Consider the following 57,671-nt stretch of genomic DNA (forward strand, 5'->3'; position numbering starts at 1 on the left):
ATTAAACAGGTAAGCCTTAATAAAATCGTAAGCCAGAAAACCAACAACCGCCGTTGGCAGAAAGGCAACGAGCAGCTTGATATAAATATCGATATTTTGAAAGAAGCGTTGGATATACATTAACGCAATGGCCATAATGGCCCCCAGCTGAATGGATATTTCAAACGTCTTGACGAAAGTATCGTCCTGAATCTTCATAATACTTGACGCCAAAATCATATGACCTGTCGACGATACCGGAAGAAATTCTGTAATCCCTTCGATCACAGAGAGAATTATAGCTTGGATAATATTCATTTACCTGATTTCATTTATTCAAAAATAGAAAGATTATCATGCTGCAAAACACTTTTATGCCCAATCTAACAGAAACTTAATAGAACAAGCTGCCTAAACCCCTTGCTGGCAGCCTCCCCTCACACGCTTAACAATAAGCTAACATTTAAAAGGGATCCGATCTTTTGAAAAGATCGGATCCCTCACCGTCTAAATAATCCCGAAGGGATTGAACCGTTCATCGCCCTCAATGCAATTGGGTGAATTTGGCTTTAGGTAAAACACAACCCTGATAGGGGTTGAACTCCTTCTGAGTTGCAAGCCGAATGGCTTTGCATCAAAAAGATATTTTCTTCACGAGGCATCCCCTTCGGCCTCCAGCAAAAAAGCCCAGCGGGCTGACAGCAACAGCATGGGGCATCGCCAGATGTTGACCGAAACAAAATCCTGCTCTCTTTTCAATATATCGTCCTCAGGCCGGACAGGCCTATACTTTTCCATTCGATGAAAAGTATACCAAAATCTTGTCAAAACGAACCCTCCCCCGGGCGTTTTGACGGCCAACGCACACGCTCCGATAAGCAACTGCGATAACCTGCATTATTTGAGTTGTCTCATCTGCATACTGACTCTTCCCTCTCCCATGGCAGCAGACAGGGACTATAATGTCGAGGCCATTATTAGGGTGAGTTGACAAAGTAGATTGGACACACCTGTTTCTCCGGTGGTGATGAATAGTCAACTCCTTCGGAGTTGCAAGCCGAATCGCTTTGCATCAAAAAGATATTTTCTCCACGAGGCATCCCCTTCGGCCTCCAGCAAAAAAGCCCAACGGGCTGACAGCAACAGCATGGGGCATCGCCAGATGTTGACCGAAACAAAATCCTGCTCTCTTTTCAATATATCGTCCTCAGGCCGGACAGGCCAATACTTTTCCATTCGATGAAAAGTATACCAAAATCTTGTCAAAACGCCCCCTCCCCCGGGCGTTTTGACGGCCAACGCACACGCTCCGATAAGCAACTGCGATAACCTGCATTATTTGAGTTGTCTCATCTGCATACTGACTCTTCCCTCTCCCCTGGCAGCAGACAGGGACAATAATGTCGTGGCCATTATTAGGGTGAGTTGACAAAGTAGATTGGACACACCTGTTTCTCCGGTGGTGATGAATAGTCAACTCCTTCGGAGTTGCAAGCCGTATCGCTTTGCATCAAAAAGATATTTTCTTCACGAGGCATCCCCTTCGGCCTCCAGCAAAAAAGCCCAGCGGGCTGACAGCAACAGCATGGGGCAACACCCCATGTCAGAGATCAATTTCAAGCTGTTCGACACGAACGACCTGTTGCAAAGGATAAACAAGTGGTCCAAACTGATTGAAGACAGCCACATCGGTCGCATCGCTACCATAGCCCAAGGCGACATAGCCGCCCTTTGAGCCGCTTTGAGTGGCATCGAACGTATACCAGCGCCCACCAACATAGGCTTCAAACCAGGCATGCAAATCCATCGGCTGCAATTGATTCAGATAGCCAACAACCATCCGTGCCGGAATGCTGAGACTTCGACACAAGGCAATACCCAGATGTGCCAAATCCCGACAGACTCCCGCTTGTCTCTGGTTCACTTCCACAGCCGAAATGGGAAAGCCACAATTCCCGGGAATATAACTGATCGTCTCATGTATCCATGCTTCGATTGCTGCGACCTGATCATAGCCCGGCAGCCGGTTAGCAGTAACCGACATCGCTAACTCGTTAAAATGATCCGATTCGCAATATCGACTGGGCAACAGGTAACTTAAAACAGCATCCGGCAGATACTGAATTTCAACAAACGGTGCTCCCGGGTTAACGTCCACCAAATCGGCGGTATAAACATCAGCCGTGGTGCGTATGCTAAAGTTTCCGGGAGGGCCAATCAGCCGCTGACAAAGATTTCCGTATACATCCGTGTGCTCTGTTACTGTAACCATGGGTGAAATTTTATATTCTTCCCGTGCAATCCACTGTTGCGCACCACTGCGAGGACGTAACATTAAAATGAAAGGCGTGGGCACTTCCAATTCAAACATCAGGTAACAACTTACTCGTAACCACATAACTAAATCCTATTTTGTCGGTAAAATGAAAATATTACAACAGCTAAAATCCAAGGGATAAAGGATTACAGCACCATCGTAACTAAAGGTATGCTATTTGACTGAGATTGGCACTCTTGATTAACCGCCTGGATTTGGAGAAAAGTAATCTGTCTCTTGGTTGAGCGCCACGGAAACGAGCGAATAAATGAGTTCTAAGCCAACCAGAAGTATAAATTACTTGTTTATTGACTATTGACCCATGGTCGAACGAATAAAAAGGAACATGAAAACGCGAAACTTATCTAAAATCAGGATCTACAGAATCAAATGCCAGGGATTTTCCGGTTACACCGATGAGGCTGTTTCTCAATTGGCCTTTGCCAACAAATTCCCGGTAGTCATTTGCGCTACGTTGCTGGCCATTGGTGTTTCCCTTGCCAGCATTCCCATTTTATCGTTCTTGCTGCTCATATCGTTTCTGTCGCTTGTTCTACCCTATAACCCGTTTGATTACCTCTACAATTACGGGGTCCGAAAAGTGATCGGTAAACCCTTTTTACCTCCCCGGTCCAGGCAATTTAAGTTTGCCTGTACGCTGGCAACCCTGTGGATCGGCTTGCATATCTTCCTGTTTGCGATGGGACATACCACTGCCGGATACATTTCCGGCGCGTTGATGTTTTGCGTTCCTTTCCTGGTAGCCACCATTGATCTGTGTATTCCATCAATGATCTACAACTACCTGTTCAAGGTGAAGATCCAATAGTCAGGTACATTCATTTCTAAAGAAGCAGGAAATACGGCACCGCATAGCGGTGCGGCTGTTAAATGATCTTTTGTACTAAATCCAAACTGGCAGCTACTTGCTTCCTGCAGCCGATAAAATGCCTGCCTGACTCTGACTGGTAATCAAAGAAGGCAGCCGCTGTATGTAGCTTAATTGGACTTGCAACGTATAAGCACCCAAATAAATAATACCCCGTTAATCCATACAGCCGATGAAACATCTTTTCACCTTGATGCTTGCAGTGCTATTGGGAATGAATACCGCACTCGCGCAAACCGACCCCATTGATGAAATACCACGCCAGCGTTATGGAATTGATATTTCATTTTGCTTTGTGTCAGCTTTTCCGCAAAGTGAGTTCGACGCAAACTTCGGACAAAACATCTTGCCCGGTCTTAATTTCGATTTCAGTTTTACACCAGCCCAAACACTGCCATTCTGGAAGATGGGACTCCAGGTCGAAATGCTTTTCAGCCGTTCTCAAAAAGATAATTGGGACGACATCAAACTGAAAACAAGAACCGATTTCATCAGCGTCAACCTGCTACACCGGCTAATGCCAATCCGACAAATGAACGTGAAGCCATTCTTCGAATTCGCCTTCGGAATAAACACGAGCTACACCTTGTCGCACTATAGAAGTAAATCCGGCGGATTCATCGACTGGATCCTGGATGACTATTACGGCGATAATATGGTCACCGTCAAGGATCACGACGATATCAGCAAAAACATCAGTGTTGGCGCCGGTCTGATCATTCGTAAAAACGTGCTCGTTTCGCTGAAGTACAACTATGCTGCAGACATGAAGTATGTGAGTCCGCATAGCATCACGGTGCAGGGCAACGATGTGATCTACAACTATTACAACTCGCCAATAACATTGCTTTCGATATCACTGGGCCTTACTTTGAACACCCGTCAGGTACAAAGACAATAAAACACGAAAAAACTCCGATTCGGTTAGGAACCGGATCACTCGAATACCCATTTGCACTTTCCGACTATTGTAAGCGAACGAACTGACCGTTTTAAGATCTTTTATTTTTAAAGTAACAGGGAACATAGCCCTATATCAATCGTAGGCAGCTGTTTAATCGATCGTGATTACAATTTTCCCTTTGCAATGCCCTTCAGCTAAATAGTGCATGGCCTCCGGTGCCTGTTCAAGCGGATAACACGTTTCAACAACCGGCTTAATCTTTTTATCATTAGCCAGTTGAGCGATGAATTCCAAGTCCGTCACCGTTGTCTTTTCGGCAAGCGATCGTATTTTCTTCGTTCCGAATGACAATAACCGACCAAAAAGGATTGCTTTGAACACTTGAGTCAACGCCCCGCCCACCATCACATACCGACCGCCAGGTCTTAAAATTCGCTTGCACGCCAATAAGGAATAATTGCCGTTGATCGCTACAATCAAATCATAGCTACGCTTATCCGTTAAAAAATTGTCCGTTGTATAATCAACCACATCATCGGCACCAAGCCATCTGGCTTGCTCCACATTCTTCGGACTGCACACAGCTGTTACTCTGGCACCAAAAAACTTAGCTAACTGTACCGCATACGATCCAACACCTCCACCGCTGCCAATAATTAATACGTCATCGCCCGGTTTAATTTCCCCTTTGTTTCGCAAGGCTTGCAAGGCGGTTTGCCCGGCCATCGGTAAAGTTGCAGCCTCTGCCACCGAACAGTTGACAGGTTTGGCCGTCACAAGTCTTTCCGGTGCTAGAGCATATTCTGCCAGGCCTCCAAACCCGTATTCCGCCAGATTACCGATAAGCTGATCTCCCGGTTTGTAAGCATGAATATTCTTTCCGACCGATTCGACGATACCGACAATGTCGGCCCCAAATATTTTCTTTTGAGGTATGATGCCCAGTTTTAGTGAACGGTAATCTGCAGCATTTAACGATACGGCTTGTACTTGAATCAAAAGCTCGTCGTCATTCGGAATTGGTTGGTCAACATCCGAATAAACCAATCGATAAGGAAGTGCTTTTTTGTTGTATACAATTGCTTTCATCATTACCATCTCCTCCCATCGGATTTATAGTCATTACTGGAATACAATTTACGAAACTACTTCCATTCCGGCATGCTGATTGCAACGGCTGTCATCTTCGCGCTGCTGCTGAACGGATGGATCATGTGTCAATGGAAACACCACGCGGAGGGATTCGCGCGGTAGCAGGGAGCGAAAGCAGGGGCTACTTTTCTTTTTAATATCCGGGCACTGGTGGTGCGTTCCAAAACCACACCAGGGCCATGCCGGCAATTCCTCCGGCTAAGACTATTGTCCAGACTATTTTTATCGCCTTGGCCGATGTCATCACGTTGTTCAGTCCCGGTCCTTGCAACCTTATCAATCCCGGATGCCTGGCCAGAAACGCTGCCCCATCTCTTCGGTAAATCCAGTTACTTCCCAAAATCCAGATACCGATTATTGAGCCATGTAAAACCAATACCGCCGGGTTCATCGATCTGGGGTGTAAATATTCCCAAATTCCGTTTGTCATTCCGGATAAATCACCGACAGCCATAATCACCCAAGGAATGTTCCCATAGAATAGCCACCCCGTTATTAGTTTGTTGTAGCCATCCCTGAGATCAGGATTGGCCGTAATATATTTCTGTGAGCGTACTTTGAAAACGATTCCGTTAAACACGTTCATCGCAATAAACACGACCCATGGATATTTAAAAATGAAGTCCATTCTTCTCTTTTTTTAATTGGTTCTTAAGGTTACGACTTATTATCAAGCGAATTTATCTGATACAAAGTCCGGATCATCGTCTAAACCACGCGATGCAATCGCGCGGTAGCTGCGCGGCTGCGCAGCGCGGAAACAATTGACTACCTCCTCCTCGTCCCCAGATCATTAAAAGGAGTAATGGTTTAGATACTACGGGCGTGCCACGGGTGTAAAAACAGGATTGCCTGAGTCGTCAACAGTCATTCTCCAACAATTGCCGTTCGGTGATTTCATAATAATCCCAGCGTTTACATCCTCAAGATAAATATCACCCGATTTGATCTGCAGCTTTTCGTGAGGATCATCAGTTCCAATACCAACATTGCCGGCACCATTGATCTTCATGTTGACAATCTTCAAGCTCTGACTCCCTCCCGTTGCACCATTTACAAATACAATATCACCTCCTGAATTATCGTTTTTGGTCGCTTCTATGATCAGACCATCTCCATAAGTTCTTAATTGGCCATGCTTTTTCCACCAACTATACGAATAGTTGTCTCCATGCATTCTCAGCACCGTATAGTTTTCACCGGAACCAGATCTTACTTCTAACGCAGCCGACGAATAAGACGAAATATCCTTGTTTTCAATATTCAAGAACGTTCTATTCCCGGTCGATACATTACCGACCACATCTAACTGAAAGGCTGGACTTGAAGTACCAATACCGACATTACCTGCGACATAATCAATCCCATTACTATTTCCGTTCCAATATGAATCTCCGGATTTATCGGCATACAGCGCATAAGGTACGCTTAACAGCTCGCTTGTACTGGTAATACTGTAATTTGTTCCTCCTTCAGGGGCCGTTTCAACTTGAATGAAATAAGGCCCGTTTGCCCATTCAATCGTCGAAAAATCGCCACTGCTTGTCCCCGTTCCGATCTCAACACTTACTAATCCATTCGCATTCGAGGTCGACCGTTGTGTTTCTACATATACCGGCTGCCCTGTTACATACCATTGCAGGATGCTGATCTTCATTCCAATAGACTGATTGGTTACCAATTCGTCGCTGTTGTTACGAATGACTGCCTGGTAACTCATTTTCGCAGGGCTTTGTGCCCAAAGCATTGCAGTTAATAATACTGCTAATACGGTTGTATATAACTTTTTCATCGTTGGTATATTTCAATAGTTCACGGCTGTATATTTCTGCCGGGTTGTTTTTCTAATAATCTTAAATGTTTTTATTGCTCTATTGCCATCTGTCACTTTTAAAAAGTAAGTTGCCACTGGTAACTTGTTCATTGCAATACTTGTTAGGTTCTCAGTTATCTTTTCTCTTTGCAATAACTTTCCATGCATATCATACAGTTCAAAATTCAAATTTGAAAGTTCAAGCTCTTTTAGCTCCAAGGTAAGATAAGCAGTGGTTGGATTGGGATAAGCCATAATCGAAAAGCTTATTTCATTTGGCTCTTCAGGCGGATCAATCACCACAACAGCATATGGCTGCTGAACGCCTTCGGCTACTGAGTTGTTGGTATCTGCATTGGTATGATAAACAACCTGCCCGATCGTATAACTAACCGTGCCACCGTTTCCTGCGGTGTCGCCTCCTGCAGCGTTAACGCTTTCCTGTGCTTTCAGGTCTGTTGCAGCAAAAACCAGCAAGATTACAACACTCAATAATAATTGTGGGATGTTCATTCGCATTCTTTTAATTTCGTCTGATCGGGTATCAATGCAACACGCACCTATTTCCCGATCTTGTTATTTAAATAAGTCGTCGCTGTTGTCGCAAATAAAGCTCGAATCGCCCAGACACCAGCGAGTAAAACAGGGCTAATTCATTTCTTCTAAAATTTGCCCGATCTCGGTACCGATTCGTTCGATCTCCTGGTCGTACGCATTCGTATTTTCGCTTAGGGCCCTGATGATGTATTCGTTGTGCGCAATCCGCAAATCGCAGTAGTGCACCAGTTTTTCATTTTGCTGTAACAGCTCTTCCGGTAAGTTCTCGATCGAAGCCACCCGGTGAAGGGCTTCTTTATTTTCCTTCCAGAGAATGGTTCCCTTCGCCAATTCGCGGGTAATCTTTTCCAGCGGTGTGGTCTCCATCACATCGAAGATCGCCAGCGCATTCTTTTCGTTTTCAACAAAGGTCGCCACTTCGCGATCATAGCGTTCCGTATCGAAGTTAAGACTGTATAAATTGCCCGACAGGTAGAGCGAACCGAACAGCAGGATCGCCAGCAGGCCCATAAACACAGCCCCGATGCCTGCAGCTTTCCAACCCGAATGAAACTCGCCTCCGCCAGCTTCATACGCTGCAATCCGGCTGCCTTGAATCTTCTCAACAAGCAGATAAATGATGCCACTGTAAATGGCCGGAATGAGTGCATTCGGAATTTTATCGCTAACCGCTTCGGGGATCGATAAAAGTGTCAGCAGGAGCAGTAAGGTTGAAACGAGGCCAATAACAAAGGCGGTTTTGCCTTGCTCTTCCTGCCCGAGCGCCTCGTAGTTCTTTTTGATCAGGTAGCCCGCAGCAGCCGGACCACCGAAAAACGTGGCAATGGCAATTGCCTTTTGTGAAAACAGTTTCTTTGACTCTTCCATTTTAATCTGCTCTAAATAGACAATATTTTAAAATCCTTTTTGCCTGTTAGTCAACACAGATCATAGATCCGTGCCGGTGGGGTTTTATAAATAATGATTAAGCCTTGATTATTACTTATCTAAATTGTTTCAAGCTCAAACTCAAAGATGTTTAAGCCTATTTTACCACAAGCGTTTTTATCCTTAGAATATGAAATTTGGCTATCATGTGTCGTCAAGATCTGTTGCGCAATCCATAATCCCATTCCAATTCCTTCTTTAGAGAATTCTTCAGCACTTTTATCACGAACATATTTCTCAAATATTTTATGCTTATTTTCATCGCATACGAAAGGCCCAATACTCTTGACTTTTACCTTTGCTCTATTATAATGTTGTGAAATCTCAATTTTAACCACTGAGCCGGGGGCTGAATATTTTAAAGCATTGTCCAATAAAATTAGAGGTATAAATTCAATAGATTCAAAGCATAAACTATTTCGGATATAAGCACCATCTACATTTGCTAACTCAATTGTAACATCCCTCTTCTTTATTGCTAAATGGTCAAATAATAACCTAATTTTATGGAACAGCTTAAAAATATTTATTTCTCGTTTAGTTCCGAATGATATACTCTTAGGATTAATAATAACGTCAATCATTCCGAGTTGAGTAGTTATCAACTCAAGTGCATTAAATAGGTCTTTATAGGATTTACCGCTATTCTCAAGTTTTTCCTCAAAGCTACTCCCAGGCAGGCTATTTATGATATCTTGTGTACAAGTAAAAAAGATATTCATTGACGTTTTGAAGTCATGAAACATTGCAAAATTTTTCTCAATTGATTCGTTTTCACGTATCTTTATATACTTGCTAATCTCATTTAGCTTTTTTTCAAATAACAAGATACTTTCTAGGTCAACAATCCAATCAAGTCTAACGTCTTTTCTGCTTCTATGAATTATATTATTACTTTTTGTTATTAAACCATTGAGAATGTAATCATACCCATCAAAAGAAAAAAGGAAGCAATCAAAACCTTTACTACATATAAAATGGGTATCCTGACACCCATTTGTAAAATAACGCACACAATCTTTATTCTTACATTTTTGAATACAGGTTTTATTTTGCTGTAATTCAATTGAATCAAAAAGCACACCTTGATATATAAATGGATATCTTGATATTGACTTGAATAATTGTAACTCCATCATTGAAAGAATTTGAAAATTGTATTACTAATAGAAATCACCTGCTTTATAAGTTCCAGACTTGCATTCGTTCCTGATAGAATCTTTTCTAAATCAGGTTTCATCCCACTATTTATTGTATTAGTAATTAGCTTATCAATGGATTTCCGTTCAGCAGGTTTAAATTCCTTATTTTCTAAAACTCCTCTCAATGTATTGATGTATCTATCCGGCTTATATTTTGTAACGATTAGATTATCGATGATCTTTTTCATTTTTAAAAAGTCACTTGGTTTAGCAATCTTCTCATCTGCTAATTCCCAGAATCTTGACTTACTTAGATCGTAACTATGCTGGGAAAAGGCAATAATTATTTGTGCTGGATTATTGGATTTAAGACTTTCCAATACACCAAGTCCATCATCTTCTGAAATATGCATTGCTACCCCTTGAATATCAAGAACAATAATATCATAAAAGCCAGATTCCAACTTACCATAATCCAATACTTTTTCCCATTTATCTATCGCATAACCTTCAGTCTGAAATAGTTTAACGGGAAAACTATCTTCCTCATCATCAACTACAACTATTCTAATTCGTTTTTTCAACTCATTAAAATCATATGTTTTATGCTTTCCATTAAAACTGAGTATTTCCTGTTTCTGCCATAAAAAATTTCGAGTAGACCCCATAGAATAATTAAATAGCTTTACTGCAATAAAATTGACTAATCCGGCTGCGCTTGTCGAAATAATACCACTTAAAATGGGGTCCATATTTTCAATAGTTAAGATTATTCTCTCATTTTAAAATTTGCATTTCTAGATGCTTAAACTATCATACAACGAATTCACGACCAATTCCTACGACTGTACAAATCAAAAACGACAAATACTATTATGTCAGTTCTATTATTCAGCTCTAGCTTTATAAATCCCCGAAAAGTACGAAATACCAACCAAACAAAATACAACATTCTGTTATTTAATTAGATTCTAAATACATCATAAACAGGCATTTTTATACCTCATAAAGCAAATCATATGCTCAACAACAGTTTAAAATAATGAGCATTCGGCAGTTTTACTATTGACTTTCATGTTTTGCAGGCGTAATTTTATGCTCACTTAGTAATAGCATTCTGTAAGTCAACTCCTTTCAATCGATGAAATACAATTCATCTATCCGGAATATATTCGGCACCGGGCTCAGACTGTCCATGCCGCAGCCAAACAGCCCGCTCAAGCGCGGCTCACTGGGGCTTATCATCGCTTCGGGGAGTATATTCAAAGCAGTCAATTGGGTTCGCCAGGCATTCAAATGCATCACGCAACAGACTGAAGACGTCACACCTTCAGCCAAGGACATGACGCAACAAGCTGACGACGTCACATCTTCAGCCAAGGACGTCACGCAGCAGGCTGACGACGTCTTACCTTCAGCCAAGGACATGACGCAGCAGGCTGACGACGTCATGTCTTCAGCCAAGGACGTGACGCAACAGGCTGACGACGTCACGTCTTCAGCCAAGGATATGCTGCTAAAGAACACATCAACAAACATTAAAGCACTCATTAATAGATTTTTGATAAAATCGAAGAATCTCTTCACCTGCTGTCAGGCCGGGAATAGAGCGATCCATTGGCGTATAAACCAACCGCCGGTGGCTAGCTACAACATAGCAATCAACTTCTTAAAGCATCCGTTCGGAGAGGGTACTGGCTTTCAATGCAGCCCCAAAGGAATTCCACACCTTTGGCCTCTCCATTTAGAGACGGAAAACCAATGATTAGCCGTCGGATGAGTGGCCCAACCGCTTAACGACAACCGCCCTGCCCTGCCGGAAAAGCCGGCAGATCAATCAAGGATTCAGTTCGTACCGATGTACGAACCGGCCGAAATACGTGCCGGGCGGAAATTAATTGTTTAGTATACGAACAAGTGATATACAATGAAAAAATCATACAGTATCCCGACTATTTTAGCGGAACAGTATAGTTTTCAGCGTACCGTAACTGAGCTCCTTGCTCAAAAAGCGACCGAATGGGGCGTTGCCCCGGAACAGGCGACGCTTATTCAGGGACTCAGTACAACCTATGAAAGCAAATACGAGGCCGCTTCGAATAGTCAAACCCAGAGTCCTGCGCTGACCTCGTCGCGCAGAGCTGCCTGGAAACCGCTTATTGCTGCAATAAGCGATTTATACAACAATAACCTCTTATATAATGGAGCTATCACGGCTGAAGACCAGGATGCGCTTCATATTCATGAAATTATTCTGGGTGCCCGCACGCCTTATGATGCACCGGTTAGCTCTCCGTCAATCAGTATGAGTACCGAGGATGTTTCGACCTTACATGTGAACTATACCACAACAGCATCGAGCAAATCGCATCGCAAACCTGCGGGTGTGGCGTTTTGCGAACTGGCTTGTAAAATTGGTGGTGACGCTCCAGCTGGCATTGAGGAATGTACGGCTCATTATAATATTTCGCATTCGAACCAGGAAATCGTGTTCACACCGGAACAACGAGGGAAAACCGTATTTACCTACGCACGCTGGGTAAACAAAAACGGTAAAAACGGGCCCTGGAGCAACCCGATCACGTCGATTATTCCCTAACCTACGGGCCGGGAAACTCTCAAACCGCCCTGACAGCGAAAAAGGATCCGATCTTTGGAAAGATTGGATCTTTTTGTTGGTGATTGGTGAGTTCTACCATCCCGGGGCTTCACTCCGGGCTAGTGTTATTTCACTTCGCAGGAGTACCAAAGCTGAGATTTAGAGGCATTTGATCCTTTTTATATAAAGCTGCAGTCAATCCTTTTATTCCGATAAAGTCAAAGCCAGCAGGCATTGTTTATGAGTTGCCGAGAGATGGCTTCGTCGTTCCTTCTCGCCATGACGACAGACTATGAAGAAGGTAAAGAGGCAAGGCTTTGCGGCACAGTCGCAAAGCCTTGCCTCTTATTTATAATACAACATTGTCATTGCGAGCCGGCTTTGCGCGCGAAGCAATCTAATTGCAACACAACATCGTCATTGCCGTTCCGGCTGGAATTCCGGATAGACGGACTATAAGGAGGAGTTTTTTGACGGCCAACGCACCCGCTCCGATCGGCAATTACGATAGCCGGCCTCATTTGAGTTGTCTCACATCTATGCGGGCCCTATTGCCAGAGAGACCTGTCTGCGCGATACTGTCGAAGACGTTATCAGGCTGAGTTGATGAAAAGACACTGAGCACAGCTAAGGTTCAATTGTCTCACAGGCATGCCGGCTCTTCCCCTCTCTACTGGTAGAGAGGGACGATAATGTCGAAGACGTTATCAGGGTGAGTTGATGAAAAGATGATTAGACATACTGATCCTGTCGGGTTCACCGGTGGTGATGCATCGTATTCCCGGGGTTTCGCCCCGGGCTGTTGCTCACGGCCCTTTGGGCCTTGATAGAAGAAAAAAGGATCCGATCTTTTGGAAAGATCGGATCCTTTTCACGTTTCCGGTAGGTTTTAACGGTGGGATGTAGCCGTTTTATTTCGACAGCATTTTAACGATCCACAGGATTAGGTACAGCCCTAAACCAACTCCGAAAATTAAGACACCGACCACGAAAGCAATGCGGATTGCTGTTACATTCCAGCCCAGTTTACCACTTAACCATTCTGACACGCCTAAAATCATAATTATTTATTTTTGGGGTTAACATTAAACCCAAATGTAGCAAATAAATATCGTCGATCGTACTTTAAGAATATCAAAAAGCAACAGCGGCCCAACAAACAAACTTCGTTATTCCTGTACACGAAAACGGGTGACACAGTGATAAGCTGAGTGTACACGGTTGCGCAGATTGCTTCGCTATGCCCGCAATGACGCGTCCGGACTATAAGGAGGCTGTCCCCTCTTGGAAATTCGTCATGACGAGGCAATCTGTCGCATCCTTTTCGACGTACACGACGAACGGGCAATTTGTGCCCCTGCGATGGGTTTGCCTAACAACGAAATGCTACATTCCAAGCACCAGCAACTTTACCCAGGCCAGTTGCAGCTCTCGCTCTGCATCCACGAACTGATCAACCGCTTCGTAGTTAAACTGCATTTCGAGCAGGTACTCAATCAGCGAGATTTGCCCGACACGGAGTGCTTCCTGCAGTAAATCCTGCTGTTGGATGCTTGCCAGCTCATCGCGAAAGCCATCCACACGTGCCGAGGCGAGTTGCACCGAACGGTAAAGCTTTTGCAAGGAGGATTGAAATTGCAGTTGAAAGTCCTGCTGTTCCAGCTGGTTCGATTCCTGCCGCAAACGGGCTGCCTTCACGGTATTCTTATTCTCCCACAGCGGAATGGAAAGCCCCAAAGTCACGCCCTGAAACTTCTCACCAACGGTATTCTCCATCATGTAACCACCGTTGATCTTCGGCAGGCTTTGACTGCGGTTCAGCCTGACTGCCCGATCGGCAGCATCAGCTTCGAGCGTGTACCAACGGGCCTGCGGATTGTTCTGCATAACGGCCTGTGCCCACTGCTCAAAGTCAGCAGGCAGGCTTACCGGTTCGTAAACGGTCTGTTCCACCGGCAGCGGCTGGTTGCCGTTAATGGCATTCAGGCTCAGTTGCAACAATTCCCGTTCCTGCTGCAAACGAGCCAGTGCCTTTTCCATTTGCATGAAGTTGAGCGCTGCCTTGTTGCGATCGATCCGGTTGGCATCGCCGGCCGTTAAGCGTTCCTCATAGGCATTGGCCAGCTTTCCGGCCAGATCAGTGCGCTCCTGCTGAATGGCAATCCGCTGATTCAGGTTGACCAGTTCAGCCCACAGCTGAGCGGCTTCCTGCATCAGGGCCAGGCGGTATTGGTCGGCACTCAGGTCGGCTTGCAGATCCCGCAGGTCGGCCAGTTTATTTTGATGGTGATAAACAGTTGGAAAGGCAATCTCCTGGCTCACCGATAAATCCTTCCGGTTGCCAATGGCTGAAGGACTTCCCCACAGATAGCCACCGCCAATCTCCGGGTTATCGGGCGTATTGCCAATCCGGTTCTCCGCTTTCTGCGCTTCGGTCAACGACTGTTGTGCGCGGTATGCGGTACTGTTTCGTTCAACTTCCTGTAAAACGCTATCGAGGCTTTGCTGCGCCATGGCCGGGATTACCCAAAGCACAGCCAGCAAAGCAAAACTAATTTTTCGCATCGTCATTCTGTTTTAATAGTCCAAAGCGGTGCAGCAATTGGTAAATAACCGGCACCAGGTAAATATTCAGCAAGGTTGAAGACAACAGTCCACCCAAAATCACTTTGGCCATCGGGCTTTGAATCTCGTTGCCCGGTGCATGACCGCGAAAAGCCAACGGAATCAAGGCCAGTGCAGCCGTCAGTGCTGTCATCAGGATCGGGTTCAACCGATCGACTGAGCCACGAATGAGAATGTCGCCCAGTTTCATGCCCTGCTCTTCCATTTGCTGAAAGCGCGAAACCAGCAGAATCCCGTTTCGGGTGGCAATACCAAACAAAGTGATGAAACCGATAATAGCCGGGATGCTGATAATGCCTGACGTGACATAAATGGCGAAAACACCACCGATCAAAGCCATCGGCAGGTTGAGCAAAATGATGCCTGCCAGCTTCAGGTTTTTGAACTCCTGGTACAATAGGAGGAAGATGATGAGGATGGCCAGGGCCGTTGTCATCGCCAGGGTCCGCGAGGCTCGTGCTTCACTTTCGAACTGCCCGCCGTATTCAATGCGATAGCCTTCGGGAAGGCTGATATTTTTGCTAATCTCCTGCTGAATATCTGTTACGGCACTGCGCAGATCACGCTCGCTCACGTTGGCCGAGATCACCAGCTTACGTTGTACATCTTCGCGGCTCACGCGGTTGGGTCCGGCAACCGATACAATTTCGGCAACCTGCTCCAACGGGACTTTCCCTCCCGCGCCGGTATCAATCAAGGCCGACTTCAGTCCTTCCATCGTATCGGTGTAATCGGAGTTGAAACGCAGCACAAGGTCGAAACTTTGCTGACCTTCGTATATGTCGCCCAGCTTTTCACCGCCCAGCGCCAAATCGACAAAATGGGTAAACTCGTCGATGCTGATGCCATACTGCGCCAGCATGGCCCGACGTGCCTTGATCTGGATTTGAGGAACCTCAACCTGTTGTTCCACATTCACATCAACCAGACCATCAATATCCGAGACGGACTGCTGTATCTGTGTTCCGATGCGGTAAAGCTCGGTCAGTTCTGTTCCGAACAGCTTAATGGCGATATTGGCCCGCGTTCCCGAAAGCATGTGATCGATGCGGTGCCCGATGGGTTGGCCAACGGTTGCGGCAATACCCGGAATACCGTGCAGCTTTTCGCGCACATCGGCCATAAAGGCCTCGCCGGAACGATCGGCCAGTTTAAACTTGACCTCGATTTCGGCACTGTTGGTTGCCTGCGAGTGTTCGTCCAGCTCTCCCCGCCCCGTTCGACGGGCTGTGCTTCGCACTTCGGGTATCGACAATAGTTCTTCTTCAATCAACTTGCCCAATTGGTTGCTCTCATCGAGCGAAATCCCCGCCTGACTGACGGCAGCAATCGTCAATGCGCCTTCGTTGAATTCGGGCAGGAAACTACGCCCCATGCCGCTTAATAAGATGACGGAAATGAGCAACAAGGCAAAAGCCGCTCCCAGGACCAGCTTCTTCCAACGAAAAACGGCTAACAAGGAACGCTCGTAGTAGTGATTCATGTTGCGTATGAGCCAGCTCTCTTTGCTTTTCCGCCCCAGGTATTTTTCGCCGGTGAGCAACAAGCGACACAACAGCGGCGTCAGGGTCATGGCTACAATCAGCGACACAAACAGCGACACGATGTAGGCAATCCCGAGCGGCTTCAACATGCGTCCTTCCATGCCCGACAGGAAGAAGAGCGGGATGAAAGCCACCATGATAATCAGTGTGGCATTGAAGATGGAGGAACGAATTTCTTTGGAGGCCTCATACACGACTTTCCAGGCCGCCACCTGATCGGCCTTCGGCTGTTGATGGTTTTGCCGCAAGCGCTTGAAGACATTCTCCACATCGATAATCGCATCGTCAACCAGCGAACCGATGGCAATGGCCATTCCTCCCAAACTCATCGTGTTGATGCTTAATCCGAGTGCCTTCAGAACCAGCACTGCACCCAGCAGCGACAAGGGAATGGCCAGCAGCGAGATGATGGTGGTCCGGAAACTTCCCAAAAACACGAAGAGGATGATGACCACAAACAAGCCCCCTTCGAGCAGGGAATCCTTCACGTTGTTCACGGCCGTTTCAATGAAATCAGCCTGCCGGAAGATGTGGGTATCCAAGACCACATCGGGTGGTAAGGTCTGACTTAAAGCATCCAGATTATCCGATATGCGTTCAGTCAGTTTCAGCGTGTTGGTATTGGGTTGTTTGGATACCGAAAGAATCACGGCGGGTTTACCATTCTGCGAGGCGTAGCCCATCTTCACGGCCGCGTCGATCTTCACCTCGGCAACATCTTCAACGTACACCGGCTGACCGTCCTTTAACTTGATCAGTGAGCGTCCCAAATCAGACAAATTTGATGTACGGGCCATGCCACGCACCACATATTCGTTGCCGTATTCACGCACAACACCGCCGGTCGCATTTTCGCTGATGCCACTGCAAACCGATGCCAGCTCATCGAGACCCACATCGTAAAGATCCATCAGTCGCGGGTTGGCTAATATCTTATATTGTTTGTAATCGCCGCCAATAATGGTCACCTGCGAAACACCACCTGTAGCCAGCAATACCGGCTTGACGTTCCACTCGGCCATTGTGCGCAGATCCATCATGCTGGTCGAGTCGGCCTGCAAGCCCACGAACATCACCTCGCCCATCACACTCGACTGCGGCGCCATGATTGGTTGCCCAACGCCGACCGGCATCTGTCCGGCCAGCATAACCAGCTTCTCACTCACTATTTGCCGGGCTTTGAAGATGTCGGTTCCCCAATCAAATTCAACCCAAACAAACGAAAACCCCTGCGATGAGCTGGAGCGAACACGACGCACATCGGTCGCACCGTTCACTGCCGTTTCAATGGGGAAAGTCACCAGTCGTTCCACCTCTTCGGCGGCCATGCCATGCGCATCGGTCATCACCACAACAGTTGGCGCGGTGAGATCGGGAAACACATCCACGTCCATATCGCGGGCGGTGTAAATACCGGCAAAGAGCAACAGTGCCGCTCCCAACAAGACGATTAGTTTATTCTGAAGGGAAAATTGAATTATTCGATCTAACATAGCTCCTCCCTTCGATTAATGCACATGCCCGGCGTGCGGGTCCAGTGTTGATGAAGCCGAAGCTAATTTCAGCATAACAGCCCCTTTAGTCACAATCCGCTCATCGGCGTTCAGGCCCTTGGCAATAGCGGTTTCGTAGCCATTGGAGGATCCCGGGACCACCTGCCGTTTCTCGAAGAGCTCCGGGTTAAGCTGCACAAAGACAAAGAAGTTGCCTTGCTGTTCAACCAAGGCCGAAACGGGCACCACGACTTCCTCTTTTTCAGAAGCGGTAGTCATATTCAGCTCCACATAGCTCCCCGGAATGAACTCACCCGAATTGTCCGCTTCGAAATAAACCGGCAACAGGAAGTTATTGTCCTGCGCACGCTTGCCAACCGACAAGAGCTTACCGTTCAATTCGTCCAGATTGCGCCAACCGGGATTGCTGCAATAAAAAGCCACGGAACTGATTTTCGACAACAGGGCACTGTACTTCTGTTGCACGCCGGCAACGAGCTGCACCTTTCCATAGCTGGCGAGGGTTGCCAAAGGCTCACCGGCAGCAACATGCTGCCCGTTCTTCACCCAAACCTTTTCCAGCACACCGGTCTTCGATGCCCGAACGGACTGTCCTTCGGTATTGAAGTTCTGCTTCAGGTTTTCATACTTTGCCTTGGCTTTCTCAAAGCTATTTTGGGATTGAAGGAATTCCTTCTGAGATACAATCTGTTTGTCTGCCAGCTGCTTCATCCGGTCGTACCCGGCTTTGGCCAGCTCGTAATCACCCTCGGCAGTTTGATACACCAAAGCGGCATTATCGTCACCCATGCCGGTACCCGAGATGGTAAACAGCTGCTGGCCTGCCGACACCGTACTGCCGGCAACAATGCCTGCCGACACAAACTGAACGACACCACTTGTTTGGGCAGTCAGCGTATGGGTTTGTGCAGGAAGTGCCTCAACACGGGCAGTTGCTTTGATCAGTTGTCCGAAAGGCTTGTGCTGCGGCAAAGCGGTGGCAAAGTCAATCTTCCACGACTGCTCCTTGGTAAATCCAACGGCTGTTGACGGCGCTTCTTCTTCCTCCAGGGAATGATGGGCATCGTGCTCGTCCGCAAACACCTTCACCGGAACAAGGAGTTCGTTAGCATCGTTGCCCGTTGTTATATGGAATGTCAAAACCCCTTCGCCGGCCTTGATGGCTTTTACCGGCAGCCTGTAAATTCCGGGGGACACCGCTTCAGCTTTCGCCTCAACCGTTTGCCCGCCCACATTAAGTGACGCGCTTACCGCCGCATCTTGCAAGGGCTTAAAATCTGCCAGGCAAGTAAAATGAGCCAATACCGCTGTTGTCTGGCCGACAACAAAAGGAGCTGCCTCGGCATAGAGTTCGTACGTATCGGTATATTGGATCAGCTTTTGACCAAGCTCTCCGTGATGATCATGTGCATCGGCACTGTGATCTTGTTCTGAATTCTGATGGCTTGAGCATGCTGCCAGCAAACAAGCTGCAGCAATAGCCACGACATATAATCGCTTCATTCTGTTGTATTGAAAATGATTAATATAGAAAGACCATTCAATTTGTTATTTCAAACTGAACAGCCAGGTAATTGACATCGGACACAAGTGTGCTCCAATAAAAAGGATTAAGCGATTACAGGAGGTGCCCGAAGTCCGGAGGTATGTTGTTCGGGCGTTTTAGGAACAAAAACGCGTTGTTCGTACCAGGTGATTGCTTCCTCTTCGGGGAAGCAGATCTCGAAGAGGACAAAAGCCGTCAGTGTTGCGACTCTCAGATCCAGTGTTTTCCCGGGAACAGGCCTGACATCGAAATGACAAGGAGTCTGTGATTGATTTTCGTGATGACAGGAACTGTCGGCACAAAGCTCCATGTGCGATTCAGACTGAAGCGGGGAAATTTCCTGGCAACAGTTATCCGTAAAGGATTTTTCATGGTGATGATGCGCCACAAAGCTATGGCCTAACACGATCAAATAGACCGTGAGAAGCACCAGAGATAGCATATAGCGGATCTTTTCCATGTAACAAAGATAGCTTTTTCGAGCAAGGTCCCAAATCCCTAAAAGTAGGGACTTGCGTTACGACCGACTGACCTGAAAGCCACTTTGCGATAAACTGATATCGACAAAACGAGCGCTGTTATTCGGTGGATTTGAGTTTAGGATTTGCTTGATACGACCGGCAGCTTCAGGGCTTTTGGCCAGCATAAACATGTAACCACCACCTCCGGCACCCGGCAATTTATAAGCCAGGCATAAATCGCGGATCTGTGTGATAATGGCTTGTATTGCGGGCGGGTTGGTTCCCGGATCCAGGTTTTGCTTTTGCTGCCAGGTCAGGACGACCTGCTCGGCAAACTGTTCGTAGCTTCCGGTTTGCAAGGTCTCGAAGGTTGTTTGCGCATGTGCCTTAATCTCATCCAAAATAGCCAGATGACGCGTTGAGTTCAGGAACATTCCGCGGACAATCTCTGCTAAGATATTTTTAGCGGTTCGTGTTATTCCGGTATAGTAAAGCAACATGCATTCCCGGTATTCTGGACGGGTAAACAGGTAATCGGGTGTCCAGCGAACCGTTGGTGACTGATGTAGCCCTGATCGGGTCTCCAACAACTTCACACCGGGGAATACCCCACCGTACTGGTCCTGCCATCCACCACCAGTTGTCAGCAATTGTTCCAACACCAGCGTACGGTTACAGATTTCGTTTTTGTCCCAGTTTAAGCCACAGAAATCAGACAACGCGCCCAAGACTGTTGCAGCCAAAATAGAGCTGGTTCCCAGCCCCGATCCTTTAGGAATAGCGGCTAACAACGAAATCTCAATTCCGCAGCCAAAGGCTTTCAGCTGATCTTCCAGACTTCCTTTTACCAGTTTCGAGAATGCGGGACCAAAACCCGCCAGGCTCAGGGCCGCTTTGGGAATGGAGAAGGGCGAACCTACTTTTTGGTAATCAGCCAGCTCTTCAAATGTTGTCACATCTTCACGGGCTCCCAAATCAATGGAACGCAGGATGATTTTATACTCGTCACACGGTTTGATGTACACCTGCAAGGGAGGTTGTCCATTCAATTCGATGGCCATATTCAGAACAGAACCACCAGACATCAGGCAATATGGCGGCGTATCACTCCAACCGCCGGCTAAATCAATTCGCACCGGGCTGCGGCCCCACACGATCTGATCGGGGAAAACATTCAGTTGCGGAACAACCAAATCGCCTTTCAACGATTGGATCAAACTTTCGCGTAAAAGCGTGAACGCATTTTGTTCTTCCGGCAGAGGATCTTTCCCCGCGTATTGGGCCAAACGACTTCGGAACATCTGGTCGTGCAAACGTGTAATTGCTGATTCCTGCTCACTCAAAGGAGCAGGCGGCACGATGTTGTTTTCGGCAAAATCACGTGCAGCATCATCTAAATTAATCTGATAAAACACACTGCGCTGGTAGTTCTTCGCCAGCACCGGCCAGTTCTTCAGCCGAAAGGCTTTGCGTTGCTCGTATAAACGAAACAGGTTGGCTTTTGCTGAAATGGCTGTGGCAGACAATCGCTCGCTGTTCAACCAAAGCGATCTCATCTCATCATCCTTTACCGGATGAATCATCCAATTCAGCAACCGGCCCATCAGCTCAACATCCTGAACTAAGGGAAACAAAGCTGCTTGTTGAATATCTGTATCCGGTAAAATACCGGCCTCCTGCAAAGAAATGTCGTGCAGAAAAAACCACTCCGGCAAAGAAATCCCCATCCACTTGGTCGACTTATCTGCAACTTCACCGGAGAACTTATCTGAAAAGCCGTAAGGCCGTATCGCAAGATCCTTCTCGCCAACAGGAACAATATCAATCGAAGTCTTGACCGGAAGTTCAATCTGCCAGTCGTTTTCTGGAATACCCGTTAAAATGTGTTGTTTGGCCAAGGTCCAGTTTTTCCCGAGGTAGCTGTTTTCAACCCACAACTCCGAATGATCAGCAGAAAGCGGGATATCAATAACCGCATTTTGCACAAACATCGCCGGATGAGGTTTCACATTCTTGGTCCAAATGCTGCGTTGGTCTTTCACCCGGTTTTGAACCGCCAAAGTTGATGAGATCAGCTCGCGACTGGTGCCATAGTGGTAAAATTCGCCACCGGGTAAAGGCAAGATTGCAACGGATAAGTCATTAAGCTCGGGATCTGCATTCTCGGCCTGCGAACCAAGGTTAATGCCAAATTCACCATATAAATCATAGAATGAAGGCGTCCAGTCGGCAGCGGGATTCTCAGCATCGAAGCCTGACTTTTTCATCAACAGCTTAACGGCCCGGTCACTGAGCAGCCAAACACCAATATCCATCAAAAACAGCTTATTAACCGCCAGACTCCGGATTGTTTCGCTACTTGGCTTTTGCAACATGTAAAGCAGTTCGTGCGGATATTCCCGTTCACAAACATACACCCCGTGATTGGTTGCCAACTCGGGCTCAACCCACAAGCCATAGCAGATCACATCAGCCTGGGGCAGCTTTTCAATTTTATCATTGGCACGAATAAAAGTGTCACCACTGGCAATTAACGTATTGACACCTGCCGGAGCATGTGCCATGATCTTTTCGTACAGTGGCAATTGCAAATCCATCAGGTTTTGATCCAGCCGCTGTCCACGCTCGTACCGAAAAACCGGTATGGGAGTTAAGATCTTACCACAAGTGGCATACGAGGGTAAGCGACGACTCTGTCCACCCGCATGAATAATAATCCGTTGGTCCTTTTTCAGCCAGTTACTGAACGACTGCTCCGGGTTCTCTTTCTGCCAGTTTTGATAAAACAACCAGGACGTCCCGCCACCGGAACCGACTTTGGTTCCAACAGGATCACTGGCACAGAAATATTCGGATTCGGAAACTTGTTCCAACTGATGAAATTGGCTAACGAGATTTTCGGGTAACGAGAGTAGTTTTTTCATGTCTTAAATTGTGGAAAATCAAAAATAGGGAATTTATTTAGACCCGCCTCTCAAAACATTATGTTCCCACCTAAAATATTGTGTCACATCACACCCTCTTCGAAAATCATTTTTATGTTTCCCTGAACACTAAAATGTCGATTTCATCGTTCAATCTAACAGCAAAAGAAGATGGATTTTCCCCAAACAGGATGAAAGAATAAATCCAGAACAATCTAACGCGTGGAATATGAGATTAAAACAGCTAACAAGAACAGCATTCAGCTTCGCCCTGATATTGACCTCCTTTACCTTGTTCGGACAGAACAGAATCATCCGTAACCAGGGGTTTTATTACACCATTGAGGGAAGTGCGGGCTATGGGTTGAAAATGACAACTGACTACCCACCAAACTGGCATGACGATTTTTCGCCCATGAATTTCGGAATCAAGGGATCGGCCAACATCTTTTTAAATTATCACATTTCTACCGGCGCAGGCCTGGGGCTAAACCAATATACAAGTCCCAACATAAGCACCCTGCCAGTCACCGCCAATGTCAAATACTTTTTTGGCAAACCAGCCAGAACACCTTTTATATATGCTGAAGGCGGCTATGCCTTTCGCACGAAAGCCGACAAACAACATAAGGGACCGGTTTATGAAGTTGGCCTCGGCTACCGTCACCAGCTGCAAAACCGGTATAATTTCCTGATGTTCAAAATTGGCTACAGCTACTTTAAGACCAAACACTGGATTTGGGATCACAAACCAAACACCGTCCCCTCAGATTGGGATATGCAGTGGTACTTTTTGGAACGTCCGGCCATTAACTTCACGATTTGTTTCTACCACTCGACGAGATATTAGATATTAGACTTCAGATATTAGAACATTAGATGATAGAAAAAAGAAGGCCGGGACTGTGTTGACATTCCCGGCCTTCCTGCTATAATCGTTTTTAGTTGTAGCGTCTGAAAAAGTTATGCATCTGATCGGTCAAACGCGAATAAATCGGTTTGGTAAACTCCAGAAACATATCTTGTGGTCCCGGCGGCGGAACAGCCTGGTTGTTCAAAATCCGCACTTCTTCTTTTGTCAACACACGCTCATCACCAATAAAAATACCATATTGGTTACGCCATAGGAACTCGCCCGGGATATTGTTATCCAGAAGCAGTTTATTGGCCTGAAATTCATTGACACGCACTTTTATCAGTCCACCTGATGCAACTTCATCAGTGATCACTCTGATTTTCCCTTTTACTTTCACCAGTCGCTTTTCGGTACGCACCGAGTCACGGGAAACTTTCACCTTTACTTCTTCTTCAATCTCACGATTCAGGTTTTGCTCTTCTTCATAATGTTTCGGACGCTCAATGTAAAAGTCCATAAAGGCCAAATTCACCACCATATCGGGGTATTTCAAATTAATCTTCTCAGCTTCCTGCGGGGTGAAAAAGTTCACAAAGCTTTCTGATGGATAAAGTTGATTCATCCGCTCCATCAGCTGGCTGTAAAAGAAATCAGCCGTCAGTTCATAATTCATCGATGGGGCCGGAAGCGGTTCGACAATCACCCGCAAGGTGGCCAGCTCCTTCGCCTCGTTCATCTGTTGCAGCACATCTTTATAACCGGGCACCAAACGATCGCACTCGCGGAAGTTCCGGCAAGCCTGCTTGGCATCATCCCTCGTTTGGCGATCAAGGGAAGCCATTCCTGCAGCATAATGCTCCTCAGCAGCACGCTGGAAAACATCATCCAATTCCGATGTGTAAATTTTGGGAGAAGGGATTATCTTTCGGGCAGCCGGAATACGACGGATAGTCTCCGAAATTCCATTTACCTGCTGCATGACAGCCAATGTTCTGTTCCACTTGAACGGATCGTTTCCGGCCAGCGTTTGGTCGATCTCTTCCTGGTAATATTGCATCGCCATAGGATAACCATCGGCCACAACCTGCTGCGCTTTGCGGTTATTCGGGTCTTGACTTAAACGGTTCACCGCTTTCGAGATGGCTTCTTTAAAGTTGCCTTGATCCAATGCTTTTTGTCCGGAAGAACAAGCTCCCAGAATCAACACAACCGACAGTAACCAGTAAATCTTTTTCATAAGAATTCAATTTAAATCAATCAGGTTAAATAAAAGGAATGATGAAAGACTGGTATCGAAAATAATGCCACAAATTAAATCGCAACGTTTGCGCACGCAATTTCCGCTCTTGTTCGAAAGCAAAAACCGATTCAATCAAATACGAAAGGCACAACTCATTTAACTTCCGCTAAGTACTCTTTTCATTCCGAAAGTAAAAATAGATTTTTTTAGCATATCTAAAAAGGCGATTTCATTGAATCACTTTTATTTATAGCCTTTCCACTTAACAAGATCCTCAGGCTGAAGACCTCCGGACACCCATCCGGCATTTATAAATAGTTGATAAAAAGCGCGGGGCGTCTCCTTCGATTCCGCGGAATTTTGAATAACTTTCCGCTTCAATTCAACCCCATGGATCATTACGACGAAAACTTTTCAAATACCTTATTTCAAACGGAGCAGCTTCAGAACGGAGCCTACGATGGTTGCACTTTTCAATCGTGCTCATTCGCCGACAAACAGTTCAACCACCTGGAATTTCTGGGTTGTAAATTCATCGACTGTGATTTTTCACAAACAAAATCGGTTCAAACTGCTTTCAAAGATGCCTTATTCATCAACTGTAAACTGATTGGATTTGATTTCAGCGTATGTGTGGATTTCTTGTTCCAGGTTAAATTTGAAAGCAGTCTCCTCGACTATGCCTTGTTCGGACAAAAAAATATGAAGCAAACCCGTTTCAAAGCCTGTTCGGTGAAGGAAGCCGATTTCTCAGGCACCAATCTCAGCGGCGCTGTTTTCGAACAATGCGATTTAACCAATACGCTGTTTGACAATTGTAACCTGGAGAAAGCTGATTTCCGATCGGCCAGGCATTTCACCATCGATCCGAACCGGAACCGAATGAAAGGAGCGCGTTTCTCAAACTTCGCTTTAGCTGGTCTGTTAAGGAATTACAGATTGAAAATTGATTGATCACCATTCAAAATTGATTATTAATAGACAAACATATGCAAGACAAATTGAACGCTTTTGGCCAACTGTTGGAAATCATGGACGAATTACGTCAAAAGTGCCCCTGGGACCGGGAACAAACTTTTGAATCGCTGCGCAAACTAACCATCGAAGAAACCTACGAACTGGGTGACGCGATATTGCAGGCCGACATGGACGAAATAAAAAAGGAATTGGGCGACCTGTTGCTACACATTGTGTTCTATGCCAAGATCGGCGAAGAAAAGAATGCCTTCAACATTGAAGATGTGATTCTATCGCTGAATGAAAAGCTGATCTACCGCCATCCGCATATCTACGGCGAAGTCAATGTCAACAATTCGCGCGAGGTGGAGCAAAACTGGGAAACCCTTAAGCTGAAAGAAAAAGGACGCAAAAAGAAAACCGTCCTGGAAGGTGTTCCGGCATCGCTTCCGGCGTTGGTTAAAGCCAATCGTATTCAGGAAAAAGCCAGCGGTGTAGGCTTCGACTGGGAACATCCCGGGCAGGTGTGGGATAAAGTCAAAGAGGAAGTGGACGAGCTGCAACACGAAATCAATGTCATCGATGAAGATAAAATTGAAGCGGAATTCGGTGATCTGTTTTTTGCCCTGGTTAATGCCGCGCGCCTGTATAAAATTGATCCGGAAGCAGCCCTGGAACGGACCAACCTGAAATTCATGAAACGATTCAATTACCTGGAAAGCCAAACGCTCAAAAAAGGAATTGATTTGAAAAAGATGCCTTTAGCTGAAATGGACAAATACTGGGAAGAAGCTAAAAAAATGGAATAAATCGTCCACCTAAACACAAACATTATGAAAAAGCTAACCATCCTCGCCGTTCTCTTTTTAAGTGTTGTTTCTGGCTTTGCCCAGGAAAGTCCCTTCGAAAAATTGTCGTTCCTGTATGGTAACTGGGAAGGTACCGGTAGCGGCTTTGGGAATAACCAGTCAACCATAACGGCCTCCTATCAACCAATCATGGACAGCACGTACATTGAATTTGTGAATGATTCGAAATTCGATCCAACGGCTCAAAATCCGGCAGGCGAACATCACACCGACAAGGGAATGATCAGCTACGACAAAGCGCGGAAACAAATTGTCATCCGGCAATTCAACAGCGAAGGGTACATCAACCAATATGTGCTGGTTAACTCGTTGTCCACAGCAAACCTGCTTGTTTTTCAAACTGAAATAATTGAGAACTTCATGCCCGGAGGAAGCGCCAAATGGACCATCGAAAAGAAAAGCGATGAGGAAATTGAAACCAACTTCTATGTGACTTTTCCCGGCCGCGACGCTGCCTGCTTTGGAACCAATACCCTGCACAAAGTACAGCACTAAAACAGCCGGATTCGAAAACATCGCTGATCCAACCTCTTCAAACAGCTTGATCAGCCAAAAAAACAGGCCTCCTATTTCCCCAAAGAAGAAGGGATAGACAGCCCATCCGAAACCCGGCCAATTGCAACTCACAAAACCGGGCTGCGTATATCCTGCAAAAACCGACTAAGCCAAACTTATGACCCAAAACCAGGATCTTAGCAATCAGTTGACTGAAAAGCTTAATTTATTGATTCAGAAGCAACAGACGATTTCGAAGGAAATTGAAGCATTGCGACAGGAAATTAACGACTTCAAACGGTCAACGGCTCCCCGGACCACAGCAACCATTTCACAAAGCGCCGAAGAACCGATCAGCAACCAACCGATAGCAACCGAAGCTTCCTCAACCGGAAAGCCAAAACCCAAAGTTGAACGGACAAGCTTGCGGGTTCCGCAATTCAAGACCAATCTGGAGAAGTTTATCGGGGAAAACCTGATCAACAAAATTGGTATTGTCATTACTGTTATCGGGGTTTTCATTGGAGCCAAATATGCCATTGACCATGAACTCATCAGTCCGGTTACCCGAATTGCTTTAGGTTACCTGATGGGAACGGGACTCCTGTTTTTTGCCTTTAAACTCAAAAGCAAGTACCTAAACTACAGCGCAGTGTTGTTAAGTGGTGCCATGACCATACTCTATTTCATCACCTTCATTGCCTATAGTTTTTACAACTTGTTTCCGCAGGCCATTGCCTTCCCGATTATGGTTATCGTTACGGTGTTCACCGTGCTGTCGGCCATGAAATATGACAAGCAGATTATTGCTCACCTGGGATTGGTGGGCGCTTATGCCGTTCCCTTTTTGCTGAGTGATTCACCGGACCAGACGAACATTCTTTTCGGCTATATGCTGATCATCAACTTGGGCATCCTGGCAATTTCATTGAAGCGTTACTGGAAACGCCTTTATTTTTCAGCCTTCCTTGTGAGTTGGGGCATCTATTTCCTCAACTTTCAAGTCAGTCCAAATCCCAGTGAAGAGATTGCTTTGTTCTTCCCGTTTCTTTCGGGCTTCTTCGCGATTTTCTACCTGGCATTCTTAGGCTATAAAGTCCATCATAAGGAGAAATTTGAACTTGCCGATATTATTTTGCTGCTCCTGAATTCGTTCATTTTCTTTGGCAACGGCTATATTTTGTTGGATCAGAATACCGACTACCAACATCTTCGGGGATCGTTCGCCATCGGGAATGCCCTTATTCACGCAGCGGTCTGTTTCCTTATTTTCAAACAAAAGCTGGTCGACAAAAACCTGTTCTATTTTATATTGGCGCTGGCGCTTACCTTCTTAACGATTGCCATTCCCGCTCAGTTCGAAGGCAACTGGATAACGGTATTCTGGACGCTGGAAGCTATTGCTTTGTTCTGGATCGGCAGAAGCAGGCAAGCCGGTTTTTATGAACTACTCTCGTACCTGCTCATGTTTATCGCTTTTCTAAGTCTCGCTTCTGACTGGGGGAAGTTTTACACTAACTTTTTCAACCGCCTTAGCCCAATCAGTCCGTTGGTTCCTTTCCTGAATATCTATTTTGTCTCGTCTCTGCTTGTCATTATCGCGTTTGGAAACATCAATCTGATCTATTCGAGCAAACGTTTTCCGCCGCCCGTTCTGCCTAAGAACGACCTGTTGGTTTTAATGCCCTACCTTATTCCATTCTTGTTTTTGGTAGTGACTTATTTCACCTTCCGCCTCGAAATTGCCGCTGCCTGGAACAGTTACTATGTGCATGCCAAGGCGCTAACCACCGCCGACGAAGCAAACAGCCTCCGATATGTATTCCGATCCGATGTGATTGATTTCAATACCATTTCGGGCATCAATTACTCCCTGTTGTTTTTTGTTGCGCTGGCCTATACGAATCTGAAGAAGTTACAAAAGTCCTTCCTGGCTTATGTCTGTTTTTTGCTGCTATGCGTAACTTTGATCTCTTTTCTGACGCAAGGACTTTCAACCATCGCCCAACTGAGAGACAGTTACCTGCAACCCGGGCTTGATGACTATTTCGACCGGAGTATCTTCAAACTTCTGGTTCGGTATATTTCCTATGGCTTTGTGGCCATCGCTTTAATTGTCCTGCACAAAATTATTCAGCCGGAATATATGCGCCTGAAGATCAACCTGGTCTTTACCTTCATGTTGCATCTCACCATCCTTTGGATGGCAACCAGCGAATTGGTCAACTGGCTGGAAATTGCGTCGGTTTCACAATCCGACAAGCTTGGCGTGAGTATCCTGTGGGGACTCTATTCCCTGTTGCTGATCGTCCTGGGCATTCGGCGGAAAAACAAATACCTCCGGGTGGGCGCCATGTTCCTGTTTGGTGTCACCCTGCTCAAGTTGTTCTTTTACGATCTGACGCATCTGAATACCATCTCCAAAACAATTGTATTTGTTTCGTTGGGTGTTCTCCTGCTCATCATTTCCTTCCTGTACAATAAATTTACCTATCTGATATCCGAGGAGGAATCGTGAAAAAATACCCGGTTTCGGGTGAAGGAAAGCTCAGACAACATCGAAATGCTTCACCTGGATGTAATCCGGCAGATCCGGAGGCGTGTTTAAGACCACACCACCCAACAGGAAGATCTTCTCGGCTTTGAAAAGCGCCTTGATGCGATTGGCCTGGCGCAGAACAAAGCAATGACTCTCGGCCATGACAATATCAATGAGATTTAACTCCGGTGTTACCGGCGATATATGATCCATGTGCGGCAGGATCATTTGTTTTACCCGCCACTGCTGGTAATCATCCGGATGGAGTTCCGGACTTTCGCCCTTTGCGGCAAGCAATTGCTGATAAGCACCAATGGCTGCACCGCAGGAAAGGGTATTGCGCTGCTGTCCGGGGCGATGTAAATAACCGTTCTTTTCGTTATCAATCCCCATATGCGGACCATAAAAGATGAAAGCCGTTCCCGCGTCGGGAATGTGATCACCAAAGGCATTGAACCCGGTTTCACCCGTAAAGGGATAACCCGTTATTCCTCCCAAAGCAAAAGCATGCCCGTAAATGGCGCGGATCTTTTCCATGACCGGGTTATTCAACTCATCGGGGCAAAGGGAAAAAGCAGCGATATTTTTTGCCGGATCAAGCCCATAGGCTTGTACTAATTCTTGATAATAACTCTCCAACACCTCTTCATAAGGCGCTGCGCCGGAGAACAGCGTTTCAATCCGCTCAATTGTTCGGTTCATTCCAAAATGTTTATTCAAAAAAAGGGAAGCCATGCTTCCCTAACGATCATCAACCCGTTGATCCAAGTGCGTTCGCGATTGCGTTCACACACTGCAACAACGCAAATAAGTAATCATCTTCATCAGGCGTTTTATTCTTTTTGCTTTCGCGCCATTTCTGCAAGAGCTCAATTTGTGAATCGTGCAAAAAGTTCAGCGCCTCGGCACGCAAGATTGTCGAGTAATAGTGACTCTTACGCCGTTCATTCATGGGTTTCTTCAACAAGGCCGTCAACATGTCACGCGTCAGTTGCAGCTCATCTTTCATCATCGTCAGGATTCGCTCCCGGATAAATTTCTCCTCAACCAAACCGGCATACTTTTCCATGATCACCTCATCGGTCGACGCTAAGCTCGAATCCAGGTTGGTCATCACATAACGCACAAAGGGATCGTACTTCACCAAATGAAGCAGTTTCTCCCACTCTGCCGGCTGTTTGGTTTTCATCTCATTCAAGGTTGACCCCACACCGTACCAACTGGTAATGTTGAAGCGCGATTGTGACCAACTGAATACCCATGGAATCGCCCGCAGATCTTCCATGCTGCGTTTCCCTGAACGTCGGGCAGGCCGCGAGCCAATCTTGCTCGATTCAATGACATCGATTGGTGTTGCCTGTTCGAAGAAACGAATGAAATCAGGATCGGACAGCAGCTTCCGGTAATAGAAGCGACCGCGATCGCCCAACCTGCGGAAAAGCGTTTCAACTTCTTCCCGCTGGCCGGTTGTATTTTTGTGCAGAATGGTTTGAGCCGTCACGCTCGAGATCATCAGTTCGAGGTTATAGGCGGCGTTCACCAGGTTGGCATATTTCCGTTCGATGGTTTCACCTTGTTCTGTAATCCGGATCTTTCCGTTGATCGATCCGAAAGGCAAGGTTTTAACAAACCAGTGCGTTGGACCGGCACCGCGGCTGATACTTCCTCCCGTACCATGGAAAAAGCGAATGCTCACACCGTGTTTGAGCCCGATTTCCGTTAATTCCTTTTGTGCTTCGTGCAAAAACCACGAGCTGGCCAGAATACCGCCATCCTTATTACTGTCGCTGTAACCAATCATCACATCCTGGATGAGTTCCCCATTCGGATTTTCCAGGGCCTGCAACTTCAAACTGTTTTTCACCACCGGATGATTCAGGTAGTCATCCAGAATACCGGGACTTTCCTTCAGGTCTTCGATTGTTTCGAACAACGGCACCACCGGCAATTGCGCCGCCAGCCCTGTTTGTTGTTTAATCATCAGGCCGGCTTCCCGCATAAACAGGTAAACGGTCAGTAAATCCTCGGCATTGCGGGTCATACTCACAATGAGTTTACCCAAGGCCTGCGATCCGTATTTTTGAATGTGCTCATTCACCACCTGCAGCGAACGAACAACATTGGTTCCTTCTTTATCCAAACTTTGATAGCGCACCAAAAACGGGCGGTTGATCTTCAACTCCTGATCCAGGAACTCGCGTTTGGCTTGTTGCGACGATTCAACTTTCTCTGCTGTCTGATCGCCCAACGAAGTTCTCACAAGCTGACTAAGCGCTTTCTCATGATATTCACTGTTTTGCCGGATATCCAGTTTGGCCAGGTGAAAGCCGAATACCTTCAGCAGGCGTTTGCAACGCCCAACATCAATCCGGGCAACTTCCCCGATTCCGGATGCTTCCAGTTCGGCATACAACAAATCCAGGTCGGCAATCAGTTCACCGGCATTTTTATAGCTGGCATCCCGGTCCTCCAATTCCGGACTGGACTCGCGGCTCAGGTCAATTGGAATTTTATGCAGCAACAAAAGAACGAAAGCTCTGAAAACCTCGTCATTATGTTCCTTCAATTCAATCTTGGCCTCTTGTCCCAGCTCTGCAGCCAAAACAGTAATCCGCGTAGCAAATTCCTTGCTGGCTTCCCGGATATTGCGGTAGATGCTCAGTTTCTGAGCCAATTCTTTCAATTCGTTTTTAACGATTGAAAAAGCATGAACCCGCAGCTTTTTCAAAGTCATCTTCGTGATCTCGGGAGTGACCAGCGGGTGACCGTCACGATCTCCCCCAACCCAGTTCCCAAACGATAAGCCGGGAAACAGATCCGTGTTATTCAATAAGTCCGGATCGAAGCCTGATTCTTTCCAGGCCTGGCGCAGGCGTTTATCCAGGATGATAATCACACCCGGGAAAACATTTGTGAGGTAGTGGAGAATATTATCCAGCTCCGATTCGAGCCGGGGCTTTTCAATGTAGATTTCACCCACATGCCAAAGGCGATGGAGAATCTGCTTAATCTCTGTTCTGATTTCCTCCTGCTCAATACGGGTGTACATCTGGTTTTCCCGCTTAACCAGCAAGAGGTATAGCTTGCGGTATTCGTGCAAAACAACCGAACGTTTGGCTTCCGTTGGGTGAGCCGTCAAAACCGGTTCAACAAGCACCGACGGCATGACCTCCAAAATCTGTTGTTCGCTGACACCTTGCGATTTCAACAATTTAAACTGGTGGGCCCATAAGCCATTCACACTGGCCATCTCGTCATCTTCTTTATGACGACGGCTTTGTACGGCACCATTCACCTCCACTAAATTGAGCAACTGAAAACACATCGACATCAGGTGGATGTATTCGTTGTTGATCAAATCTTTCGGCGTTGGCTTGACCGTTGTATCTAACCACGGGATTAACCCGACCAGGTATTCCTTCTTACTTTCTTCCAGCACTTCCTGGAAACACTGTAATAAAAACTGAAGATCGCCATAAGGCTTCCCAAGCGCTTCCTTCACTTGGTTGAAAATTGTACTCATAGTTTAAGTCTTTTCGGTTTTACAGAACAGCCAACTGTTTTAGGTGTTCACAGAAAATGAGCAGATCAGCTAATTTTACAAAATTTCGTTTGATTTAGCCGTTTAAACCGTGCAAATTTCCAAAACGAAAACAACAAGGCATCCCTCGGCTAAACCTTTCGCTAAACGCTTAACCGATCATCGAAACATTGCTTTTATTCCCCTTAAGCGAATAAGAAGGTCGACGTTCAAGAACTTTCCTGCCCGATGCCTGTTGAACCAAACTGATTTGTATTTTACAGACCAAGGAATAACCAATCAGATAACACATGAAGCCGAACCAAACAAACTTAAAGGAAATCGCCTCCGATTTTCTAACCCACGTGGCAACCGGAAAAGTGGAGGAAGCATTCGTCAATTGGGTGGCCAATGACTTCAAACACCATAACCCCTGGTTTAAAGGCGATGCGCAGTCGCTCAAACAGGCCATGATTGAAAATGCAGCAGCGTCGCCCGAAAAATCGCTTCAGATTAAGCAGACCATCGCCGAAGAAAAAAGCGTGATGACCTTTTCACACATCTGCCAGCACCCGACCGACAAAGGCTATGCAAGCGTTCACATATTTCTGTTCGACGATAACCAAAAAATAACAGAGTTGTGGGACGTCGGTATGCAAATTCCGGACGTTATCGCCAATGAACACGGCCTGTTTTAAGCGGCTGTCGGAAAAGTCGGGTGAATTTTGCCGGCACAATCAGGTTGGAAGTCCGGCCCTGGTTCCTAACCCCTATATCCCCTAAAGGGGACTTAAGCCTCACCTTCAGGAACGGCTTGGGAAGATCAATCGAAAGTGGAAAACAATTTGCAAGCAGACAAAACCTGCCAGCCATTTTTTTTTGACAAAAGCCTCAATTTCGGGGCAAAACGGTCCTGTTTCGTTGCGAATTCTTAAATAAGTTTAAAGATGTTGCAATTTGTATGACAAGTGCTTGATGCATCTGTAAATTTAGACTACTTTCACTACTGGAAAACGAAATTAGTCGAATATAATGGTGCTAGAGAAAGACGAAAATGCAAAACTTGAAATCCTCCGCGAGGCGCAAAAGCTGTTTCAACAGTTTGGCTTGAAAAAGACAACCATGGATGAAATTGCAGGGTCATGCGGAAAAGCCAAGAGCACCCTCTATCATTATTTCAAAAGTAAAGAAGACGTTTTCGATGCTGTTATCGAAATGGAGATGACCAACCTGCGCAAAGTGGTCAAAGAAAAGGTTGAATCGCAAAAAACAGTCGCCGATAAGCTCAAAACATACATCCTGGAGTTTCAGCGCGAGTCGGTTAAAAAAGCCAATCTGTACCGGATTGTCCAATACAAAACACAACACGAGAAACGATCGAAGATCCTCTTTCACCGGATGATGGAATTTGAAAAAGCCTACATCCTTCGGATCATGCAGGATGCTTATGATGCCGGCGAATGTCCGGACTATTGTACGGCCGACCTTCCTGCGGTAGCCGAATTGCTGCTGGCCGGCTTTTACGGAACAATCCAATACCTGATTGAAAGGGATGACCAGACTGATCAGCAAAAACTCGAAAAAATCGCTGAAATCTTCACCCAGAAACTATTCGGCAAATCTGCCGGCTAAAATCCGATTAAAAGACGCAAATAGTTTTCAGTTCAATTGATCCCCGATCAGCAACGAGGTCGCTGCCTGTCATTACAAAACGTCCATCATCGGTTGGGTAAACCGGTTTAATCCCTGAAACAACCGGACCAAACTCCCTGCTTAAGTTAATTCTTCATTAACTCAGTTCAAAAAAAGACCATTCGGTCTCCTAGTTTAGACCGAGTGGTCTATTTTTGTATCATTATGAGCAAAGCAGAACGTACACGACAGTTTATCATTGAAAAAGCAGCTCCCATTATCAACAGGAAGGGCATGGCCGGCGCTTCACTGAGCGATATTATGGAGGCAACCGGATTGGCCAAAGGTTGCATCTACGGGAACTTCGAAAACAAAGATGAAATCTGCCTCGAAGCGTTCAACTACCTGTCTCAAAGCTATGTAAAAAGTATGATGGCGCACCTTCAGCCGTTCACCGGGAGCAAAGCAAAACTCATTGCTTACCTCGATTACACCCTGGCCGGAAAACACAGGGATGAAATGGGAGGCTGCCCGGTTATTAATTTTGGTGCTGAGTCGGATGATACCCATCCGGCGGTTCGCGAACGGGTTAAACAAGTCATCCGGTCATCGCGGGAGTTTATTACCTCCTTGCTTCGTGAAGGAGTGGAGAGCGGTGACTACTCGCCCGATCTGAATTGCGAAACCCAGGCGCTAAAAATATACACCTTGCTCGAAGGGGCGGTCATCATCAGCCGTATCGAAAACAACAGAGAACAATTAGAACAGATCGTGAATCTGATCAAAGCAGAAATTGAAACATTCTGAAAAAAATTTAAACAGGAACAGACCAATTGGTCTAAAAGAAACAAACAGCTATGGAAAATAATTTATTCACACCGCTCCGGTTAGGAGATTACACCCTGAAAAACAGGGTCGTTATGGCGCCATTGACACGCATGCGCGCCAATCCGTCCGATTTGGCACCGACCGATTTGAATGTTGAATATTATCGTCAACGCTCAAGCGCCGGTCTCATTGTAACCGAAGCCTCGCAAATATCACCACTGGGTATGGGTTATCCGCTCACCCCCGGTATTTACAGCCCCGCACAAGTTGCCGGTTGGAAAAAAGTAACCGACGCTGTTCATGCTGAAGAAGGAAACATCTTCATTCAGTTGTGGCATGTTGGCCGGGTATCGCACAGTTCGTTGCATCCCGAAGAAGGTCTTCCGGTAGCGCCATCGGCTGTTGCTGCCCCGGGAATGACTTTTACCGCCAGCTTTGAGCAAGTGCCTTTTGAAACACCGCGTGCAATCACGGTCGACGAAATTAAACAAACCATTCAGGACTACCGGAAAGCAGCCGAAAACGCCAAAGCAGCCGGTTTCGACGGTGTGGAACTGCATGCCGCCAATGGTTATTTGCTGCACGAGTTCATGCACGAAACCAGCAACCAACGCACCGACGAATATGGCGGTTCGGTGGAGAACAAAGCCCGGCTTGTATTTGAAGTGCTCGACGAACTGGTTGATGTACTCGGTGCCGGAAAAGTTGGTATTCGCCTGTCACCCTTCGTTTACCCTTACGGCGAGTACGATCCGGAATCGTACGAAGTGTATCAGTACATTATTGAGAAGCTGAACGATTACCAACTGGCTTATGCCCACCTGGTTCGTTACCGCCAGGGTGAAATTGAGCATGTAGCCGAAAAAGAAGCAGCACTCTGGAAAGCATTCAACGGAACCATTATTACGGCTGACGGCTTTACACCCGAAAGCGGTGAAGAATATGTTGCCAGCGGCAAGGCCGACGCCATTGCTTACGGTCGTCACTTCATTGCCAACCCCGATCTTCCCAAACGGATCCGGTTGAAAGCTGAATTAAATCCGTACGATCGGGATACCTTCTACGGAGGCGCCGAAAAAGGCTACACCGATTACCCGTTCCTGGAGACGCAAAAGGCTTAATCAGAACAAAAAGTTACGCCATAACACAGAGGCGCTACCCGTTGATCAACAACACGGGGGGCGCCTCTCTTCGTTTTGGCACTCCGGCACCCAAGCCTCCCCTTTCCTTGCCTTCCCGACAAACAGCCCGCTCTTCCGCAGGCTACCGGCCACAAACAACAACAATCCGATCCCGCAACTCACTCATAACAAACGAATAAAACCCTTCTATTCAGCACATTTGTGCATTTTATTGTTTCATTGTTTGCAATTCTTATGCTTAACAGCCATAACTTGCTGTTCCGTAGACATAAAGTCTGCCGACCCGTTCAACAAAGGAACAAATAAAAAGCTGCAGCGCATTTTGCGGTGCCTGGCAGCATCGATTTTTAAAAAGGATTGCCTCTGTGCAGCCTGACAGGACAAAGAGTAAAGCGGTTACTACAAGTGGATCATTCTAAAAGCGATTAAAGTTGTTTTCGACAGGAAATAAACAACTAAAACCTTTAACCATCACCCATGGTCTGTTTAAATCTTTTAGAACGATCGCCAATCGATCAACCAACACAAGTGCCATTTTGGGCCATTTCGCCCCAAAACAGCCCCAAAAGGGGCTGTATTGAACAATATCCACTTAAATACAACCATATAAATGGCATATACAACCATATAAATGAATTATACAACCATATAAACGGCATATACAACCATATAAATGAATTATATGACCATATAAACGGCATATACAACCATATAAATGACATATACAACCATATAAACGGCATATACAACCATATAAACGGCATATACAACCATATAAACGGCATATACAACCATATAAATGAATTATATGACCATATAAACGACATATACAACCATATAAATGACATATACAACCATATAAACGGCATATACAACCGTATCTGCAAAATTGTTAACTGTATCCGCTTAAAATATGGTTGTATATGGGCTCGTATACATTGTACAGGCTGCCCGATTAACTGTCTCCGGCGACTATCTGGTTGTATCTGCGCCTTCAGGCCTCGTATTCCCGGGCCACACCAGCATCAACTGTTCGCGTTACACCGAAAAACCCGTAAAAACAAGTCAACAAGCACCTCTACGAACCAACTCCGTCGGTTTCAGCAAGGGAGCTGCCGGACAGTGTTCTCCCAAACCGGGCAATTCGGTCATTTCACTGAAATTGTTGTTTCAAATCCCGATAAATTAAAAACCAAAAAAATGAGTCATTATGAATAAAGTTTTAACCAGTTTCTCACCCAATCGATTAACCGATTCTGAATTGATTGTACTAAGCGGCGGGGCTTGCAGTCAAATGAATGGCAACCCGCACTTCCCTACTCCTTCGCCGGAGCTGATTACCGTACAAACTGCTACGGATGAATTCCTGACTGCTGATGAAAAATCGAAAACGGGTTCACACCAGGATGTGGCGATTAAAAATCAGAAAAGGAAGAATTTGGAGAAACTGCTTCATGCCCTGGCTGTCTATGTGAACCTGACAGCCGATGGCGACGAAGCGATCTTGTTAAGCAGTGGTTTCGAATTGGCTAAAAAAGCCGAAGCGGTTGGACCACTCGACGCACCTGAAGGCCTGCAGGTAAAAGCGGGTAACGCAAGAGGTTCGCTCAGCGTGAGTTGCAAACGGGTAGCCGGAGCCGGCAGTTATGGCTTCGAATACCGCCAGTTGCAAACTGAATCAGATAATGGTTGGATCCGTGTTGATTCGACCAAGCACAATATACTCGTTACCGGCTTAGTAAGCGGAGGCCAATATGCTTTCCGTGTGATGGCGATAGGGAGTAATCCGCAACGTAACTGGAGTAACGAGGTAAGCAGCTTCGTACTTTAACCGATCCAACACATTAAGTAAGGGAGAACAAACAACAGTAAATCGGTTTTGCGGTTTCAACCAACAAAACCAATCAAGAAAAGGGAGGCGCAAGCTTCCCTTTTTTTGTTGTTGTTAACGAAACTATTTGGAATGGGAATAAATTGATTGTTAGTTATGTTAAGTTTCGGGAAGGTATTGTACATTTATTTCTGAAAAATATGACAATGCCTGCACCAATAACAAGTCTACCTCTAATTGTGCTTCTGCTAGGATTATTAATTTCATGTGAAAAAGAAGCCCCTGAAATTGAAACAGAAGATATCTATGCCTATGAAGAACCAAACTATCCAATGAAACAGGGCGGTAGATTCTTGAGAAGTATTTACTACAACTATCCTGAAATAAATAATTTAGATTATCCTTTTGAATCAGGAACAAAGGTTGAGTTTTTTTATAACAGTAAGAATTATGTGGACTATTTTAAAGTCTATGGCTTTGGGGCGAACAGTGAAGGGCGAGTTGTGAAAATTGAGTACAATATTCAAGGTTTGGTTAACCGAATAAAGTACTTCAGTTTAGATAGTACAATCATTGCTTACGAACTATTCAAATATGACAGTTCTAAGCGTTTGCTCAAAATTTCTAACTATGAACAAAAAGAAGAACATAATAACTATGAGCTAGTAAACTATAGTGACTTTAAATACCCATCAAACGACACAATTATTCAATACATGTACGCACAATATGATAATTTTGAACAAGCTCACAAGGAAGTTTATATATATAGTCTGGAAAGAAATATAAAGGAAAAATATAATTACAAGTATAGATCTGAGCATCCTTATTTATCCTCTGAGTTTTTTTATAATGATAAAAAAAGGCCTTTTGAGAATCTTGATCTACCTATTTATGAGATTGCATATGATAAGTTTGGATTAAGCGAAGTTTTCTCAACGAATCATCAAGTAGGTTTTCAGAGTTATTCGTACGATAACGATGGCGTGAAAGTAGAAGTGGGTGGGACACAAATTTTTGATTATAAGTATGATGATCTTGGGTTCCCCATTTCAAGGGATGAGTCGATATATTATGGTTACATTGATTTATAAAAATAAAATAACGCAACCTAATCGAGTACACTGCCCCGCCAGTAAGAACTGACGGGGAGAGCCTCTCACAGCGATTCAAACGCCATTCGAAACGATTCGTTGTAACTGTCCTTCCTGCCCGTTTGAGCACAGCGTTAACGAGGGGGAGTTGGGTTTGTCGTTTGTAACGACCTTTCAAGCGAAATGAATTAACAACCGTAAGCCCAGTCCCGTAGAAACGGTATCTTTATAGCAAAAGACAGGGAGACAACAAGAGCTCCGTAGGAGCGCAACCAAGAATAGCAGCATTGCCGGTGCCGCTCCTCCGGAGCTTCGTTTTAAACGAATGTACCTGGAGCTACAACGATTACGCTCCTGCGGTGCTAAACTCAGTTCGTCTGACTATTGAAAAATGAGCAAAGCGACCACTAAATATTTTACCAACCGGGCAGATTGGAGAAAATGGCTCGAAACCAATTTTGAGACCAAAGATGATATTTGGTTGGAATATCCCTTAAAGAAGACCGGCAAAAAACGAATCGCCTATAACGATGCCGTTGAAGAAGCGTTGTGCTTTGGGTGGATTGACAGTACGGTGAAGTCACTCAACGAAGAGACCACTATTCAACGATTTTGCAAACGAAGAAAGAACTCATCGTTCTCACAACCGAACATTGAACGCTTAAAATGGCTGGTTGACAACAAGCTGATTCACGACTCCATTCGGGATGAGGCTTTAAAACGAGTTCAACAAGAATTCCTGTTTCCCGAAGACATCATCGTGCAATTAAAATCGGAGAAAGCCGTTTGGGAAAACTATCAAAACTTTTCGGAACCCTATAAACGAATTCGGATTGCCTACATTGACAGTGCCCGAAAAAGACCGGAAGAATTTGAAAAGCGCTTAAACAACTTTATCGCCAAAACCAGGGCGAATAAACAGATTAAAGGGTTTGGAGGAATTGAAAAATACTACTAAAAGAACAACCTGCTACCTCCTCTGCTAAGGTGCGATGGGATTGTCTGTTAGATCAGGCAACGCGCTGCAACGATTGATTACAAAACACAAAAACAACCGAAAATATCCTCTTGCCACAACCTTGGAATAAACCGATCGGTGAATAACAGGTAACTTATTCTACGCCCAGAGTTAAACCCGGAGGAACAACCATCGCCACGATGACTGCCAACGGTTGCATCAGCGCCATGCAAACCATAAGAGCTTAGATATCGTAACCTCCGTATTAACCAAACATTGATTCATCATGAAACAGTTTTTCTTCTTCGTGGTCATGGCAACTTTGCTCGTTGCCTGTCAACAACCTAATCCTGATGCCGAAAAGGCCAATGTAGAAGCGGCCATCAATGATTTCTATTCGGCAGCCCAACAATTCGATTATGAAGCGATGAGATCTTTTTGCACCTCCGACTTTACCGCTTTCGAAGACGGGGTGAAGTATAATACTCTTGACGATTTCATAAATCTGTTCAAGGGGATTGAGGGCGCAACCATCGATATGAAACTTAACTTTGTGAAGACAGAAGTATCGGAAAACATCGCACATGCAACAGTCGAGTTTGATGCTCGTTTTACCAAGGAGCCTGCAGCTATTCACTTTCTGACTTATGAAGATTACATTCTGACAAAGCTGAATAATAAATGGCTGCTAAGCTACTTCCACAGTTCTCATTTACCAAATCCCGAAGATACTGACTACGCCAGTGTTCACCTGTTAAAAGTTCCTGAAGGTACGGCGCTTGACGAATTAAGCGGAACAATCGAAAAACTGAACGAAGCGATTGCTTCGCTGGGCTACTGGGATTGCGGCTACAAGCTGCTGCAAATCAAAGAAGACAAGAGTGATACGTACAACTATTTCATTCGGGGAAATTGGAAAAACCCGGAAACCTACAAAATAATTCACGACAGCGATGCTTTTAACAAGGTGGCCGACAGCATACCTGAATCGGTGCGTGGTGTCCTGAAAACTCAGCTTTACGTAAAAGTTGGAAAAATAGAGTAATAAGGGGACTGCAGAGGGAGCATGCTTTCGCTTGTCAGGATTTGAACGGATTCGTTCATATTGAATTTCGATACCAGTGACTGTTTTACAGACGGGATTACAAACCCTCCTCCCCCTCGCTTGAGCATAGCGGTAACGAGGGGGAAGTGGGTTTGTCGTTTGTAACGACAATTCAAGCGAAATGGATTAACAACCCAAAGCCCAGTCCCGTAGAAACGGTATCTTTGTAGCCAAGGACAGGGAGACAACAAGAGCACCGTAGGAACGAAACCAAGACGAGTAGCATTGCCGGTATCGCTCCTACGGAGCTTCGTTTTGAACGAATGTACCTGGAGCTACAACGATTACGCTCCTCCGGATCTAAACTTGTTTTGAATGGAACAGGAGTTTTAAAACGAATAACCATCTCCCCGTCTACCCCGCGAATCCCAATCGTTAAGCTCTCCTGGAATAAATCAAAAAAAATAATTTTACTTTTACATCTCCGTTGATTTGAATCGTCGGGATCGGATGATCTTTCATAAAAAAACCAAATACTATGTTTCTTAGGAAAACTCACATCAGAATGATAGGCGCCGGATTGGCTTTTTTCGTCGTTGCCACTTCAGCAAATTGCCAAAGCAGTAAAGTTAAGATGGCCTTTATCGGTAATAGTATAACAGCAGGGGTTTACGACTATGGCAAGAAAGACCAGCAGGTTTCCTACGCCACCCAATTTAGCGAGCTCATGGCAGCCGTTTACGGCGATACACTGGAAATCTTAAATACAGGTGTTTCGGGCCGTACCATGACAAAGCATGGCCCTCAACCCATCTGGATTGAACCGGCATTTAAAAAGGCCTTGGATTTTAAGCCGGATATCTGCTTGGTTGCTTTGGGAACAAACGACTCGAAACCGAATCTTTACGACCTGGTTCAAAAAGAGTTCTTCCATGATTACCAGGATCTGATCGACACATTCAGGTGCATCAATCCAAACATCACTTTTGTGGTCTGTTTGCCTCCTCCAATTTTTGAGGGACATCCTTACTCGCCGGAGAGTCCGCATAACGATACCTTACTCGTTAAATACACCATTCCGCTGATTGATTCCATTGCCAAAAACAATCATCTTACGGTTGTTGATTTCCACACCGCATTTGTGGATCGTCCCCAATATTTTACGGATCATTTACACCCGAATATCGAAGGGCATCAAAAAATGGGAAAGATTCTCTTTGATCAATTTATGGAGCAGGACCTTATTCGCAAAACCTTGCAATTAAAGGATTCCACGGAAGCCGTTGAAACGAACAGGACAAAGGAGATTCAAAATTAAGCAAGGGGCTTAACCCACAAAGCTGAACAACATTCATTAATATGACATTACAAGAAGCTTCTGATTTTTTTGAACGGTTAAAGACTGAAACCTCCACCAAGTCGGAAATCAAGATTTACGACAGGTTCCTTTATCTTCTCTCAGCATTGAAAAGCAGAGCATTCCCGAAAGAAGAAACGCAATCCCTGGAAACGGAACTTGATCGCTTACAATTGGCATCGAATCCGGATAACCGGAAAAAGTACTTTAAGCGCGCATTAGCTAAATTTGAAAGACAGTTAAACGATCGGTTTTCCTTAATTACCAAAGGGTATTATACTAATTTAGGAACCGGCTTAGGATTGACTTTTGGCGTTCTTTTGGGCGTTGTTGTTTTATCGGGCTTTGAGCGTTCTTTGGGGATCTCGTTGGGTTTGGTTATTGGCATGTTAATTGGCTTAGTGATCGGACGATCGATGGATTCCAAAGCAACCAATGAAGGCCGGGTTTTATAATTGTAGCATCTAAATAATAAAAAATAGACCATGAGAAAAACATTCGTCATTCTACTTTCATTCATTGCCTGCTCAGCATCGGCTCAAATCTCATTCAACTCCGGAAGTGTTCGATTAGATCGGGACTTAAACACAATTAATGCAAGTGCTTCAGCTAATTTTGGAGATTTCATCGTCGATTTAATTGGCTCATACAATGTTTCCGAAAATAAAATAGAATATATGAAAGGGCAATTGGAGATGGCTCCGGCTGAGATTTATTTGGCCTTAGAACTATCTGATTTATCCCACTTACCAATTGATAATGTGCTTCGAATCCATGAAAGAAATAAGAGTAAAGGTTGGGGGTATACGGCAAAAGAAGTTGGAATAAAACCCGGGTCACCTGAATTTCATCGCTTGAAAGACAATGCTGTTTCCAAAAAAAATAAAGGTCATGAAAAAGGCGAAGGACATGGAAAGAATCAAGGGAACGGAAAGAATAAAGAAAAGAAACAAAATAAACGGAACTAGCTTGGGGAGCTTCCCCGGCTACAGAGCGAATCCTTTCGCATGGTGTTGTATTTAGCGACATGATGCAATCGTTCGGCAGCAGAAGGACAAGAAAGAACAATTGGCTAAGAGCAGGACCTGGGTAATAAACAGCATCCGTTTACATTTACCATTGGCAGTTATAAAAAAAAATGGGACGATTAACGAAATTCATAAATGGCAATATTGCAGGTAAAACGGTTTTGGGACTTTTTGTCCTGACCAATGCCCTGTACGGATTTATGCTAACGGTTACGATTCCCAAAACAATGGCATTCGCGCATGGGATGAAATTGCCAGACATGCTACCAGGGGGATATGACTTAAGCTATGTCAACGAATTATTCAGCTCGCTTGGTGAAATTGGTCGCACAACTTATTTAACGAATCAACTACCGGTGGATATGATTTATCCACTATTTTTTGGATTGACTTACAGCTTGCTTTTAGCTTACTTCCTAAAAAAACTAAACAAGCTCAATGTCCCGTTTACTTATCTCTGCCTGCTGCCGGTAATTGCAGGGGCAGCAGATTATCTGGAGAATGCTGGACTTATCTTCCTGTTAAAAAGCTATCCCGACCTAACAGCACTTGCCGTAAAAACAACGAGTACTTTTTCGGTCGTAAAAAGTGTCTCAACAAGTGTGTTTTTTGTTGTGCTGCTTATCGTTCTAATCATGCTCGGAATTAAAGCCCTAAGCAAGATAAAAACAAGTGCTAATCGCGCAGACAACTCCGCCAAAAAGGATTGAACCGGCATTTAAAAACGCGTTGGATTTAACCGAAGTCCGAAAACAGACTCCAAACCTTACTCCCGCATGAACCCCTGCTTGCTGTGTAATTCAGCTAGCAAACGATAAATCCACACCATCATACCCAAAAAAAGAGAAACGACTGTTCCTCTTTTTCTTTTTAACGAAACGATTTGGAAGGACAATAAATTGCTTGTTAGTTATAGTCAATTTGAAGGCGATTATGTAAATTGAGGATTAATAAACAGATCGGACAATTGATACCGAGAGATAAGGGTCTGTTTGTAACCGATAGCTATAAACCGGGCGTGACGCTATACAGCGAGAGCCTGCAAACAAAACCGAATACCGTGAAATTAATTATTACAACTATTTTCGTTCTGACAAGCTTGGTAAGCTTCGGACAAAGTCCAGTCTTAGATGACTTGTGGAAACTTTACGGATCACGAGATTATGACAAAGTGATTGAGAAGGCAAAGCCACATCTAGACAACGATTCCATAAAAGTAGACCTAAATTTATTGCTAGGGCGTACTTATGCAGATAAAGCGGATTTCAAAACAGCAATTCCGTTTCTTGAATACACTGTAAATAATACCCCGGATAACTCGTGGAGAAAAGCATGGGCATTAGGGTATTTAGGTGCTTGTCAGTTCATGCTCCAAAACTATAACGATTCAAGGAAAGTAATAAAGGAATGTTTTGATTTAAACACCACTAAAAATGTAAGCCGATACGCATACAGTAAAATTCTGTTGTTCGGATTTGACGATTTTTACAAGGACTGGAAAATTGTCGAGTCAGAGCATTTCCGATTTCATTTTCAACACATGGATGATTCTGATATTGAAAGTTATATTGCTTCAAGAGAAGCGGCTTTTCAGAACATCAATATATTCTTTGATAGCGAATTACCAAAAAAAATTGATTTTTTCGTCTGGAATTCAAAAGAGGATGCGAAAGAACTGTTACGAACCAATTTAGGATTTGCTGATCCTCATTTTTGCATTGTCCATTCTCATTACCAACAAACGATAGGTCATGAAATGACGCATGTCATATCAAATTATTCAACCAATATGATTCAAAAAACCGGATTGATTAATGAAGGTACTTCCGTTTGTTTTGACCAAACAAACCAGGATAAAGAACAAATCGTGAAAGATTGGCTGAAAAACAACGACAAGAAGCTTACGATTAGCGACATTTGGACAAATTGGAAGAATTATCCCGACGAATTAACTTATCCACTAGCTGGGCTATTTGTAAAAGAGTTGATTGATAATTTCGGTAAAGAACAATTCATCGAATTTTTTAGCAATCAAACATACGATAATGCTAAATCAGTATTTGGAGATAAACTTGACAAGCTGATCAATGATTTTGAAAATGAGATAAATATTTGATCCCCATCTCCCCGGCTAGAGCGCGAGAACAGGAATAAACGAAATGAGTATATTTGAAATAACAGGAGAATTAATTCATCCGGAGCAAGCCGGGAACTAAATTTCCGGAATAAGGAGAACAACCAGCCACACCATGCAATGATGTGCTAACAGTGAAAATGATGACCAGGAAACAAACAAAACAAATACTCAGAATCGCATTTATTCTTGCAAGCATATCCTCGTTGTGGTTTGTACCATGGATTTTGGTAAAGGCATGGATATTACCACTCCCTGATACGGTTCAGGAACAACTAAATGAAGGAATCGATCTCGGATTTGATGGCATGATTGTTTATGTGGATCAGGCCGGGAAGCCACCGGAGTTTTATGCCGCTGGCTGGCACGACCGAAAAAATAAAATACCCGCCTACCCGCAAGCCTTATTCAAGATTGCCAGTATTACAAAGCTATATGTTGCTGTTGCTACCGCAAAGTTAGTCAAAGCAGGACGTTTGTCTTTAGATAAATCACTCGCTAATTACTTTCCGGAACTTGCAGGAAGAATTGAATATTCAGACAAGATAACCTTGAGAATGATGCTGCAACATCGGAGTGGTATTCCCAATTTTGTTGACCATCCTGATTATTGGACAAAACCACCAAGGAACAGACAAGAAACACTGGATTACGCACTGGATTTACCGGCTGACTTTGAACCAGATGATGATTATGGTTATTCAAATACCAATTATATGTTGATTGAGGATCTCATTGATAAAACGTTGGGGTATCCCCACCAACAATATATCAAGGAGAAAATTTTGAATCCGCTTGGGTTGAAAAACACGTTCGGTTCGCTTAGTGAAGTGGATATTGATGATGTGATGAGTGGCTATTATGTTGGCGTTGAAACTGATTTCAAAACTGAAGAAACAGGCTTAATGCTAGCTACAGCAGAAGATGTGGGTACATTCTTGCGCGCATTAAACGATGGGTCCTTGTTTGATGCAGGAGAACAGGAAATCTATTCCTCTATCTACGTGTACGAACATACGGGTCTGCTTGTCGGCTACCAAAGCATTGCTAAATACCATAAAGACATGGACATGGTTGTCATTCAATTCAATAACACAACTAATTTTGATGGATATGACTGGAATTTAGCTGAGATCGTGTATAGCCGCATTGTGAAAATATTGAGCCGTGAAAAAAGCTGATAAACGAGTCGGCTGCCGAGCCAATAAGAACTGACGAAAAGATCCTCTCCTACCGATTCAAACGCCATTCGAAGCGATTCGTTGTAACTGTTCTTTCCGACCATTGGTCTGCAAAGAACAATAGCTGGAGAAGAATAGTCTCGAAAGAATAAACACCAAACGTCCGGAATTACGTAATAAGTCATGAAAAGCAAGCTTGTTACTGGCTCTGTAAGTCGAAACTTTAAATTCCGGAAAGCGCAGATGATCACATTGACGATCCGCTATAAGCGATTATAAAGGCGACCAATCTGATGCAAGCCCATTCCGGAAATCATTGCAAAACGGGGCGTACCTGAATGCCAGAGAGTAAGAACATTTAAAATTGAAGTGATATGAAAAAGGGAGCGATCAAGGTAAGTGTTTTATATCCTTCCGGGGAAGGGAAGACATTTGATATGATCTATTATTGCAAAAAACATGTCCCAATGGTTTCAGAACTATTGGGCAATGCTGTCATAGGAGCAACAGTCGAAGAGGGACTTGCCGGAGGTTTACCGGATTCGGAACCAACATACCATGTCATGGGAAATTTATATTTTGAATCTGTTGAAGCATATCAGAACTCATTGGGTCCGAATGCTGAAAAAATCATGGGAGACATCCCTAATTTCACGAACATTGAACCCGTTATTCAAATTAGTCGCGTAATCATTTAATACGCTTATCAACGAGCAAAACTCCCCGCCAATGGGAACTGACGGAAAGAGCCGCTCACATCGGTTCAGAAATCATTCGCAGCGTTTCGTCCGAATTCGCTTCTCCGGCGCCGGACATGTTTTGATTTGAGCGGGAGTTTTACAATCAAAACATCTACTGGGTTGAGTTCATCATCCCCTGATTATAAAAAGTGTGTTGATTAGCAAAGAAGTAGTGATAAAGACGTAATTTTAGTTAGGCATTGCCCGGTAAAATGATCGAACCGAATTACGGTACAACTTTCTTTAGGCTTAATTTATAAACGACTCCGATGAAGAAAATTTTAGATTTATTCAGAACAACACTTGTAGGGGGACTGGTTTTCCTTTTTCCAATGGTTCTCCTACTCATCATTATTCAGAAAGCGCTTAGCCTTGTCAAATTGGTTGTCGATCCGTTAGTCGCTGTCATCCCATTCGACTCTGCATTCGGTTTTCCCATGCACCGTGTTTTGGGTGTAACAATACTGGTTCTTATTTGCCTGCTTGCCGGATACCTGGCAAACTCAAAAGCAGCGAAGCAATTGTCGACCTCCCTGGAAGAAAAGATACTTTCGAAACTCCCGGGTTATACGTTCTACAAAAAGATGGGTGAAAGCATGGTCGGTCTGGAAGAAGATACCGCCCAGTCTGATGTTGTGTTTGTCAAACTGGACGATGCCAAACAATTGGCTTTTTTGATGGATAAATTAGACGATGAGCAATCAGTTGTATTTGTTCCCGATTCACCCAATCCTTTTAGCGGATCAGTGCTGTTTGTTTCAAACGACCGGATTGAAGCAACCAATCTTTCGCGGGCAATGGCCTTTAAAATATGCAAACAAATGGGGGGAGGATCGCGTGATTTGATCACACCGGCAAAAGACAAAGATTGACACCGCTCGCCAATCTTTCGGACCGAAAATATATGGTCAAGCGAACAGGCATATTTAAGACGAATGAGTAATTTTACAATCCTGAAGTTAGCTGCAATAAAGTATGAGGAGACCAACTTGAAGCATTGGGGCCACGAATAAACAGCATAAGGGTTTATACATGAATCAAAAAACACCGGAGATATTAAAGGTTTACTTGCCGAATAAGCGCCAACTTTCGCTACAGGAAATATTTGAAGAGCTAAAACACATTTCGGAGATCAAAAAGTGTTCGTTTTGTGGTTGCAACAGGAACGCGTTAACGGAATTGGCTGAATTAGCAGCAGCGAATAATGAAAAGGAGCTTGCGGCAAAGGCGTTTGAAATGGCGACGAAAATTACGAATCAGAAAAAATATGAATGCTTAGGCTGTCATCCTTGTCGTCCGGCTAACCTATCGAACCTGTTATTTGAAATGGGTGACCTTAAACCTGGTGCGAAAAGTATGATTTGTTCATCCCCCTCTTGCTCCTGCAACACACCGGAACCGACAAACAAATGGCCTGTTGAAAAAGGCAATTACTTTGTTGGAAATGAAAATGCCTCAATTGCGATTAATACCTTATCGAATAAGGAGCTTCCTGAAGAACTATTCAAGCTGTTGAAAGATAAAATCGCCATCGTTGGGTACTGTGAAACCGAAAATATTGGTCTGGAAAAAATAGTGAAGAACATTATTTCCAACACAAATATCCGGACTTTAATCATTTGTGGCAGCGAAAGCGGACAGGATATGATGGATGGCCATTTCTCAGGGCAAGCGCTGCTTTCGTTGCATAAAAATGGCATAACCGATACAAACAGGATCATTGGAGCGAAAGGCAAACGTCCGATTGTGAAAAACCTGAACAGCGAACAAGTTGAACGTTTTCAAGTGCAAATTGAGCTGATCGAACTTATTGGAAACAATTCAGCAGATGACATCATGCAATGGGTAACAATCGCTCTTTCAAACGAAAAACAGCCGTTTCCGGAACAAGCGATGAATGAGCGATCAAGCAATGAAATCGTGGCACAAAATCCACAAAAGCTACGGTTCGACAAGAAAGGGTATTTTGTGATCATTCCGGATCAGACGACGCACAAAATATACGTTGAATATTACGCCAATTCGGGAGAACTATTGCATACAATCATCGGTGATGATGCGCCAAGCATTTATCACACAATCATTGAAAAGGAATTTATTTCAAGACTGGACCACTGTGCCTATCTCGGTAAAGAATTAACCAAAGCTGAATATTTTATAAAGTATGATATCCCATACCTACAAGACAAAGCATTAGGCGAATTAACAGCTGACGAAACAGACAACAAAAGCGAATAAGCCTGATTGGTTTTTGTTTGACGATTGGATGAACGGTGGGGAGTGCCGATGCTAATTTGTGATATCTGCTTTGATTGGCAAAACAAAGCAACCCGGGCTAAAAGCGGCAAACACCGTTCCGGGCCATTGGCAACCGATAAAGCATCAAAAGGCAATAAAATCTCGTAACATTGATATACACCAAAGATCGTTTGTTATGAAAAATTCAGTTAAAAACCGATTCACTTCTAAACTTACAACGTCGATCTTAAGCTACTACTCCCTCCCCTGTTTCCTTTTCGCTTTTTGCTTACTGGCGCTCTCTCCCCCGGAAGTTCGGGCACAGGATGCAGTCTTAAAACATTCCTACACCTTTGATGATGGAACGGCCAAAGACGTCGTTGGCGGAGCAAATGCGGCATTGAATGGCGGGAAGATCATCAACGGAGAGTATGTCGCTTTTTCGCAGGGACAATTCATTTTGTTACCGGCCAGTGAAATTGCGCTTAACAGCTATCCTTCCCTCAGTCTGGAAGCTTACCTGGGAGCCGGGCACCTGAATGCTTATTTCACCATGTTGTCTTACTTTGGAAATTCAGTTGGCCCCTTTGGGACAAACTACCTGTTTCAATCGCTTGCCAATGGCGGAAAAAGTGTTACCGGCATCTCCTGCAAGAACGACCAAACGCCCTGGGCCACTTCTTCCTATGTATTTGGCAACCTGACGAATGATGCTAGGTACCACCATGTGGTAAGCACTTTCGATAATCATGAAATGAAGTTTTACATTGATGGTGTTTTAGTCGACCAAAACACGGTTGATGAATTCCCCAACAATGAAATTGCCAACCTCAGCAACCAGTTTGCCTATTTGTGTAAATCGGGCTATATGCAAGATCCCACCTGGTTCGGCTCTGTCGATCAGTTCAACATTTACGAAGGTGTTCTGGATGCAGCCACCATTGCTAACTCTGCAAAAAATTACCAGGCAGGTTTGAGAGAAATCCCTGCGGAAGTCAAAGAACTGCTCAGCAATGTATTGGTTAACCCGGGATTTAAACCTGAAAGCGACTTGTCGGATGAATTTATGCAATCGTACAAGCAAGGTAAATTTGTGGTTTACCCCACCGTTATCCGGACACCCGATTCAACCGCCTTTTCCCCAAGCTCGGCAAAGGCATTTGCTGAATTACTGGCAGCTGATTTGGATTTAAATGCGGAATTCAACGAAACAGTACTCAGTCCCGGGGAATTGGAAGGTCAGGGCCAATTCGACTTCTTCAATAACGACATGAAACGATTGGCCAGTGGAATTCAGGAAGAAGGCACCAGCGCTGACTACTATGTGATCCTGGAAATTCTGTTTCCGCCCCGGCAAGATGAAACGGTAAATGTTTTCGGTATTCATATTCTTGTGTTAGACAAGGATACGGAGAATGCTTTTTCGTTTTTGCTAAATGCGCATCACGACTACTTTGCTTACAACAGTCTGTCGGCAGCAAATGCTGACGCTGACAACCTGGAGGCATTGAAACTGAAATGTGCCCGGGTGGCTTTCGATGCTTTCAAGAAACAGATTGAATATGCGGAATAAGGAATCGAAAGAATGTAAAAATATAAAACGTCATTGCGGGCAGAGGAAGCAACAGATCGCTTCATCCTTCGTCCGCGCAATGACGTTTCTTATTCTTTACCCGATCATCCGACATTGAAATATTCCTATTTCGTTTTATCCGGTGCCTCCGGAATAGCCGGTAGTGGCTTGTATTCGGTTTTTACTTTTTCGTTGATTCGCTCAATGGCTTTATTCAACTGGGCATCGTTACCCATGTATTCCTGGTACGGATCATTATCCTGCACCATGTCGGGTTCAACGCCATGTCCTTCAATAATCCATTTACTTTCTTCGGAAGAGAAAGAGGCAAACTCGGGTTTCCGCAAATCAGCGCCATCAACAAAGGGCAACGATCCGCTGATCCCTACAACTCCACCCCAACTGCGCGTACCGATAACCGGTCCGAGCTTGTAATGTTTGAAACCATAGGGGAACAAGTCACCATCCGACGCGGAGTATTTGTCGATCAACAGAACTTTGGGCCCTACCATCATCTTGGTTGGCACCGGCGTTGGATGTTTGTAGTTCCTGCGGGTGTTCTGCCGCTGAACTTCGCGTTGCAGACGTTCAAGAATCATTGGCGAAACATTTCCGCCGCCATTTCCGCGGTCGTCAATAATCAAGCCTTTCTTATTTAACTGCGGATAGAACAAACGGGCAAACATGTTTAAGCCTTCAGGCCCCATATCGGGAATGTGGATGTACCCCACTTCTCCGTTTGTCGCTTTGCTGACTTTCTCAATGTTGGTTTGAATCCAGTTGTAATAATACAATTCCGCTTCATCAGCAATTGGTTTCACTAATACCTTGCGTGCTCCTTCTTCGCTGGCTTTGCTGTTCAAACTGAGTTCAACTTCCTGATCGGCCTTGCCAACCAACATCGCATACAAGTCGTTGGTCGTTTTTGTGCTAATGCCGTTCACCGCCACAATGTATTCACCAACTTTGGCGTCCACACCAACTTCGGTTAATGGCGAACGCAACTTTTTGTCCCAGTTGGCTCCCTTCAAAATCTCGTTAATTTTGAAATAGCCCGAAGCATCGGCACCAATTTTTGCGCCTAACAAACCTGTTTTAATACGCTCCGGTTTCGGGCGTTCGCCGCTCTGCACATAGGCGTGTCCAACATTCAACTCACCAATTAATTCACCAATAAGGTAAGTCAAATCATCGCGGTGGCGAACAAAGGGAACCAAGACTGAATATTTGTCGTGCATCGCTTTCCAATCCAAACCATGCATGTTCTCCACGTAAAAGAAATCGCGCATTTGTCGCCAGCTTTCATCGTAAATCTGTTTCCATTCTTTTTGGTAATCCACCCATACTTTCATGTTCGACAGATCGACTGTTTCATCCACTTTCACCGGTCCTGAAGGCAACGGAATAACGCTATACTTACCGCCCTCACGCACAATCATTTTTTTCTTGTTGGCTGTAATTCCGTAAGTGAATTTCCCGAGCTCAGTTTCTTTCTTATCCTTCAAATCGTACATCTTGGTCTGCCGTCCGTTGCTGTATTCCGTATAGTAAACCTTGTCGTTAACCAACTGCACATTGTAATACCCCGACGCTTTTACGGGCAACGAAACGATGCGGTCTTTAAGTCCGTCGAAGTCGATTTTCACCGTTTTATCAGCCGCTTTTGCTGACTCTTTACTGTCTTCTTTTTTATCGGCCGAGCCTTCTTCTTCCACCTTCACGGTGTCGTTTTCCAGTGCAAAAGGAGAAGTCGTCTCTTGCGACAAAATCGCTAAGTAAACGCGTGACATGTCCGAATAAGAATGATTCCATTCGGTATGGCTATACGTTGGGTTGAAGTCGCGTTCGGAAACGAAAACAATGTATTTCCCATCGGCCGAGAAATTTGGAGAACCACTGTCGTACCAGTTGTCAGTTACATCGTTAACGTCTTTGGTGTCGAGGTTATAAACTGAAACGGTCGAAAAATCATTGTCGGTCGGCTTACTGAAAACAATCCACTTGCTGTCGGGTGACCAGTTGTACGCTCTGATCTGACCGTATTCCGATTCGTACGCTGTTGTCACCTTTTTGCTTTCAACATCGACGTACTTCAGGCGCAATTTCCGATCCGCCCACATGATCTTTTTGCTGTCGGGCGACCACTCCAGGGTAAATTTATAAGTGTCAGCACCATCCGTCAGTTGAATGGCCGTGGCTCCTATTTTGGCTTCCTTCATGTACACTTCAAATTCACCGGTCTCATCCGACAGGTAGGCAATATATTTACCATCGGGCGACCAGGTCGCTTCGCGTTCGTGTACTCCGGTTGTTTGAGTCAGGTTTTCAGTTAATCCTTTGTCGGCCGGAACACTGAACACATCACCACGCGCACTAAACAGCATTCGTTCGGCATCAGGCGAAGCATCGACATTAAAAATTTGTTTCGAAGCGTCTTTCCATTCATTGCGGGCATACAAAAAGTCGTTGTTGATATACACCGGAACTTTCACCGGCGTTTTATCCGTCACATTCATTTTATAGATGTAACCACCATTCTCAAACACGATCTCGTCGCCACCAATTGATGGAAATTTCACATCGTAGGTATCAAAATTGGTGACCTTTTCGGTTGTTCCGGTTTTCGTGTTGTACACAAAAATGTTCATCGTGCGGTCACGATCCGACAAGAAGAAAATCTCGTCGCCCGCCCACATGGGGAAAATATCCTGCGCATCATTGTTGGTGACATTCTTTATTTCCTTCGACTTAAAATCAAAGGTCCAAACATCGTCAGCCATTCCGCCTTTGTAATATTTCCAGGTACGGAATTCACGGAACACCCGGTTGAAAGCCAACTTTTCACCATCGGGCGAGAAGCTGCAAAAACCACCTTCAGCTAAAGGCAGTTCCGCTGAAAGTCCACCTGTTGCCGACACTTTAAAAAGCTGCCCTTTGAAGGAGTTGAAACTTTGCTTCCGCGACCGGTAAACAATCTCTTTTCCATCGGGCGACCAGGCCATCACAATGTTGTTTGGCCCCATGCGGTCCGACACCAAATCGCGATCAAGCGTTGCAGTATACGTCAACCGTTGCGGAGCACCACCTTCGGCAGGAATTGTAAACACTTCGGTATTGCCATCATATTGCCCTGTAAAAGCAATGGTTTTTCCATCGGGTGAAAACCTGGCAAACATTTCATAGCCAATATCGGAGGTCAGCTTTCGGGCTGTTCCGCCATCCGCCGGAACGGTGTACAAATCACCGGCATAGGTAAACACAATTTGATTGCCCATTATCGCGGGAAACCGCAATAACCGGGCTTCCTGATCAGCGGCATGGCTCACCACCGCCATCGAAAGGAACGTGAGTAAGAAAACTAAACATCGTTTAATCATAGGAATCTATTTTGTGATAATTGTTAAAATCAATTTTGACCTTCTTTAAGCTATATGTAGACAAACTGCCGATAAATTACAGTTAAGTAGCTGGAAAATCACATTAAATGAATGCAAAGAATAAGTTTCGGGGGCGTTCTGCGCACATCTTTTGGCTGATGATTTTGCAACTTTGCCGCACATTCAATAGAATGCTAGAAGTTAATCAGAAAACAAAAGATAAACAATGATTGAATTTTGGTTGATCAGACACGGAGAAACGGTGGAGAACGCGCAAGGCATTTGTCAGGGACAAACACCGGGAACCCTCAACGAAGAAGGAATTTTACAAGCCAAGGCTGTTGGTGAGTATTTAAAAGAGGAACAGTTTGACGTCGTTTATTCCAGCGATTTGCTGCGGACGATGAAAACCACGGCAGAGATTACCAAATTTCATCCGGAGAATGAAATTATTCCCGAACCGCTGTTGCGTGAACGCTACCTGGCCGCCTGGCAAGGAAAACCATTCCCCAAAAACTGGAAAGACTTGGACCTTCCGGAAGGAGCCGAAACCAGCGACGATTTGATTGAACGGGCCAAGAAATTCATCGCCATCCTGCACGAAAAACACGAAGGACAAAAAGTAATGGCCATGAGCCATGGCGGTTTGATTCGGGCCTACTGGACCGTACTAAACGGCCTCAACAATTCGGAGTACTACAACTGGGAAGCTCCGAAAAACACGTCCATCAGTCGTTTTGAATTGTATCCCGACGGAACTGTAAAAACCATTGTCCGCAACCTGGCCGACCACACGAAGCTGGTTACTGTAGAAGCCAATGGCAAAAACACGAGCGACTGGCAATTGTAACGTATTCGTTTAAAATAGAACAGACCGATTAAAGGGAATGAAATTGCATGAAAATTTCATTCCCTTTTTTGTAATTATTCGGGAAAGTTGGTGACCAATTAACCGACTTAAAAAACCAATATCACAACAAACCATTCACCTTTAACCCCTGATTCATGAAGCATCTATTTCTTCTGGTAACGGCCCTGTTTTTTTTCTCAGGCGCATCCAAACTCATTGCGCAAAACAGCGCTGTCTTTGATCAACACCAGGCATTCAATCCCAACCTGATGACTTACCCGGAATCACCCTATCGCAGTGCAAGTGGTATTCCGGCCGCAAACTACTGGCAAAATAAAGCCGATTATCAGATTAAGGCTGAGCTGGACACAACAAACCATGAGATTAAAGCAAGCGTGATCCTGACGTACACGAATAACAGCCCGGATCAGCTATCGTATTTGTGGCTCGAACTGGGACAGAACTTATTTCAGGAAGGCTCGCGCGGAAGTTTCAGCCAGAGCGCAAAAACCGACGCCGGTGGTTTTCAGTTTGACGAAATCAACGTAGTGCGGAAAACAGAATCAATTCCTGCAGATTACTTAGTTGACGACACCCGCATGCAAATCAGGCTGAATGAACCTGTACCCGCAAAAGGCGGTGGTATTCAGCTTAGCTTTCAATACTCTTTCAAAATAAGCAACACCCAGTTTCGCACCGGCCTGGCAGCAACCAAAAACGGAACCATTTACGATGTTGCCCAATGGTATCCGCGGATGTGCGTGTACGATGATATTCGGGGATGGAACACCCTTCCTTACCAGGGAGCCGGTGAGTTCTATTGCGAGTATGGCGATTTCAACTACGAGATCACCTTGCCTGCCGATCTGATTGTTGTTGGCTCGGGCGAGTTGACAAACCCGGAAGAGGTGCTGACCAAAAAGCAAGTTAACCGTTTGCAAAAAGCCAGGACAACCGACGCGACTCAGTTTATTATTACCCCGGACGAAGTGGGAACAAAATCAGCGCGGCCTCAAGGCACCGAAAAACGATGCTGGAAATTCACCATGACTAACAGCCGCGATGTCGCGTGGGCTGCCTCAAAAGCCTATGTGTGGGATGCTGCAAAAATAGATCTCCCGGAAGGGAAAACAGCTTTGGCCATGTCGGTTTACCCAATCGAAAGTGTTGGCGACTCGGCCTGGTCCCGCTCAACGGAGTACCTGAAACACTCCATCGAACACTTCTCGTCGTGGTGGTTCCCCTACCCATACCCGGTAGCCATTAACATTGCCGGTCCAGTAGGCGGAATGG

The 57,671-nt window shown here is 45.0% G+C and carries 49 protein-coding genes (2 of these 49 running past the window's edge); 29 read left to right on the forward strand and 20 right to left on the reverse strand.

The annotated features are described in order from the left end of the window. The 3 genes from GJV22_RS13735 to GJV22_RS13745 all read right to left on the reverse strand — a co-directional run. A protein-coding gene (locus GJV22_RS13735) for an undecaprenyl-diphosphate phosphatase (RefSeq protein ID WP_163714498.1) crosses the window boundary here: on the reverse strand, positions 1 to 297 show its 5' portion. The gene continues 471 nt to the left of window position 1, outside the view; only the first 297 of its 768 coding nucleotides appear in the window; the start codon lies at positions 295 to 297; the stop codon falls past the left edge of the window. A 333-nt stretch (positions 298 to 630) separates the two neighbouring features. Further along, positions 631 to 777, reverse strand: a complete 147-nt coding sequence (locus tag GJV22_RS13740; protein WP_163714501.1) for a hypothetical protein — start codon at positions 775 to 777, stop codon at positions 631 to 633. An 805-nt stretch (positions 778 to 1,582) separates the two neighbouring features. Next, positions 1,583 to 2,377, reverse strand: coding sequence for a transglutaminase domain-containing protein (locus GJV22_RS13745; RefSeq protein WP_163714505.1), 795 nt, complete (start codon positions 2,375 to 2,377; stop codon positions 1,583 to 1,585). Between the two features lie 265 nt (positions 2,378 to 2,642). Between GJV22_RS13745 and GJV22_RS13750 the strand changes: the two genes are divergently transcribed. Together GJV22_RS13750 and GJV22_RS13755 are read left to right on the forward strand one after the other, a co-directional pair. Beyond that, positions 2,643 to 3,125: a DUF4395 family protein gene (locus GJV22_RS13750; RefSeq protein WP_163714507.1), complete on the forward strand. Its 483-nt coding sequence runs from the start codon at positions 2,643 to 2,645 to the stop codon at positions 3,123 to 3,125. Between the two features lie 232 nt (positions 3,126 to 3,357). After that, positions 3,358 to 4,086 (forward strand): porin family protein, encoded by a 729-nt coding sequence (locus GJV22_RS13755; RefSeq protein ID WP_163714510.1) that lies wholly within the window; start codon positions 3,358 to 3,360, stop codon positions 4,084 to 4,086. Between the two features lie 153 nt (positions 4,087 to 4,239). On the opposite strand, the gene GJV22_RS13760 is transcribed toward GJV22_RS13755, so the two are convergent. From GJV22_RS13760 to GJV22_RS13790, 7 genes are all read right to left on the reverse strand, one after another. Then, positions 4,240 to 5,181, reverse strand: coding sequence for an NAD(P)-dependent alcohol dehydrogenase (locus GJV22_RS13760; RefSeq protein WP_205461873.1), 942 nt, complete (start codon positions 5,179 to 5,181; stop codon positions 4,240 to 4,242). A 193-nt stretch (positions 5,182 to 5,374) separates the two neighbouring features. Next, positions 5,375 to 5,869, reverse strand: a complete 495-nt coding sequence (locus GJV22_RS13765) for a hypothetical protein (RefSeq protein ID WP_163714516.1) — start codon at positions 5,867 to 5,869, stop codon at positions 5,375 to 5,377. A gap of 189 nt (positions 5,870 to 6,058) precedes the next feature. Beyond that, positions 6,059 to 7,033 carry a hypothetical protein gene (locus tag GJV22_RS13770; RefSeq protein WP_163714518.1) on the reverse strand — a complete coding sequence of 325 codons (975 nt, stop codon included), beginning with the start codon at positions 7,031 to 7,033 and terminating at the stop codon, positions 6,059 to 6,061. Positions 7,034 to 7,045: 12 nt separating this feature from the next. Then, positions 7,046 to 7,567 carry a T9SS type A sorting domain-containing protein gene (locus GJV22_RS13775; protein WP_163714521.1) on the reverse strand — a complete coding sequence of 174 codons (522 nt, stop codon included), beginning with the start codon at positions 7,565 to 7,567 and terminating at the stop codon, positions 7,046 to 7,048. A gap of 135 nt (positions 7,568 to 7,702) precedes the next feature. Beyond that, entirely contained in the window at positions 7,703 to 8,479 is a 777-nt protein-coding gene (locus GJV22_RS13780; RefSeq protein WP_163714525.1) for a hypothetical protein, read from the reverse strand. A gap of 119 nt (positions 8,480 to 8,598) precedes the next feature. Beyond that, positions 8,599 to 9,678 carry a sensor histidine kinase gene (locus tag GJV22_RS13785; RefSeq protein WP_163714527.1) on the reverse strand — a complete coding sequence of 360 codons (1,080 nt, stop codon included), beginning with the start codon at positions 9,676 to 9,678 and terminating at the stop codon, positions 8,599 to 8,601. After that, positions 9,675 to 10,433, reverse strand: a complete 759-nt coding sequence (locus tag GJV22_RS13790; RefSeq protein ID WP_163714530.1) for a response regulator — start codon at positions 10,431 to 10,433, stop codon at positions 9,675 to 9,677. Before GJV22_RS13790 ends, GJV22_RS13785 begins: the two co-directional genes overlap by 4 nt. Before the next feature lie 389 nt (positions 10,434 to 10,822). Here GJV22_RS13790 and GJV22_RS13795 point away from each other — a divergent pair, with 389 nt between their 5' ends. Continuing rightward, positions 10,823 to 11,446: a hypothetical protein gene (locus GJV22_RS13795; protein WP_163714532.1), complete on the forward strand. Its 624-nt coding sequence runs from the start codon at positions 10,823 to 10,825 to the stop codon at positions 11,444 to 11,446. Positions 11,447 to 11,608: 162 nt separating this feature from the next. Beyond that, complete coding sequence (locus tag GJV22_RS13800; RefSeq protein ID WP_163714534.1) at positions 11,609 to 12,280, forward strand: hypothetical protein; 672 nt, start codon at positions 11,609 to 11,611, stop codon at positions 12,278 to 12,280. A 911-nt stretch (positions 12,281 to 13,191) separates the two neighbouring features. Here the strand turns inward: GJV22_RS13800 and GJV22_RS13805 are convergent. The 6 genes from GJV22_RS13805 to GJV22_RS13830 form a co-directional block, all read right to left on the reverse strand. Then, the gene (locus GJV22_RS13805) at positions 13,192 to 13,341 is read right to left on the reverse strand and encodes a PspC domain-containing protein (RefSeq protein WP_163714537.1); all 150 of its coding nucleotides are present in this window, start codon (positions 13,339 to 13,341) and stop codon (positions 13,192 to 13,194) included. Between the two features lie 325 nt (positions 13,342 to 13,666). Continuing rightward, the gene (locus tag GJV22_RS13810) at positions 13,667 to 14,845 is read right to left on the reverse strand and encodes a TolC family protein (RefSeq protein WP_163714540.1); all 1,179 of its coding nucleotides are present in this window, start codon (positions 14,843 to 14,845) and stop codon (positions 13,667 to 13,669) included. Beyond that, positions 14,832 to 17,942, reverse strand: coding sequence for an efflux RND transporter permease subunit (locus tag GJV22_RS13815; protein ID WP_163714543.1), 3,111 nt, complete (start codon positions 17,940 to 17,942; stop codon positions 14,832 to 14,834). Before GJV22_RS13815 ends, GJV22_RS13810 begins: the two co-directional genes overlap by 14 nt. 15 nt (positions 17,943 to 17,957) lie before the next feature. Then, on the reverse strand, positions 17,958 to 19,466 hold the full coding sequence (locus tag GJV22_RS13820) for an efflux RND transporter periplasmic adaptor subunit (RefSeq protein ID WP_163714545.1): 1,509 nt from the start codon (positions 19,464 to 19,466) through the stop codon (positions 17,958 to 17,960). Between the two features lie 107 nt (positions 19,467 to 19,573). Next, positions 19,574 to 19,969: a DUF6769 family protein gene (locus GJV22_RS13825; protein ID WP_163714549.1), complete on the reverse strand. Its 396-nt coding sequence runs from the start codon at positions 19,967 to 19,969 to the stop codon at positions 19,574 to 19,576. A 57-nt stretch (positions 19,970 to 20,026) separates the two neighbouring features. Then, positions 20,027 to 22,894, reverse strand: coding sequence for a bifunctional fucokinase/fucose-1-phosphate guanylyltransferase (locus tag GJV22_RS13830; protein ID WP_163714552.1), 2,868 nt, complete (start codon positions 22,892 to 22,894; stop codon positions 20,027 to 20,029). A 229-nt stretch (positions 22,895 to 23,123) separates the two neighbouring features. On the opposite strand from GJV22_RS13830, the gene GJV22_RS13835 reads away from it, so the two are divergent. After that, positions 23,124 to 23,744: a hypothetical protein gene (locus GJV22_RS13835; RefSeq protein ID WP_163714555.1), complete on the forward strand. Its 621-nt coding sequence runs from the start codon at positions 23,124 to 23,126 to the stop codon at positions 23,742 to 23,744. 91 nt (positions 23,745 to 23,835) lie between these two features. Here GJV22_RS13835 and GJV22_RS13840 read toward each other — a convergent pair whose 3' ends face one another. Further along, complete coding sequence (locus GJV22_RS13840; protein WP_163714558.1) at positions 23,836 to 24,987, reverse strand: hypothetical protein; 1,152 nt, start codon at positions 24,985 to 24,987, stop codon at positions 23,836 to 23,838. 393 nt (positions 24,988 to 25,380) lie between these two features. Here GJV22_RS13840 and GJV22_RS13845 point away from each other — a divergent pair, with 393 nt between their 5' ends. The 4 genes from GJV22_RS13845 to GJV22_RS13860 all read left to right on the forward strand — a co-directional run bounded on the left by GJV22_RS13845 (position 25,381) and on the right by GJV22_RS13860 (position 29,829). Next, positions 25,381 to 25,944: a pentapeptide repeat-containing protein gene (locus tag GJV22_RS13845; RefSeq protein ID WP_163714562.1), complete on the forward strand. Its 564-nt coding sequence runs from the start codon at positions 25,381 to 25,383 to the stop codon at positions 25,942 to 25,944. A gap of 35 nt (positions 25,945 to 25,979) precedes the next feature. Further along, positions 25,980 to 26,756, forward strand: coding sequence for a nucleoside triphosphate pyrophosphohydrolase (gene mazG / locus GJV22_RS13850; RefSeq protein ID WP_163714564.1), 777 nt, complete (start codon positions 25,980 to 25,982; stop codon positions 26,754 to 26,756). A 24-nt stretch (positions 26,757 to 26,780) separates the two neighbouring features. After that, the gene (locus tag GJV22_RS13855) at positions 26,781 to 27,311 is read left to right on the forward strand and encodes a hypothetical protein (RefSeq protein ID WP_163714567.1); all 531 of its coding nucleotides are present in this window, start codon (positions 26,781 to 26,783) and stop codon (positions 27,309 to 27,311) included. Positions 27,312 to 27,489: 178 nt separating this feature from the next. Further along, positions 27,490 to 29,829 (forward strand): DUF2339 domain-containing protein, encoded by a 2,340-nt coding sequence (locus GJV22_RS13860; RefSeq protein ID WP_163714570.1) that lies wholly within the window; start codon positions 27,490 to 27,492, stop codon positions 29,827 to 29,829. A 30-nt stretch (positions 29,830 to 29,859) separates the two neighbouring features. Here the strand turns inward: GJV22_RS13860 and GJV22_RS13865 are convergent, their stop codons facing one another. Next, positions 29,860 to 30,552, reverse strand: a complete 693-nt coding sequence (locus GJV22_RS13865; RefSeq protein ID WP_163714573.1) for a hypothetical protein — start codon at positions 30,550 to 30,552, stop codon at positions 29,860 to 29,862. Between the two features lie 49 nt (positions 30,553 to 30,601). Next, a complete protein-coding gene (locus GJV22_RS13870; protein ID WP_163714576.1) occupies positions 30,602 to 33,373 on the reverse strand; it encodes a phosphoenolpyruvate carboxylase in 2,772 nt (923 codons plus the stop codon). Between the two features lie 308 nt (positions 33,374 to 33,681). On the opposite strand from GJV22_RS13870, the gene GJV22_RS13875 reads away from it, so the two are divergent. The 18 genes from GJV22_RS13875 to GJV22_RS13960 all read left to right on the forward strand — a co-directional run bounded on the left by GJV22_RS13875 (position 33,682) and on the right by GJV22_RS13960 (position 52,151). Continuing rightward, positions 33,682 to 34,068 carry a nuclear transport factor 2 family protein gene (locus tag GJV22_RS13875; RefSeq protein WP_163714579.1) on the forward strand — a complete coding sequence of 129 codons (387 nt, stop codon included), beginning with the start codon at positions 33,682 to 33,684 and terminating at the stop codon, positions 34,066 to 34,068. A 334-nt stretch (positions 34,069 to 34,402) separates the two neighbouring features. Beyond that, positions 34,403 to 35,002 carry a TetR/AcrR family transcriptional regulator gene (locus GJV22_RS13880; protein WP_163714582.1) on the forward strand — a complete coding sequence of 200 codons (600 nt, stop codon included), beginning with the start codon at positions 34,403 to 34,405 and terminating at the stop codon, positions 35,000 to 35,002. 225 nt (positions 35,003 to 35,227) lie between these two features. Next, positions 35,228 to 35,809 carry a TetR/AcrR family transcriptional regulator gene (locus GJV22_RS13885; RefSeq protein WP_163714585.1) on the forward strand — a complete coding sequence of 194 codons (582 nt, stop codon included), beginning with the start codon at positions 35,228 to 35,230 and terminating at the stop codon, positions 35,807 to 35,809. A 50-nt stretch (positions 35,810 to 35,859) separates the two neighbouring features. Continuing rightward, a complete protein-coding gene (locus GJV22_RS13890) occupies positions 35,860 to 36,951 on the forward strand; it encodes an alkene reductase (RefSeq protein WP_163714588.1) in 1,092 nt (363 codons plus the stop codon). Between the two features lie 1,231 nt (positions 36,952 to 38,182). After that, positions 38,183 to 38,803 carry a fibronectin type III domain-containing protein gene (locus tag GJV22_RS13895; protein WP_163714590.1) on the forward strand — a complete coding sequence of 207 codons (621 nt, stop codon included), beginning with the start codon at positions 38,183 to 38,185 and terminating at the stop codon, positions 38,801 to 38,803. A gap of 206 nt (positions 38,804 to 39,009) precedes the next feature. Further along, the gene (locus GJV22_RS13900) at positions 39,010 to 39,897 is read left to right on the forward strand and encodes a hypothetical protein (protein ID WP_163714593.1); all 888 of its coding nucleotides are present in this window, start codon (positions 39,010 to 39,012) and stop codon (positions 39,895 to 39,897) included. 391 nt (positions 39,898 to 40,288) lie between these two features. Then, on the forward strand, positions 40,289 to 40,855 hold the full coding sequence (locus GJV22_RS13905; protein WP_163714595.1) for a YdeI/OmpD-associated family protein: 567 nt from the start codon (positions 40,289 to 40,291) through the stop codon (positions 40,853 to 40,855). A gap of 286 nt (positions 40,856 to 41,141) precedes the next feature. Next, the gene (locus tag GJV22_RS13910; protein ID WP_163714598.1) at positions 41,142 to 41,900 is read left to right on the forward strand and encodes a nuclear transport factor 2 family protein; all 759 of its coding nucleotides are present in this window, start codon (positions 41,142 to 41,144) and stop codon (positions 41,898 to 41,900) included. A 565-nt stretch (positions 41,901 to 42,465) separates the two neighbouring features. Continuing rightward, positions 42,466 to 43,218: a GDSL-type esterase/lipase family protein gene (locus GJV22_RS13915; protein WP_163714601.1), complete on the forward strand. Its 753-nt coding sequence runs from the start codon at positions 42,466 to 42,468 to the stop codon at positions 43,216 to 43,218. 41 nt (positions 43,219 to 43,259) lie between these two features. Beyond that, positions 43,260 to 43,712, forward strand: a complete 453-nt coding sequence (locus GJV22_RS13920; RefSeq protein WP_163714604.1) for a hypothetical protein — start codon at positions 43,260 to 43,262, stop codon at positions 43,710 to 43,712. A 30-nt stretch (positions 43,713 to 43,742) separates the two neighbouring features. Beyond that, positions 43,743 to 44,225 carry a hypothetical protein gene (locus tag GJV22_RS13925; protein ID WP_163714607.1) on the forward strand — a complete coding sequence of 161 codons (483 nt, stop codon included), beginning with the start codon at positions 43,743 to 43,745 and terminating at the stop codon, positions 44,223 to 44,225. A gap of 170 nt (positions 44,226 to 44,395) precedes the next feature. After that, positions 44,396 to 44,995: a hypothetical protein gene (locus tag GJV22_RS13930; protein ID WP_163714608.1), complete on the forward strand. Its 600-nt coding sequence runs from the start codon at positions 44,396 to 44,398 to the stop codon at positions 44,993 to 44,995. Positions 44,996 to 45,345: 350 nt separating this feature from the next. Continuing rightward, entirely contained in the window at positions 45,346 to 46,401 is a 1,056-nt protein-coding gene (locus GJV22_RS13935; protein WP_163714611.1) for a tetratricopeptide repeat protein, read from the forward strand. A 161-nt stretch (positions 46,402 to 46,562) separates the two neighbouring features. After that, positions 46,563 to 47,600: a serine hydrolase domain-containing protein gene (locus GJV22_RS13940; RefSeq protein ID WP_163714614.1), complete on the forward strand. Its 1,038-nt coding sequence runs from the start codon at positions 46,563 to 46,565 to the stop codon at positions 47,598 to 47,600. Positions 47,601 to 47,974: 374 nt separating this feature from the next. Continuing rightward, positions 47,975 to 48,298, forward strand: coding sequence for an EthD family reductase (locus GJV22_RS13945; RefSeq protein WP_163714617.1), 324 nt, complete (start codon positions 47,975 to 47,977; stop codon positions 48,296 to 48,298). 311 nt (positions 48,299 to 48,609) lie between these two features. Further along, a complete protein-coding gene (locus GJV22_RS13950; protein WP_163714620.1) occupies positions 48,610 to 49,212 on the forward strand; it encodes a DUF502 domain-containing protein in 603 nt (200 codons plus the stop codon). A 160-nt stretch (positions 49,213 to 49,372) separates the two neighbouring features. Then, a complete protein-coding gene (locus tag GJV22_RS13955) occupies positions 49,373 to 50,578 on the forward strand; it encodes a DUF4346 domain-containing protein (RefSeq protein WP_163714623.1) in 1,206 nt (401 codons plus the stop codon). A 196-nt stretch (positions 50,579 to 50,774) separates the two neighbouring features. After that, the gene (locus tag GJV22_RS13960; RefSeq protein ID WP_163714626.1) at positions 50,775 to 52,151 is read left to right on the forward strand and encodes a LamG domain-containing protein; all 1,377 of its coding nucleotides are present in this window, start codon (positions 50,775 to 50,777) and stop codon (positions 52,149 to 52,151) included. A gap of 125 nt (positions 52,152 to 52,276) precedes the next feature. Here the strand turns inward: GJV22_RS13960 and GJV22_RS13965 are convergent, their stop codons facing one another. Continuing rightward, entirely contained in the window at positions 52,277 to 55,528 is a 3,252-nt protein-coding gene (locus tag GJV22_RS13965) for a S41 family peptidase (RefSeq protein WP_163714629.1), read from the reverse strand. A 226-nt stretch (positions 55,529 to 55,754) separates the two neighbouring features. On the opposite strand from GJV22_RS13965, the gene GJV22_RS13970 reads away from it, so the two are divergent. Both GJV22_RS13970 and GJV22_RS13975 read left to right on the forward strand, forming a co-directional pair. Then, a complete protein-coding gene (locus GJV22_RS13970) occupies positions 55,755 to 56,378 on the forward strand; it encodes a histidine phosphatase family protein (RefSeq protein ID WP_163714632.1) in 624 nt (207 codons plus the stop codon). A 155-nt stretch (positions 56,379 to 56,533) separates the two neighbouring features. Then, positions 56,534 to 57,671, forward strand: partial view of a M1 family metallopeptidase gene (locus GJV22_RS13975; RefSeq protein WP_163714634.1) — the 5' portion only. 845 nt of this gene lie beyond the right edge of the window; only the first 1,138 of its 1,983 coding nucleotides appear in the window; it begins with the start codon at positions 56,534 to 56,536; its stop codon lies beyond the right edge, outside the window.

Source organism: Mangrovibacterium lignilyticum (genome assembly GCF_010882175.1).
In the GTDB taxonomy this organism is placed as follows: Bacteria; Bacteroidota; Bacteroidia; order Bacteroidales; family Prolixibacteraceae; genus Mangrovibacterium; species Mangrovibacterium lignilyticum.

Coding starts and splice junctions, on each gene's coding strand:
- GJV22_RS13740 (WP_163714501.1), bottom strand. CDS start 777: ATGGAAAAGTATAGGCCTGTCCGGCCTGAGGACGATATATTGAAAAGA.
- GJV22_RS13745 (WP_163714505.1), bottom strand. CDS start 2,377: ATGTGGTTACGAGTAAGTTGTTACCTGATGTTTGAATTGGAAGTGCCC.
- GJV22_RS13750 (WP_163714507.1), top strand. CDS start 2,643: ATGAAAACGCGAAACTTATCTAAAATCAGGATCTACAGAATCAAATGC.
- GJV22_RS13755 (WP_163714510.1), top strand. CDS start 3,358: ATGAAACATCTTTTCACCTTGATGCTTGCAGTGCTATTGGGAATGAAT.
- GJV22_RS13760 (WP_205461873.1), bottom strand. CDS start 5,181: ATGATGAAAGCAATTGTATACAACAAAAAAGCACTTCCTTATCGATTG.
- GJV22_RS13765 (WP_163714516.1), bottom strand. CDS start 5,869: ATGGACTTCATTTTTAAATATCCATGGGTCGTGTTTATTGCGATGAAC.
- GJV22_RS13770 (WP_163714518.1), bottom strand. CDS start 7,033: ATGAAAAAGTTATATACAACCGTATTAGCAGTATTATTAACTGCAATG.
- GJV22_RS13775 (WP_163714521.1), bottom strand. CDS start 7,567: ATGAACATCCCACAATTATTATTGAGTGTTGTAATCTTGCTGGTTTTT.
- GJV22_RS13780 (WP_163714525.1), bottom strand. CDS start 8,479: ATGGAAGAGTCAAAGAAACTGTTTTCACAAAAGGCAATTGCCATTGCC.
- GJV22_RS13785 (WP_163714527.1), bottom strand. CDS start 9,678: ATGATGGAGTTACAATTATTCAAGTCAATATCAAGATATCCATTTATA.
- GJV22_RS13790 (WP_163714530.1), bottom strand. CDS start 10,433: ATGGACCCCATTTTAAGTGGTATTATTTCGACAAGCGCAGCCGGATTA.
- GJV22_RS13795 (WP_163714532.1), top strand. CDS start 10,823: ATGAAATACAATTCATCTATCCGGAATATATTCGGCACCGGGCTCAGA.
- GJV22_RS13800 (WP_163714534.1), top strand. CDS start 11,609: ATGAAAAAATCATACAGTATCCCGACTATTTTAGCGGAACAGTATAGT.
- GJV22_RS13805 (WP_163714537.1), bottom strand. CDS start 13,341: ATGATTTTAGGCGTGTCAGAATGGTTAAGTGGTAAACTGGGCTGGAAT.
- GJV22_RS13810 (WP_163714540.1), bottom strand. CDS start 14,845: ATGCGAAAAATTAGTTTTGCTTTGCTGGCTGTGCTTTGGGTAATCCCG.
- GJV22_RS13815 (WP_163714543.1), bottom strand. CDS start 17,942: ATGTTAGATCGAATAATTCAATTTTCCCTTCAGAATAAACTAATCGTC.
- GJV22_RS13820 (WP_163714545.1), bottom strand. CDS start 19,466: ATGAAGCGATTATATGTCGTGGCTATTGCTGCAGCTTGTTTGCTGGCA.
- GJV22_RS13825 (WP_163714549.1), bottom strand. CDS start 19,969: ATGGAAAAGATCCGCTATATGCTATCTCTGGTGCTTCTCACGGTCTAT.
- GJV22_RS13830 (WP_163714552.1), bottom strand. CDS start 22,894: ATGAAAAAACTACTCTCGTTACCCGAAAATCTCGTTAGCCAATTTCAT.
- GJV22_RS13835 (WP_163714555.1), top strand. CDS start 23,124: ATGAGATTAAAACAGCTAACAAGAACAGCATTCAGCTTCGCCCTGATA.
- GJV22_RS13840 (WP_163714558.1), bottom strand. CDS start 24,987: ATGAAAAAGATTTACTGGTTACTGTCGGTTGTGTTGATTCTGGGAGCT.
- GJV22_RS13845 (WP_163714562.1), top strand. CDS start 25,381: ATGGATCATTACGACGAAAACTTTTCAAATACCTTATTTCAAACGGAG.
- mazG (WP_163714564.1), top strand. CDS start 25,980: ATGCAAGACAAATTGAACGCTTTTGGCCAACTGTTGGAAATCATGGAC.
- GJV22_RS13855 (WP_163714567.1), top strand. CDS start 26,781: ATGAAAAAGCTAACCATCCTCGCCGTTCTCTTTTTAAGTGTTGTTTCT.
- GJV22_RS13860 (WP_163714570.1), top strand. CDS start 27,490: ATGACCCAAAACCAGGATCTTAGCAATCAGTTGACTGAAAAGCTTAAT.
- GJV22_RS13865 (WP_163714573.1), bottom strand. CDS start 30,552: ATGAACCGAACAATTGAGCGGATTGAAACGCTGTTCTCCGGCGCAGCG.
- GJV22_RS13870 (WP_163714576.1), bottom strand. CDS start 33,373: ATGAGTACAATTTTCAACCAAGTGAAGGAAGCGCTTGGGAAGCCTTAT.
- GJV22_RS13875 (WP_163714579.1), top strand. CDS start 33,682: ATGAAGCCGAACCAAACAAACTTAAAGGAAATCGCCTCCGATTTTCTA.
- GJV22_RS13880 (WP_163714582.1), top strand. CDS start 34,403: ATGGTGCTAGAGAAAGACGAAAATGCAAAACTTGAAATCCTCCGCGAG.
- GJV22_RS13885 (WP_163714585.1), top strand. CDS start 35,228: ATGAGCAAAGCAGAACGTACACGACAGTTTATCATTGAAAAAGCAGCT.
- GJV22_RS13890 (WP_163714588.1), top strand. CDS start 35,860: ATGGAAAATAATTTATTCACACCGCTCCGGTTAGGAGATTACACCCTG.
- GJV22_RS13895 (WP_163714590.1), top strand. CDS start 38,183: ATGAATAAAGTTTTAACCAGTTTCTCACCCAATCGATTAACCGATTCT.
- GJV22_RS13900 (WP_163714593.1), top strand. CDS start 39,010: ATGCCTGCACCAATAACAAGTCTACCTCTAATTGTGCTTCTGCTAGGA.
- GJV22_RS13905 (WP_163714595.1), top strand. CDS start 40,289: ATGAGCAAAGCGACCACTAAATATTTTACCAACCGGGCAGATTGGAGA.
- GJV22_RS13910 (WP_163714598.1), top strand. CDS start 41,142: ATGAAACAGTTTTTCTTCTTCGTGGTCATGGCAACTTTGCTCGTTGCC.
- GJV22_RS13915 (WP_163714601.1), top strand. CDS start 42,466: ATGATAGGCGCCGGATTGGCTTTTTTCGTCGTTGCCACTTCAGCAAAT.
- GJV22_RS13920 (WP_163714604.1), top strand. CDS start 43,260: ATGACATTACAAGAAGCTTCTGATTTTTTTGAACGGTTAAAGACTGAA.
- GJV22_RS13925 (WP_163714607.1), top strand. CDS start 43,743: ATGAGAAAAACATTCGTCATTCTACTTTCATTCATTGCCTGCTCAGCA.
- GJV22_RS13930 (WP_163714608.1), top strand. CDS start 44,396: ATGGGACGATTAACGAAATTCATAAATGGCAATATTGCAGGTAAAACG.
- GJV22_RS13940 (WP_163714614.1), top strand. CDS start 46,563: ATGACCAGGAAACAAACAAAACAAATACTCAGAATCGCATTTATTCTT.
- GJV22_RS13945 (WP_163714617.1), top strand. CDS start 47,975: ATGAAAAAGGGAGCGATCAAGGTAAGTGTTTTATATCCTTCCGGGGAA.
- GJV22_RS13950 (WP_163714620.1), top strand. CDS start 48,610: ATGAAGAAAATTTTAGATTTATTCAGAACAACACTTGTAGGGGGACTG.
- GJV22_RS13955 (WP_163714623.1), top strand. CDS start 49,373: ATGAATCAAAAAACACCGGAGATATTAAAGGTTTACTTGCCGAATAAG.
- GJV22_RS13960 (WP_163714626.1), top strand. CDS start 50,775: ATGAAAAATTCAGTTAAAAACCGATTCACTTCTAAACTTACAACGTCG.
- GJV22_RS13965 (WP_163714629.1), bottom strand. CDS start 55,528: ATGATTAAACGATGTTTAGTTTTCTTACTCACGTTCCTTTCGATGGCG.
- GJV22_RS13970 (WP_163714632.1), top strand. CDS start 55,755: ATGATTGAATTTTGGTTGATCAGACACGGAGAAACGGTGGAGAACGCG.